Source organism: Janthinobacterium psychrotolerans (genome assembly GCF_001677885.1).
In the GTDB taxonomy this organism is placed as follows: domain Bacteria; phylum Pseudomonadota; class Gammaproteobacteria; order Burkholderiales; family Burkholderiaceae_D; genus Janthinobacterium; species Janthinobacterium psychrotolerans.
In genome coordinates, this window is record NZ_LOCQ01000054.1 from 166033 (window position 1) to 223703 (window position 57671).

General features: G+C 61.1%; 47 protein-coding genes and 1 pseudogene (2 of these 48 only partly in view). 30 read left to right on the forward strand and 18 right to left on the reverse strand.

Annotated features, from left to right (window positions below):
* The 5 genes from ASR47_RS12545 to ASR47_RS12565 form a co-directional block, all read left to right on the forward strand.
* Window positions 1-687: the 3' portion of a CDP-6-deoxy-delta-3,4-glucoseen reductase gene (locus ASR47_RS12545; protein ID WP_065308114.1), read on the forward strand. The gene continues 339 nt to the left of window position 1, outside the view; the window shows 687 of its 1026 coding nt (coding positions 340-1026); its start codon lies off the left edge, out of view; the stop codon is at window positions 685-687.
* Window positions 688-753: 66 nt separating this feature from the next.
* Complete coding sequence (locus tag ASR47_RS12550) at window positions 754-2025, forward strand: MFS transporter (RefSeq protein WP_065308115.1); 1272 nt, start codon at window positions 754-756, stop codon at window positions 2023-2025.
* Between the two features lie 40 nt (window positions 2026-2065).
* On the forward strand, window positions 2066-2731 hold the full coding sequence (locus ASR47_RS12555) for a DUF1345 domain-containing protein (protein ID WP_065308116.1): 666 nt from the start codon (window positions 2066-2068) through the stop codon (window positions 2729-2731).
* 177 nt (window positions 2732-2908) lie between these two features.
* Window positions 2909-3286: an HPF/RaiA family ribosome-associated protein gene (locus ASR47_RS12560; RefSeq protein WP_065308117.1), complete on the forward strand. Its 378-nt coding sequence runs from the start codon at window positions 2909-2911 to the stop codon at window positions 3284-3286.
* Window positions 3287-3474: 188 nt separating this feature from the next.
* A complete protein-coding gene (locus ASR47_RS12565; protein WP_065308118.1) occupies window positions 3475-4440 on the forward strand; it encodes a GGDEF domain-containing protein in 966 nt (321 codons plus the stop codon).
* 8 nt (window positions 4441-4448) lie between these two features.
* Here the strand turns inward: ASR47_RS12565 and ASR47_RS12570 are convergent, their stop codons facing one another.
* On the reverse strand, window positions 4449-5036 hold the full coding sequence (locus tag ASR47_RS12570) for a DUF5610 domain-containing protein (protein ID WP_065308119.1): 588 nt from the start codon (window positions 5034-5036) through the stop codon (window positions 4449-4451).
* A 140-nt stretch (window positions 5037-5176) separates the two neighbouring features.
* On the opposite strand from ASR47_RS12570, the gene sbcB reads away from it, so the two are divergent.
* Complete coding sequence (gene sbcB, locus ASR47_RS12575) at window positions 5177-6622, forward strand: exodeoxyribonuclease I (RefSeq protein ID WP_065308120.1); 1446 nt, start codon at window positions 5177-5179, stop codon at window positions 6620-6622.
* Between the two features lie 133 nt (window positions 6623-6755).
* Here the strand turns inward: sbcB and pyrF are convergent, their stop codons facing one another.
* Window positions 6756-7580, reverse strand: coding sequence for an orotidine-5'-phosphate decarboxylase (gene pyrF / locus ASR47_RS12580; RefSeq protein WP_065308121.1), 825 nt, complete (start codon window positions 7578-7580; stop codon window positions 6756-6758).
* A 169-nt stretch (window positions 7581-7749) separates the two neighbouring features.
* Here pyrF and ASR47_RS12585 point away from each other — a divergent pair, with 169 nt between their 5' ends.
* The 6 genes from ASR47_RS12585 to ASR47_RS12610 all read left to right on the forward strand — a co-directional run bounded on the left by ASR47_RS12585 (window position 7750) and on the right by ASR47_RS12610 (window position 12491).
* On the forward strand, window positions 7750-8364 hold the full coding sequence (locus ASR47_RS12585) for a LemA family protein (RefSeq protein ID WP_065308122.1): 615 nt from the start codon (window positions 7750-7752) through the stop codon (window positions 8362-8364).
* Between the two features lie 2 nt (window positions 8365-8366).
* Entirely contained in the window at window positions 8367-9194 is an 828-nt protein-coding gene (locus ASR47_RS12590; RefSeq protein ID WP_065308123.1) for a TPM domain-containing protein, read from the forward strand.
* Window positions 9194-9715, forward strand: a complete 522-nt coding sequence (locus ASR47_RS12595) for a TPM domain-containing protein (RefSeq protein WP_065308124.1) — start codon at window positions 9194-9196, stop codon at window positions 9713-9715. The genes ASR47_RS12590 and ASR47_RS12595 overlap by 1 nt, the downstream gene beginning before the upstream one ends.
* 10 nt (window positions 9716-9725) lie before the next feature.
* Window positions 9726-10490: an SDR family NAD(P)-dependent oxidoreductase gene (locus tag ASR47_RS12600; protein WP_065308125.1), complete on the forward strand. Its 765-nt coding sequence runs from the start codon at window positions 9726-9728 to the stop codon at window positions 10488-10490.
* 468 nt (window positions 10491-10958) lie between these two features.
* A complete protein-coding gene (locus ASR47_RS12605) occupies window positions 10959-11372 on the forward strand; it encodes a VanZ family protein (RefSeq protein ID WP_065308126.1) in 414 nt (137 codons plus the stop codon).
* 549 nt (window positions 11373-11921) lie between these two features.
* A complete protein-coding gene (locus ASR47_RS12610; RefSeq protein WP_065308127.1) occupies window positions 11922-12491 on the forward strand; it encodes a hypothetical protein in 570 nt (189 codons plus the stop codon).
* A gap of 85 nt (window positions 12492-12576) precedes the next feature.
* Here the strand turns inward: ASR47_RS12610 and ASR47_RS12615 are convergent, their stop codons facing one another.
* From ASR47_RS12615 to ASR47_RS12625, 3 genes are all read right to left on the reverse strand, one after another.
* Entirely contained in the window at window positions 12577-16434 is a 3858-nt protein-coding gene (locus tag ASR47_RS12615; protein WP_065308128.1) for an NAD(P)-binding protein, read from the reverse strand.
* A 71-nt stretch (window positions 16435-16505) separates the two neighbouring features.
* On the reverse strand, window positions 16506-18341 hold the full coding sequence (locus ASR47_RS12620; RefSeq protein ID WP_082988891.1) for a glycoside hydrolase family 2 protein: 1836 nt from the start codon (window positions 18339-18341) through the stop codon (window positions 16506-16508).
* Between the two features lie 111 nt (window positions 18342-18452).
* Window positions 18453-19559: a M24 family metallopeptidase gene (locus ASR47_RS12625; RefSeq protein WP_065308129.1), complete on the reverse strand. Its 1107-nt coding sequence runs from the start codon at window positions 19557-19559 to the stop codon at window positions 18453-18455.
* Window positions 19560-19760: 201 nt separating this feature from the next.
* Here ASR47_RS12625 and ASR47_RS12630 point away from each other — a divergent pair, with 201 nt between their 5' ends.
* Entirely contained in the window at window positions 19761-20759 is a 999-nt protein-coding gene (locus ASR47_RS12630) for an LLM class flavin-dependent oxidoreductase (RefSeq protein ID WP_065308130.1), read from the forward strand.
* A 144-nt stretch (window positions 20760-20903) separates the two neighbouring features.
* The gene (locus ASR47_RS12635) at window positions 20904-22118 is read left to right on the forward strand and encodes an MFS transporter (protein WP_065308174.1); all 1215 of its coding nucleotides are present in this window, start codon (window positions 20904-20906) and stop codon (window positions 22116-22118) included.
* A 1-nt stretch (window position 22119) separates the two neighbouring features.
* Here the strand turns inward: ASR47_RS12635 and ASR47_RS12640 are convergent, their stop codons facing one another.
* The 6 genes from ASR47_RS12640 to ASR47_RS12665 form a co-directional block, all read right to left on the reverse strand.
* Window positions 22120-23754: a M28 family peptidase gene (locus tag ASR47_RS12640; RefSeq protein WP_065308131.1), complete on the reverse strand. Its 1635-nt coding sequence runs from the start codon at window positions 23752-23754 to the stop codon at window positions 22120-22122.
* An 80-nt stretch (window positions 23755-23834) separates the two neighbouring features.
* Window positions 23835-24671, reverse strand: coding sequence for an HDOD domain-containing protein (locus ASR47_RS12645; protein ID WP_065308132.1), 837 nt, complete (start codon window positions 24669-24671; stop codon window positions 23835-23837).
* Between the two features lie 70 nt (window positions 24672-24741).
* Entirely contained in the window at window positions 24742-25830 is a 1089-nt protein-coding gene (locus ASR47_RS12650) for a BMP family ABC transporter substrate-binding protein (protein ID WP_171898937.1), read from the reverse strand.
* A gap of 29 nt (window positions 25831-25859) precedes the next feature.
* The gene (locus tag ASR47_RS12655) at window positions 25860-26789 is read right to left on the reverse strand and encodes an ABC transporter permease (protein ID WP_065308133.1); all 930 of its coding nucleotides are present in this window, start codon (window positions 26787-26789) and stop codon (window positions 25860-25862) included.
* The gene (locus tag ASR47_RS12660; RefSeq protein WP_065308134.1) at window positions 26789-27865 is read right to left on the reverse strand and encodes an ABC transporter permease; all 1077 of its coding nucleotides are present in this window, start codon (window positions 27863-27865) and stop codon (window positions 26789-26791) included. The genes ASR47_RS12655 and ASR47_RS12660 overlap by 1 nt, the downstream gene beginning before the upstream one ends.
* The gene (locus tag ASR47_RS12665) at window positions 27858-29378 is read right to left on the reverse strand and encodes an ABC transporter ATP-binding protein (protein WP_065308135.1); all 1521 of its coding nucleotides are present in this window, start codon (window positions 29376-29378) and stop codon (window positions 27858-27860) included. Before ASR47_RS12665 ends, ASR47_RS12660 begins: the two co-directional genes overlap by 8 nt.
* Before the next feature lie 418 nt (window positions 29379-29796).
* Between ASR47_RS12665 and ASR47_RS12670 the strand changes: the two genes are divergently transcribed.
* The 14 genes and pseudogenes from ASR47_RS12670 (at window position 29797) to gluQRS (ending at window position 47369) form a co-directional block, all read left to right on the forward strand.
* On the forward strand, window positions 29797-30666 hold the full coding sequence (locus tag ASR47_RS12670) for an outer envelope protein (RefSeq protein WP_425402733.1): 870 nt from the start codon (window positions 29797-29799) through the stop codon (window positions 30664-30666).
* Window positions 30667-30743: 77 nt separating this feature from the next.
* Window positions 30744-32567: a type VI secretion system baseplate subunit TssF gene (gene tssF, locus ASR47_RS12675; RefSeq protein ID WP_065308136.1), complete on the forward strand. Its 1824-nt coding sequence runs from the start codon at window positions 30744-30746 to the stop codon at window positions 32565-32567.
* Window positions 32531-33571 carry a type VI secretion system baseplate subunit TssG gene (gene tssG, locus ASR47_RS12680; protein ID WP_082988892.1) on the forward strand — a complete coding sequence of 347 codons (1041 nt, stop codon included), beginning with the start codon at window positions 32531-32533 and terminating at the stop codon, window positions 33569-33571. The genes tssF and tssG overlap by 37 nt, the downstream gene beginning before the upstream one ends.
* An 84-nt stretch (window positions 33572-33655) precedes the next feature.
* Window positions 33656-35809: a type VI secretion system Vgr family protein gene (locus tag ASR47_RS12685; protein WP_065308137.1), complete on the forward strand. Its 2154-nt coding sequence runs from the start codon at window positions 33656-33658 to the stop codon at window positions 35807-35809.
* 2 nt (window positions 35810-35811) lie between these two features.
* Window positions 35812-37095: a DUF2169 family type VI secretion system accessory protein gene (locus ASR47_RS12690; protein ID WP_065308138.1), complete on the forward strand. Its 1284-nt coding sequence runs from the start codon at window positions 35812-35814 to the stop codon at window positions 37093-37095.
* A pseudogene (locus ASR47_RS28350) lies at window positions 37085-37435 on the forward strand (PAAR-like domain-containing protein); the annotation flags it as partial. The gene ASR47_RS12690 and the pseudogene ASR47_RS28350, both read left to right, overlap by 11 nt.
* Window positions 37436-37738: 303 nt before the next feature.
* The gene (locus tag ASR47_RS12695) at window positions 37739-42055 is read left to right on the forward strand and encodes a glycohydrolase toxin TNT-related protein (RefSeq protein ID WP_245714339.1); all 4317 of its coding nucleotides are present in this window, start codon (window positions 37739-37741) and stop codon (window positions 42053-42055) included.
* A gap of 6 nt (window positions 42056-42061) precedes the next feature.
* Window positions 42062-42283 (forward strand): hypothetical protein, encoded by a 222-nt coding sequence (locus ASR47_RS27005; protein WP_150127785.1) that lies wholly within the window; start codon window positions 42062-42064, stop codon window positions 42281-42283.
* A 393-nt stretch (window positions 42284-42676) separates the two neighbouring features.
* Window positions 42677-43117, forward strand: coding sequence for a hypothetical protein (locus tag ASR47_RS27010; protein WP_150127786.1), 441 nt, complete (start codon window positions 42677-42679; stop codon window positions 43115-43117).
* 270 nt (window positions 43118-43387) lie between these two features.
* Entirely contained in the window at window positions 43388-43819 is a 432-nt protein-coding gene (locus tag ASR47_RS27015) for a hypothetical protein (protein WP_150127787.1), read from the forward strand.
* Window positions 43820-44307: 488 nt separating this feature from the next.
* Window positions 44308-44730 (forward strand): hypothetical protein, encoded by a 423-nt coding sequence (locus tag ASR47_RS27020; protein ID WP_150127788.1) that lies wholly within the window; start codon window positions 44308-44310, stop codon window positions 44728-44730.
* Window positions 44731-45035: 305 nt separating this feature from the next.
* On the forward strand, window positions 45036-45365 hold the full coding sequence (locus tag ASR47_RS12700) for a hypothetical protein (protein WP_065308140.1): 330 nt from the start codon (window positions 45036-45038) through the stop codon (window positions 45363-45365).
* A 127-nt stretch (window positions 45366-45492) separates the two neighbouring features.
* Window positions 45493-45981 (forward strand): hypothetical protein, encoded by a 489-nt coding sequence (locus tag ASR47_RS27025; RefSeq protein ID WP_150127789.1) that lies wholly within the window; start codon window positions 45493-45495, stop codon window positions 45979-45981.
* A gap of 476 nt (window positions 45982-46457) precedes the next feature.
* The gene (gene gluQRS / locus ASR47_RS12705) at window positions 46458-47369 is read left to right on the forward strand and encodes a tRNA glutamyl-Q(34) synthetase GluQRS (protein WP_065308141.1); all 912 of its coding nucleotides are present in this window, start codon (window positions 46458-46460) and stop codon (window positions 47367-47369) included.
* Window positions 47370-47443: 74 nt separating this feature from the next.
* On the opposite strand, the gene ASR47_RS12710 is transcribed toward gluQRS, so the two are convergent.
* Together ASR47_RS12710 and ASR47_RS12715 are read right to left on the reverse strand one after the other, a co-directional pair.
* A complete protein-coding gene (locus ASR47_RS12710) occupies window positions 47444-49669 on the reverse strand; it encodes a TonB-dependent receptor (RefSeq protein WP_065308142.1) in 2226 nt (741 codons plus the stop codon).
* A gap of 307 nt (window positions 49670-49976) precedes the next feature.
* Window positions 49977-50177 (reverse strand): hypothetical protein, encoded by a 201-nt coding sequence (locus ASR47_RS12715; protein ID WP_065308143.1) that lies wholly within the window; start codon window positions 50175-50177, stop codon window positions 49977-49979.
* On the opposite strand from ASR47_RS12715, the gene ASR47_RS12720 reads away from it, so the two are divergent.
* A complete protein-coding gene (locus ASR47_RS12720; RefSeq protein ID WP_065308144.1) occupies window positions 50176-53190 on the forward strand; it encodes a hybrid sensor histidine kinase/response regulator in 3015 nt (1004 codons plus the stop codon). The two genes, ASR47_RS12715 and ASR47_RS12720, sit on opposite strands and share 2 nt — an antisense overlap.
* A complete protein-coding gene (gene bla, locus ASR47_RS12725) occupies window positions 53187-54089 on the forward strand; it encodes a class A beta-lactamase (protein WP_082988894.1) in 903 nt (300 codons plus the stop codon). Before ASR47_RS12720 ends, bla begins: the two co-directional genes overlap by 4 nt.
* On the opposite strand, the gene ASR47_RS12730 is transcribed toward bla, so the two are convergent.
* The 5 genes in view from ASR47_RS12730 to ASR47_RS12750 are tightly spaced (at most 50 nt apart) and all read right to left on the reverse strand, a layout consistent with a single transcriptional unit that may run on beyond the window.
* The gene (locus ASR47_RS12730) at window positions 54090-54527 is read right to left on the reverse strand and encodes a DUF695 domain-containing protein (protein ID WP_065308145.1); all 438 of its coding nucleotides are present in this window, start codon (window positions 54525-54527) and stop codon (window positions 54090-54092) included.
* Window positions 54528-54564: 37 nt separating this feature from the next.
* Window positions 54565-55233 (reverse strand): hypothetical protein, encoded by a 669-nt coding sequence (locus ASR47_RS12735; protein ID WP_065308146.1) that lies wholly within the window; start codon window positions 55231-55233, stop codon window positions 54565-54567.
* Window positions 55234-55283: 50 nt separating this feature from the next.
* Complete coding sequence (locus ASR47_RS12740; protein ID WP_065308147.1) at window positions 55284-55550, reverse strand: PAAR domain-containing protein; 267 nt, start codon at window positions 55548-55550, stop codon at window positions 55284-55286.
* A gap of 9 nt (window positions 55551-55559) precedes the next feature.
* Window positions 55560-57176: a type VI lipase adapter Tla3 domain-containing protein gene (locus tag ASR47_RS12745; RefSeq protein WP_171898935.1), complete on the reverse strand. Its 1617-nt coding sequence runs from the start codon at window positions 57174-57176 to the stop codon at window positions 55560-55562.
* Window positions 57177-57219: 43 nt separating this feature from the next.
* Window positions 57220-57671 carry the final stretch of a T6SS effector phospholipase Tle3 domain-containing protein gene (locus tag ASR47_RS12750; RefSeq protein ID WP_065308149.1) on the reverse strand. It continues 1816 nt past the right edge of the window, so only the last 452 of its 2268 coding nucleotides appear in the window; its start codon lies beyond the right edge, outside the window; the stop codon is at window positions 57220-57222.

Consider the following 57671-nt stretch of genomic DNA (forward strand, 5'->3'; position numbering starts at 1 on the left):
GCCCCCGACGTGATGGTATTGACCTTGCAATTGCCGGCCGCCGAACGCCTGCAGTACCGCGCCGGACAGTATATCGAATTCATGCTGCGCGACGGCAAGCGCCGCTCCTACAGCATGGCCAGCGCGCCACAGGACGGCGGCCCGGTCACCCTGCATATCCGCCACCTGCCGGGCGGCCTGTTTACCGACCAGGTATTCACCACCATGAAGGAGCGCGACATTCTGCGCTTCGAAGGTCCCCTGGGCACCTTCTTCCTGCGCGATGACTCCGACAAGCCGGTGCTGCTGCTGGCCTCGGGCACCGGCTTTGCGCCGCTCAAAGCCATCGTCGAGCACATGATCCACCAACAGTCGAGGCGCCCGATCACCCTGTACTGGGGCGCGCGCCGCCCGCATGACCTGTACATGGACGCCCTGTGCCGCCAGTGGGCGGCCAACTTGCCGCAGTTCACTTATGTGCCGGTGGTATCGGAGGCGCTGCCGGAAGACGCCTGGCAGGGCCGCAGCGGCTTCGTGCACCAGGCGGTGATCGCCGACCTGCCCGACCTGTCCGGCTACCAGGTGTATGCCTGCGGAGCGCCGGTGATGGTCGATTCGGCCAAGCGTGATTTCGTGCAGCAATGCCGCTTGCCGGAAGAGGAATTCTACGCCGACGCCTTTACCACCGAGGCCGACCTGGCCAAATAACGCCGTCCGGAGCACAGGGCGGCGCGGCCGCCCGGCCCGCCCCCTGCCCCACTCTGGAAAGTCTGCATGTCCACAGCAATCTCCGGCAACGGCTTCAGTGTCCTGCGCCACCGCAATTTCGCGTTCTACCTGTCCGCCCGCGTGCTGGGCACCCTGGCTGTCCAGATGCAAAGCGTGGCCATCGGCTGGCAGGTGTACCAGCTGACGGGCAGCCTGTTCGACCTGGGCCTGATCGGCCTGGCGCAGTTCGCTCCCTTCCTGTTGCTGATTTTGCCAGCCGGCCATATCGCCGACCGCTACAACCGCCGCAATATCATCGCCTGGTGTTTGACGGCGCAGCTGGCCTGTGCGCTGGCGCTGCTGGCGTTTACCATTACCGGCCTGGCCATCGTCTGGCCGGTGTTCGCCGTGCTGGTGCTGTTCGGCAGTGCGCGCGCCTTCATGATGCCGGCCACCCAGGCCGTGCTGGTCAACATGGTGCCGAAGGAAAGCTTCAGCCGCGCGCTGGCGCTCAGCTCGTCGAGCTCGCATATCGCCATCATCCTCGGCCCTACTTTGGGCGGCCTGCTGTATCTCTTCGGCCCCAGGGTGGTCTACCTGATCTCGTCGGCACTGCTGGTGCTGTCGGTGCTGCTGATGCGCGCCACCACGCCGGCGCCGCAGATCGTCAAGCGCGAGCCGGTCAGTTGGTCGACTTTGCTCGAAGGCCTGCGCTTCGTCTGGTCGCGCCCCATCATGCTGGGCGCCATTTCGCTCGACCTGTTCGCCGTGCTGTTCGGCGGCGCCACCGCCCTGCTGCCGGCGCTGGCGCACGACGTGCTGCATATCGGCCCGACCGGCCTGGGCCTGCTGCGCACGGCGCCCGGCATCGGCGCGGCGCTGTGCTCGGTGCTGCTGGCGTTCCACCCGATCACGCGCCGGGTCGGCGCCTGGATGTTCGGCGGCGTGGCCGTGTTCGGCCTGGGCACCATCGTGCTGGGGTCGACCACCACCTTCCTGGTGGCGCTGGTGGCGCTGTTCCTGATGGGCGCCGGCGACATGGTCAGCGTCTATATCCGCCACCTGCTGGTGCAATACGAAACCCCGGACGAGATACGCGGCAGGGTCAGCGCCGTCAATTCCGTCTTTATCGGCGCCTCGAACGAGCTGGGCGAATTCGAGTCCGGCGTCACGGCCGGCTGGTTCGGCCTGGTGCGCGCGGTGCTGTTCGGCGGCGCCGCCACCCTGGCCGTAACCGGCATCTGGGCGGTGCTGTTTCCGGTACTGTCGCGCATGGACCGCTTCCCCCACCACGAAAAGGAAGAGGCCGCCAAAACAGCCGCCGGCAAGCCGGCATAAGGGCTACCATGTGCGCTCGTCGACTACGCCAACTTGCACCATGAAAATACCGCTGCCCTTCCACGGCTTTGTCCGCAGCCGCCCTCACCTGAGCCTGGCCATCGTGATCGGCGTGGCGGCCGGCGTGCTGCTGCCGTCCAGCTGGGCGCCGATGACGCGGGTGCTGACGGCCTGGAATGTCGCCGTCTGGCTGTATCTGGTCACGATGGGCGCGATGATGATGCGCGCCAACCATCACAAGGTGAAACAGATGGCCAGGCGCCAGGACGAGCGGGCGGCGATGGTGCTGTGCGCGCTGTCGGTGGCGTCCGTGATGAGCTTGCTGGCCATCTTTTCGCAGCTGTCGTCGATCAAAAGCATGGGCGAGGAGCAGCGCGCCCTGCACTATGGTTTGACGATACTGACCCTGGTCGGCTCCTGGTTCCTGGTCGGCGCCCTGTTCTGCTTTCACTACGCCCACCTGTATTACCGCGCCGACGCCGACCGCCGGCCGTTGAAATTTCCCGATGACGAACAGGAACCCGACTACTGGGATTTCCTGTATTTCGCCTTTACCCTGGCCGTCGCCGTGCAGACTTCGGACGTGACGGTGCAAACGCGCATGATGCGCCAGATCGTGCTGGGCCAGTCGGTGCTGAGTTTTTTCTTCAACCTGGTGGTGCTGGGCCTGTCGATCAATATCGCGGCCGGACTGATCAACAACTGAATAATTGACCTGGCTGAACCGTTAAGCCCCACTTAATTGTGCGGCGCCCTTGAAATCAGGCAAACAGGAGTAAGATAAGTCTCATGCAACGGTCATCCGCAGGCGACAGCCGCGCCAATGACCGGGCACAGCATGACGCCCGTGTTGGGTTTTTTTCGAATTGACAGGAGATAGCATATGCAAATCAATATTCAAACCGACAGCACCATCGCCAACAACGCTGGACTGAACGAACATGTGCAATCCGTACTGGAAACAGCCCTGAGCCGTTTCCGCGACAACATCACCCGCATTGAAGTCCACCTCAGCGACACCAACGGTCCCAAGGGCGGCGCGGACGATATCCGCTGCGTGATGGAAGCGCGCGTAGCCGGCTACCAGCCGATCGCCGTCACCGAGCAAAATGCTTCCGTGCACCAGTCGGTCAGCGGCGCCACCGACAAGCTGAAACGCGCCATCGACAGTGCGCTGGGCCGCCTGCAGGACAGCAAACGCCACGCCACCGGCAAGCATGCCGTCAATGACACGGCCGACGTCGAAGAAGCCGCCGAATAATTTCCCGCTTTTCTGATGAGACCTGGGCAGCCGATCAAGGCTGCCTTTGCTTTTGTGCAACACACTTTTACCAAAGTGCCGAGCTGGCGCTTACAAATCAGCCATAGTTATTACTGCCAAGAACGCTTTACGCTATCATGATGAGCACGTACCGCCGCTTGCGCGGGCTCGTCTCTGGAAAGCATATCGTGGAAAAAATCGGCAATTTTGGCGCTTCAGGCTGCAACATCAGTGATCTTCAACTGTTTTGCGCCGCCGCCGATGACACCACGGCGGCCATGCTGGCGCCCTGCCCGGTGCTGCGCCTGGAGGCTGGCGAGGCGCTCAGTGACGCCAGCGGCGCCTGCCTGTATATCGTGCTGCGCGGCTCGCTGGCGGTGGCCACCGACACGCATACCGGCATGGACGATGGCACCGTCAGCAAGGTCCTGCCCGGCGAAAGCGTGGGCGAGCAATCGGTGCTCGATGAGGCGAGCAACCTGGTGGCTATTTCCGCTCTGGAAGAAACCGATGTACTGGTGATCGACGCGGTGCTGGTGTGGGAATTGATCGAACAGTCGAACGGCCTGGCGCGCAACCTGCTGCGGCTGATGTCGTTCCGCGTGCGCGCCGCCAACGCCCTGCTGCGCCGGCGCCAGAAACTGGGTGAGTTCTACCGGCAACTGTCGATGGTCGACAGCCTGACGGGCCTGTACAACCGCGCCTGGCTCAACGATTTATTGCCCAACATGATCACCACCGCCCACGACAGCGATGCACCGCTGTCGCTGGTAATGATCGATCTTGACCATTTCAAGCGTTTCAACGACCAGCACGGCCACCAGGCCGGCGACCAGGCGCTGCGCATCGCCGCCCAGGTGCTGGGCGCGGCCCTGCGGCCCACCGATTTTGCCGTGCGCTATGGCGGCGAGGAATTGATGGTAATTTTGCCTGACACACACCAGCCCATGGCCCTGCTGGTGGCCGAACGGCTGTGCGAACGGCTGCGGCAGGCCGTCATTTTCGAAGACCTGCGCTGCCCCCTGCCCCATGTCACGGGATCGTTCGGCGTGGCCAGCCTGTTGCCGCGCCAGCAAGAGCACGACCTGATCGCCACGGCCGATGCGGCGCTGTACCGCGCCAAGGATGCCGGCCGCAACCGGGTTGCAGTGTAGCCCAAGGTTCAGGCGGCGGTTTCTGCTTTCTTGCTGCTGTTGGCGGCCACAAAATCGGCATAGCCTTTCTGCACCAGCTCATAGGTCTTGTCGATATTGCCGGCGATATCGCCCTGCAGCACGTTCAAGCCCTGCAGGATATCGCGCGCCTCCGAAAAGCCTTTGTCCATGCCGCCGGTAATGGTGCCCATGAATTTTTCCAGCGCGGCGTCATTGTCCATGCCGGGGTTCTGCTTCTTGAAGGCATCGAAAAAACCGGTCGACAGCGAGACGATGCGCTGGGCGGTTGCTTCGGCGCTGTTGTCCTGCGAGGCCGCGTTCTGCACGGCGTCGTCGCCAAAATCGGCCTTCAAGGCCTCGTTGATGCTGGTGATGGCCGATTTGTAGACCAGCGCCAGCGGATCGTTCTGCGAACTGATCGACACATTCATCGAGGCCTGCAAGATGGCGGCGTTGAGCTGCAGTTTCGAGCGGTCGTTGACGCTCATCTGCGCCTTGTCATCCTTGCCGGCAACGGCGCCGGTGGAATTGCCCGCATTGCTGACGGAGCTCAGGGAACTGGCGGAATTGCCGCTTGTAGCGATGGGAATTGACACGATAGGCCTCCTTGGGCGGGAAATGTATGACACCATGCGAGAATGCGCAGCACGACTGATCCTCTCTTTGATAGTATCGGCAACTATTCTGAAAACTGAAGCGGCGAATTTTTTCGCCGCCACCAACGCAAGCACCATCAATGACAAACCAGACTTTTCTTTGGCACGACTACGAAACCTTTGGCGTGCAGCCGCGCCGCGACCGGCCAGCCCAGTTCGCTGCCATCCGCACCGACGCCGACCTGAACGAAATTGGCGAACCCATCATGCTGTATTGTCAGCCTGCCAATGATTTCTTGCCAGATCCGCAGTCCTGCCTGATTACCGGCATTACGCCACAGCAATGCCTGGCCCTGGGCGTGCCCGAACACCAGTTCGCCGCCGCCATCGAAGCGGCGTTCTCGGAGCCCGGCACCATCGGCGTCGGCTACAACACCATCCGTTTCGACGATGAAGTGACGCGCTTTTTGTTCTGGCGCAACCTGATCGATCCGTATGCGCGCGAATGGAAAAACCATTGCGGCCGCTGGGACCTGCTCGACGTGGTGCGCATGACGCATGCGCTGCGCCCCGAAGGCATACAGTGGCCCAAGCGCGACGATGGCCAGACCAGTTTCAAGCTCGAACACCTGAGCAAGGCTAACGGTTTGATCCATGAAGCGGCGCACGATGCGCTGTCCGATGTGCGCGCCACCATCGCGCTGGCCCGCCTGGTCAAGGAGAAACAACCAAAACTGTTCGATTTCTGCCTGGCGCTGCACAAGAAGGACAAGGTCGCCAGCGAAATGGGCATGCACCTGGCCGCCGCCCAGCGCCAGCCTTTCCTGCACGTGTCGGGCATGTTCCCGGCCGAGCGCGGCTGCATCGGCGTGGTCTGGCCGCTGGCCACGCACCCCAGCAACAAAAACGAAATCCTGGTGTGGGATTGCCAGTACGATCCAAGCGAGCTGTTCACGCTGGACGCCGACACCATCCGCACGCGCTTGTTCACCCGCAACGACGCCATGCCCGAAGGCATGACGCGCCTGCCCGTGAAAAGCGTGCACCTGAATAAGTCGCCCATGCTGGTGGGTAATTTGAAAACCCTGTCGCCGGCCATGGCCGCGCAATGGGGCATCGATCTTGCCGCCGCGCTGGACAACGGCCGCCTGGCCGCCGGCGCGCCGAACATGGACGCGATCTGGGCCGAGGTCTTCAAGCGTCCCGCCGAAGGCCGCGCCGATGTCGATGAGGATCTGTACAACGGCTTTGTCAGCAACGACGACCGCCGCGTGCTCGAGTCCTTGCGCCGCGACACGCCCGACAAGCTGGCCAGCGCCCGCCCGTCCTTCAGTGACGAGCGCCTGCAGGAACTGCTGTTCCGCTACCGCGCGCGCAACTTCCCGCAGACGCTGAGCGAAGCGGAACTCCAGCGCTGGGAAGAACACCGCGCCGCCCGCCTGTTCGACGGCGAAGCGGGTGCCCGCACCATCGAGATGCTGTTTACGGAAATCGACACCCTGTCGGAATCGGTGGATGAGCGGGGGGAGGAAATTCTTGGGCAGCTCTACGATTACGCCGAGATCGTTGCTCCCCAGCGCGATTAAAACCCGGGACTCGGCGTCCCGTCAGTGCGTAGGTCGGATTAGGCGCAAGGCGCCGTAATCCGACACCACCGTGACGTCAACATTGTTGTCGGATTACGGCCCGACGGGCCTCGGCGGCCCCGCCTAATCCGACCTACACCGCGCGGTGTTGATTGATCGCATCGCGCGTCTCGATCGCCACGCGCCTTGCCGCGTCGGTCCAGTCTTCTCCGTCTTGCGGCTGGGCATAGATGATGGCCCGCGAGGAACTGATCATCATGCCCATGCCGTTCGCCGTCTGGCCCGCGCCAACGGTGGCGGCGATGTCGCCGCCTTGGGCGCCGATGCCGGGCACCAGCAGCGGCATGTCGCCGACAATCGCGCGCACCTGCGCCAGTTCTTCCGGGAAAGTGGCGCCCACCACCAGCGCGCACTGGCCATTCTTGTTCCATTTTTCGGCCACCAGGCGCGCCACCCTCTGGTACAGGGGCACGCCGTCGGTGTCGAGGAACTGCAGGTCCGAGCCGCCCGGGTTCGAGGTGCGGCACAGGATGATCACGCCGCGGTCCGGCCATGCCAGGTAGGGGTCGAGCGAATCTTCGCCCATGTAGGGGTTGACGGTGACGGCGTCGGCGCCATAGCGTTCGAACGCCTCGCGCGCATACTGGGTGGCGGTGGCGCCGATGTCGCCGCGCTTGGCGTCGAGGATCAGCGGAATATGCGGGTAATTGTCGCGCAGGTAGCGGCAGATGTCTTCCAGCTGCTTTTCCGCGCCCAGCGCGGCAAAATACGCGATCTGCGGCTTGAAGGCGCAGGCCAGGTCGGCCGTGGCGTCGATGATGCGCGTGCAAAAGGTGGTGATGCCATCGGGCGTATCGCGCAGTTCGGCCGGCAGCTTGGCCAGGTCCGGGTCCAGTCCCACGCACAGCAGGGAATGATTGGCCGTCCACGCGGCGGATAATTTATCGATGAAATTCACGGCACACCTTTTCTGTATTCAGTTGCAAACCCCGTATTGTAACGCGGGCGGCCAGTGCCACGGCAGCCTGCGGCAGCTGCGCCACGCTTATTAAACCAACATCCGCACGCGTTTCAGGTATATTTGCCCCACCTGACTTTCCTCCTTACTACTACGCACGGAACCCATCATGCAAATCACCCAACAATTCACCAAATGGCTGCGTCTGGCCCTGTCCGTCACCGTGCTGGCCGGCGTATTGAGCGGCTGCGGCTACAACGATTTCCAGAGCAAGGACGAGGCGACCAAGGCCGCCTGGGGCGAAGTGGTCAACCAGTACCAGCGCCGCGCCGACCTGATCCCCAACCTGGTCAATACCGTCAAGGGCTATGCCAGCCACGAGCGCGAAACGCTGGAAGCGGTGACCAAGGCTCGCTCGGCCGCCACCAGCTTCCAGATCACGCCCGAAGTGCTGAACGATCCGGCCGCCTTCGAGAAATTCCAGCAGGTGCAAGGCCAGCTGTCGTCGGCCCTGTCGCGTCTGATGGTGGTGTCGGAGAAATATCCTGACCTGAAAGCCAATACCAACTTCCGCGACCTGCAGTCGCAGCTGGAAGGCACGGAAAACCGCATCACCGTGGCGCGCCAGCGCTATATCGCGGCGGTGCAGGACTACAACGTCCACGCGCGCAGCTTCCCGAACAACCTGACGGCCATGATGTTCGGCTACAAGGTCAAGCCATCGTTCACGGTGGAAAATGAAAAAGCCATCTCGACCGCGCCAACCGTCGACTTCGGCAAATAAGCATGGGCATCAAGGGCTATTTTGCGGCGCTGTGCACGGCGCTGCTGTGTGCGACGGCGCTGCCGGCCAGCGCACAGCTGGCCGGCGTGCCGGCGCTGGCGGCGCGCGTGACCGACCAGGCCGCCATGCTGGACGACAAGCAGAAGGCGTCGCTGGAAGCCGTGCTGGCCGACTACGAAGCGCGCACCGGCAGCCAGATTGCCGTGCTGCTGGTCAAGTCGACCGAACCGGAAGCGATCGAGCAGTACAGCATCCGCGTGACGGATGCCTGGAAGCTGGGCCGCAAGGGCGTCGATGACGGCGTGCTGCTGCTCGTCGCCAAGGACAATCCGTCGTCGCTGCGCCGCTTGCGCATCGAAGCGGGACGGGGCGTGCAAGGCGTGCTGACCGATGCGCAATCGAAACGCATCTTGCAGGACGTGATCGCGCCCCACTTCAAGCAGCAGGATTATTATGGCGGCCTGGTGGCCGGCGTGGGCGCGATCGCCACCTTGCTGAACCAGGAGCAATTCCCTGCACCCGCCAGGCAAGCCGCGCCGGCAACGATGGAAGCGGGCGGCCTGGGCTTCTGGCTGCCGCTGCTGTTCTTCGGTTTCCTGGTGGTGCTGACCATGTTCCGTTCGCGCGGCAATTCGAATCGCTTGCAGCGCGGCAGCAACTGGAGCAGCGGCGCCACTGGCGTGGTGCTCGGCAGCATCCTCAGCCAGGCCATGAACAACCGTGGCGGTGGCGGCGGTTTTGGTGGCGGCGGTGGTTTCGGTGGTGGCGGCGGCTTTGGCGGCGGCGGTGGCGGCAGCTTTGACGGCGGCGGCGCCTCGGGAGACTGGTAATGACTCAACATCTGACATTCGGACAGCGCTGCGGGCGCGCCCTGAAACATTGGCGCACCAGCCCGGCCACGGCCAGAGCGGCCTTCCCGGAAACAACCCTGAAAGCGATCGAAACGGCGATTGCCGACGGTGAAAAAATTCATCGCGCCGAAGTGCGCCTGATCGTCGAAGCGGCGCTGACACCGGGCATGGCGTACCGGGGCGTGACCAACCGCGAACGGGCGCGTGAACTGTTTGCCCACTATGGCGTGTGGGATACGGAAGACAATTGCGGCGTGCTGATCTATATCAACCTGGCCGCGCACCAGGTCGACATCGTGGCCGACCGCCATGTGGGACGCCGCATCACGCCCGAGCAGTGGCAAGCCATATGCCGCACCATGACGGCCGGTTTTGCGAGTGGCAACTACCATGACAGCAGCTTGCAGGCGCTGGGCGAACTGAACAGCTTGCTGCAGCACCACTTCCCGGCCTCGGGCGAGCGCAGCAATCAATTACCGAATGAAGCCATTCTTCTCTGACAGAGCATTTATGAAACTGAGCAATAAAACCGCCATTGTCACGGGCGCCACGCAAGGCATCGGCCTGGCCTGCGCCAGCCGCCTGATCGCCGAAGGCGCGCAAGTGATGCTGGTCGACATCAAGGAAGCCGGCGCAGAAGCGGCCGCCGCACTGGGACCGCAGGCGCACTTCTTCTGTGCCGACGTCAGCCAGAAAGCCGATGTCGACGCCATGATGACGGCCACCCTGGCCCGTTACGGCCAGGTCGACATCCTGATCAACAACGCCGGCGTGACGCACGCCGCCGATTTCCTCGACGTGACCGAAGACGATTTCGACCGCGTGCTGCGCATCAACCTGAAATCGATGTTCCTGTGCGGCCAGGCCGTGGCGCGCGAGATGGTCAAGCGCCGCAGCGGCGTGATCATCAATATGTCGAGCGTGAACGCGGAACTGGCGATCCCGAACCAGGTACCTTACGTGGTGTCGAAAGGCGCGATCAACCAGTTGACCAAGGTGATGGCGCTGAACCTGGCGCCGCACGGCGTGCGCGTGAACGGCATCGGCCCGGGCACCATCCTGACGGAACTGGCGAAACAGGCGGTACTGTCGAGCCCGCAGGCACGCCATACCATCCTGTCGCGCACCCCTTTGGGACGCTGCGGCGAACCGGAGGAAGTGGCCGGCATCGCCGCCTTCCTGGCCAGCGACGACGCCAGCTACATGACCGGCCAGACCATCTATGCCGATGGCGGACGCATGGCGCTCAACTACACGGTGGCGGTGCAGGAATAAGTGGCGCGGACAGTTATATCAAAAAGCGATAATCGATATCTGAAAATACCATTAGACACATATCGTGCAGCGCAGCATAATGCACCTGTCTCCACTATTCTCCTCCAAGAAAATAGTTTTAAGCCCGCTTTCACCAGCGGGCTTTTTTTTGTCCTGCATTCCGCCAACTTTCTCCAGAAAGTCCGCAACTGTCATCAAGCGGTCATCTTCACCACCTATACTTGCTTCATCTGCAGTACACGCAACCGATATGCGCGACGGCGGACAGGTGTGCCTTTACCGGTGCACCACTCCCCTTTCAGCATCGTGGCGCCAGCTGGCGACATGGTCACCGTTTCTCAACTCTTGACCCATTTGGGTTTTTGCCCGCTCTTCGGAGCGGGCTTTTTTTTGCCTCGCTTGCGCAGCAACATGGCGAGCGCGCCGGCCACATGCTATTGTTGCCACCTTTTCGCTATGCCACTCCCCATGCAAGCCACCCTGACCCAGCTTTGTTTCGCCGAGCGCCATGAGCGCCTGCGCTTTCGCAGCGCACTGTTTCTGTATGCGCTGGTGATCATCATCGGCGACATTCCCGGCGCGCGCGCCGATGTGGGCCAGTACGCCTCGGGCGTGGTGCTGCATTCGTTCGGCTACGGCGTGCTGGCAATGCTGCTGTTCAGCGGCATTGCCGGCGGCATGGCCCGCCGCGCCGCGCTGTCGGTACTGCTGGTGGCGGCGATGGGCGCGCTGGACGAATTCATCCAGAGCTTCTTGCCCTACCGCCGCGGCGCCGTCTCGGACTGGCTGGTCGACATCACGGCCGCCAGCGTGGTGGCCGCCGCACTGTACTTTGTCTGGCCGCGCATGGTCGCGGCCTGCTTGAAAAAACCGGTGCGCTAAGAGCAATGCCGTTCAGTTAGCTCGCCTACGCTGTCAGGAAACTCGCAAAACGGATTGAGGCCTCGGTCTCCAGCACAGGCCCACCGGGCCAAGCGGGACTCGCGTCTCCGGCCCGCCGTTTGTACGTTTTCAGGCCTTACGCATTTAATGCATCAGACAGCTTAACTGAACGGCATTAGTGCGCTAAGAGCCTATCCCAGTAGATGAATACGCCCCCTGCTGGCGCCCCTCAAAAACGGGAACTGCGTTGATCGTCGTTGCATGGCTCGCCATGCCGCCTCCTCACGCCTTGTCCGCGCTCCTGATGAGCTGCAAGCAGAAGACGCTCACTACTGGGATAGGCTCTAAGCAGCACGGCGCGGCGGCTCCGTTGCCGCCCAAGCTATGGACGTCTTGATGTATCTCAACGCAAAATACATTGCGGCGAACGTCTTGCCATCGCGGCGCTCTTACATGCAGTAGTGACGGCCAGCTCCGGCATGTGTCCCCCATGCGGACTCCACCATCCCTCTACCCTCCACTCGATTGTCATTTCCAAGGAGAATACAGATGAGAGCAAAAACCTCTTCCGCGCTGGCAGGCCTGTTATGCCTGCTGTTGGGCGCTTGCAGTTCGACGGGCAGCGACAGCACGGCCATGAATCGCAGCGGCGAGAACTACAGCAGCACCGCCGGCTCTGACCAAAGCATGACCGGCAGCGGCGCCAGTGGCACCACCGGAACCGGCAGCACCAGTGGCAGCGGCAGCATCAGTTCCGCCGGCAGCAGCGACATGGGTAGCACCGGTACCAGCGGCAGCGACGGCCGCACCGCCACTGCCAACAATGCCAGCAGCATGGATGGCAGCCAATCGGGCGTTACCATTGCTTCGGCCACCGTGATGTCGATCGAACCGGTGGCGCGCGGCATGGACCTGGGCAGCGGCGAAACGCAGGCGGGCAGCTCGGGGACGGCGGGCAGCACTGCCGGCGCAGCAGCAGGCGGCACGGGCAACATGATGTACCGGGTCACGCTGCGCCTCGATGACGGCAGCACGCGCGCCATCATGCAAAACTCCCAGCCCGGCTACCAGGTCGGCGACAGGGTCAAGATGGTCAACGGCCTGCTGCAAAAAAACTGACACGCAGCACCTTCATCATGACAGGCAGCGCGATGGCTGCCTGTCACTCCCACTGTCACTCCCTCTGTCACTCCCTCCTTCCCCCTCAGATCACCGTTCCCGACTTGCGCTCGCTACCTGACAGTTGCGCAATCGCATAGGCTGCCTTTTTGCCGGCCAGGAAAGCGTGGTCGGAATTGTAGTATTCCCATTCACTGTAGCGCCCCGCCAGCACAATGTCCTGCCTGGCCAGCCAGGCTTTCACCAGCGCCACATTCTGCGCGCGCGCGTGGTCGTACACCACATAGGCATAGGGCATGTCGACCTGGTTGGCGGCCAGCAGGCGGTCATCTTCGCGCAACAGTCCGACAGCAATGCAGTCGGCCACGCAACGGTCGATCAGCGCCTGCCCGTCGAGCGGCAGCGGTTTCCATGGCGAATAGCTGATTTCACAGGTCAGGCCAAAGCCGCCCGGTGGATTGCAATGGGGGCTGGCGTTACCTTGCAAAAAGATGCGGTGGAAAATCGTCTGCTCGGGATAGTAGATCCAGTGTTTCTCGCTGATCTGCTCGCGCGCCACGCCCAGGTTGACGCAGCGTACCGAGATATGGCGCAGCGCGCGCGCCGCCGCCTGCACCTGCGGCGGCGCCTGGTCGCCGATCAGGCGCACCAGTTCCGGCAGCGGCATGGTGCTGAGCAGATGCTCGTAGCGGAAGCGGCGGCCATCACCGAGGGCGATGATATGCTGCTGCGGCAGGACCTGCACCACATTGGCGCCCAGCTCCAGCTTGCCCTTCAGGTGCGGCAAAAAGCCCGACATCAGCGCCTGGAAACCGCCCTTCAAGGGGTAGCCGAAGCGCGCATTCGGCCCCATCGGCTTGGCGACCGGTTCCAGCGCCCCTTCGATAATCTCTTCCAGGTTCGGCAGCGGCACCCGCCCACCCAGCCACGAGGTTTCCATCTCGCTCAAGGGTACGGTCCATAGTTTCTTGTTGTAGGGAATCGCAAAATGGCGGGCAATGCCACTGCCCCAGACCTGATGGATGAACTGCTCGAAATTGGGCGGCGCGGGCGGCGCGCTGGCGATGGCGGCGGCACCGTCGGCATGCGCCAGGTCGACTCCGCCATCGGCGCAGCAATCTTCGACCACCGGGACCGGGTCAGCCTCGGCAGCGTTGGCGGCGACCGGTTTGCCATGGCGCGCCTCGATGGCGCCGACGATGCACTCCTTGATGACGGCCGGCGGCAAGCCATACAGCGCACCCTGGAATGGATAGCGCGTATGGACCTGCTTGCTGTACACCCAGGCCTCGCGGTTCTGCCAGTGCAGGTTGGCGCCAAGCAAGGTGCGGTACATGTCCAGCACATAGGGATCGTTGGAAAACATGATATGGCCGGCATGGTCGAACGTGAAACCGCGGTCTTCGATGGAGCGGCACCAGCCGCCCACGGTGGCGTTTTTATCGAGCAGCAAGGTGTCCGCGCCCAGGTGATAGGCGGCGGAGAGGCCGGTCGGACCGGCGCCGATAATGGCGCACGACACGGCCTGCGGCAGGCCAGGGCCGCGCAGCGGATTGATGCTGGCCCCGGGCGCATCGCCGGGCAGCGCCGCCGCGCCGGTCCCCGCGCCGGCGCCCGCCTCTGGCGGCACCTGGCGCACACCCTGGCCCGGGGGCGTGTTTTCCAGCAATTGATGCATCTGCAGCACGGTCGCGTCCCAGGAGGTGGCGGCGACCACCGCGCGCATGCTGGCTGCCATCGCCGCGCGCTGCGGCGGCGTCATCGCCAGTGCCTGCTCGCAAGCTGCGACAAAGGCCTCGGGCGTATCGGCAAGGGCCACGATGTCGCCATAGGGCACGGCAACGTCGGTGATCGACGTGCTGACAATGGGCAGTTCGGCCGCCATATATTCGAGCACCTTGGTCGGGCTGATATAGCGGGTCGCTTCGTTGTGCGCGAAGGGCAGCAGGCAGACGTCCCAGCCGGCCAGGAAATGCGGCAGCGCCTGGTAAGGCTGCTGGCCCAGGTAGTGGATGTTCTGCCGCTGCGGCAGGCTGGCCGGATCGATCTTGACGATCGGCCCCACCAGCACGATTTGCCAGTGCGCATGGGCGTCGGCCAGCGCCGCCACCAGCGCGGCGTCGAAGCGCTCGTCGATCACACCGTAGTAACCGAGGCGGGGCCGGCCGATCTCGGCTTGCGCCGGATGGCCGTTGTGGCGGTCCAGCGCCTGTTCGAAGTGCACCGTGTCGACGCTGCTGGCAAAGCAGTGCGCGTTGGGATGGCGGTGGCGCTTGGCCTCGAACAGGCTGGGGCCGCCCGCAAAGACCAGGTCGGCACGTGCCAGCAAGGCCGTCTCGCGCTGCAGCAATTGCTTGGGCGCCTGCTTGAAAGCGGCCAGTTCATCCATGCAGTCGTAGACTACCAGGCCGGCGTGCAGCGCCGGCAGCAGCGGCAAGGCCATCGGCGTATAAAACCAGACGATGGGATCGTCGGCCGGCGTGATCTGGCTCATCAGCGGCTGCAGGGCGGCCAGCTGGTCATCGTGAAAACCGGGCGCGGGCACCGCCGTGCGCGGCTGGCAGACGGTGAGATTGGGCGCCGGCGTGGACAGTTCCAGCCGGCTGGCGCCGTCTTCCCATACGGGTTCCTCGACAAACACCACGTGGTAGAACTGCGCCAGGCGCGACAACAGCTGCTGCGGCCGCTGATAGACGAAATTCCAGCGCAGATGTGAAAAGACGATAATGGTGCGCATGCCAGTTCCTTTCCGCCCCTCTGGGGCAAACATTGAACAAAGGTGGTCCGTCAGGTATTGCGCCTGGTGCAGCGCGGTCGCATACGGCTGGGACAGCAGGCGCGGCAGTGGCGGTGCCCCGGGCGCCTCTTGCGCCAGCGTGTCGACCTCCCACAGGCCGCTGCGATGCCAGTGCGAGGCATCCTCCCAGTCAGGCCGGTCGATGACGGGGTAGATGCAGACGCCGTGCAGGTCCGCGCCATGCTGCATGGCGAGCAGGGCCTCGGCGGCGGTGTCGCGTATCCAGGCGCCGCGGCCGCTGCCCACATGGCTGGTTTCGGCGATCAGCATGGGCCGCTGGTAACGCCGTCCCACTTCCAGCAACAGCTGGTGCAGCGGCATGCGGCGCGGCTCGCCCAGGTGCCACCACAGGCGCAGGTTGCTGCCGCATTCCCACTGGTTGCTGTGGTAATAGTTCAGGCCGATCAGGTCCAGGTAGCGCGGCGCGCCGCCAAGCGCCGGCTCGCAGCGCCCGCACAACATGTCCCAGGCTTCGAACTGCGATTCACGCCAGGCGGCGGCCTGCGCGATCCAGTCGGCGCGCCCGGCCGGGGCAGTCACATGGATCAATGGATCGCATTGCAGGATGCGCGCGCGGGGATCGACGCTCCAGATCGCTTCGCAGCCGGCGATGGTGGCGCGCACCAGTTGCCGCTTGCCCTCCTGGCCGGCGTCAGGCCGGTCCATGTTCAGGCAGCGAAACATATGCACCGACAAGCCCCAGCTGGTAAACGAGATTTCATTAATCGGTGAAAACACCGGCGTGCCCACCGCATAGGGCGCCAGGAAACGTGTTGCCGCTGCGCAAAACTGCGCAAAACGCGGCACGAATTGCGGCGAGAACAGGTCGAGCTCCCCGGGCCAGCCGTAGTGGCAAAAGGTCCAGTTGATCTGCAGACCCAGTTCCTGCGCCACGGCGGCTCTTTCCTGTATCAGTGAAAAATCATGCTGGCCACCACGTTCGGCCAGGCGCCAGCCTATGCTCTCGCGCACGCTGCGGATGCCGAACTGGCGCAGCAGCAGATAGTCCGCGCGCACCCGGTCCAGGTGGCCGGTGGCGCGATTCATGTCCAGCGCCTGGCCGGCGTGCGTGACATGGTCGGCGCCCTCGTAGCCTGCTTGCCAGTACGTCTGGAAAAGCGCAGCCGCGCCATCGCTGCTTGTCATGCTTGCCTCTGAGTTGTGAGTGGAATTACAGGACGCCCCTGCCCTGCCGTCAAGCCAGACCGGTCAGGTCATCAGGGACGGATATTGCGGGTGGCCGCGCTGAGCAATTCCAGCGCGGCCTTCGGCGTTCGGTCCGCCGTCAGCAAGCCGTTCGCCTCCTGGAAGGTATCGGCAAACTGGGTGTAGCAAAAACCGCTGAACATCTGCGCCGTGTTGACCACCGTCATCAGGCGCCGGTACAGGTCGAGAAACGCCGCTTCGTTGCCGGCCCGCGCATAGCCCCAGGTCGCATCTTCGTCCTGTTGTTCCTTGTCAAAGGCAATGCCGCCAAACTCGGTCAATACAATGGGCTGGCCCCGGTGCGGGAAACCGTCCAGCGTCAGGATGCGCCCGCCCGGACGGCGCTGGTCGAACAGGGCCGTGCGGGCCGCATCGGAAATCGCATAGCGCGCCTGCAGCCGTTCCGGATCGCAATCGTAGTCGTGGATACCGAGGATGTCGGTGGCCGACGCTTCCCAGCCGTCATTGCCGATCACGGGCCGCGTCGGGTCCAGGGTGCGCGTCAGGTGGTACAAGGCTTCAACGGCGTTGCGGTGGGCCTGGATCGCCGTCAGGTTCGGCACGCCCCACGATTCGTTGAACGGCACCCACACCAGGATGCACGGATGGCTGTAGTCGCGCTCGATGGCGTCGGTCCATTCGCTGACCATGCGCGTGATGGCCTTGGTTGAAAAACGGTAAGTGGACGGCATTTCTTCCCACACCAGCAGGCCCAGCCGGTCAGCCCAGTACAGGTAGCGCGGGTCTTCGATCTTCTGGTGCTTGCGCACGCCGTTGAAGCCGAGCGCCTTGGCCAGCTCGACGTCGCGCCGCAAGGCGTCGTCCGATGGCGCCGTCAGCAGGGTGTCGGGCCAATAGCCCTGGTCGAGCACCAGGCGCAGCGGATACGGGCGGCCGTTGAGCATGAAGCGGTCGCGGTTGATCGCCACCGAGCGCAGCGCCGTGTACGACTTGATACTGTCGAGCACGGTGTCGCCATGGCGCAGGGTCACTTCGGCGTCAAGCAGGATGGGCCGCTCCGGGCTCCACAGCAATTCATTGCGCGAGTCATCGATGCCGGGGTCGGACAAGGCGATCTTGCGATTGGCCTCGTGTTCGATCAGCTTGTAGTGATCGTCGGCCAGCAGGTTGCGGCCATGCCAGATGCGCACCCCCACCGTCAGGTCGCTGCAGATATCGCCGGCGGCAAAGATCTCGCAGCCGATCTCGTAGCCTTCGAACACCGGTGTCCAGCGCAGCTTGCGGATATAGGTCGACGCCACGCGCTCGATCCACACGCTTTGCCAGATGCCGGTGGTGCGCGGGTACCAGATCGAATGCGGCTCCAGCTGCCAGTCCTGCTTGCCGCGTGGCTTGGCCAGGTCGTGCGGATCGTCCTCGACCAGCAAGGTCAGCACCTGCGGCGCGTCGTCGAGCAGTACGTCGCTGATATTGGCGACGAACGGCGTATGGCCGCCTTCGTGCCGGGCCACCACATGGCCGTTCAGCCAGACCGTGGCCTGGTAGTCGACGGCGCCGAAATGCAGCAGCACGCACGGGCCGCCCGGCTGCAAAAGGAACTCGCGCTGGTACCAGCAGGCGCTGTGAAAGCCGCGGTCGCCGACGCCGCTGGCCTGCGACTCGGGCGGAAACGGCACGATGATGTCGTGCGTCCAGGCGATCTCGTCACTGGGCAGGCGGTAGCGCCGCTCATTGTCGAAGGCGAAGCGCCAGGGACCGTTCAGCGACTGCCACTGCTTGCGCACCAGTTGCGGCCGCGGATACGCAAAATCCCAGGCGGCGGCGCCACTGGTGGCTGCGCCGCCTGGCGGCGTGGTGTCGGGGTCATGGCGAGGTTGATTGAGCATGGCTGTTGGAGGCGGCGACGAGGATCTTGGTTCCCCGGCAACACTGCCCGCACGACCAGCCTTGAGCCATCTCAACCCATGCCAATTCGGCAGGAACTGGCACGGTTGCGTTTACTCCAACTCAAGGCTTAGCGGACGGCGCCGTCCACGCACCGAAATCGACGGCCAGGCCGGGTCGAAGGTCAGGTTGCGCAGGCGCTGTCCGCTCAGCATGAAGGTGTCTTCGACCATGCCGCCAGGCAAGCTGGGATGCAAGGCCAGCGCCATGCCGTCCTTGAGCAGCAATTCCGTGCTGCCGCCTGCCGCCACCTCGGGCGCCTGGTAGCCGGTAATGCCGCCCTGGCGATGCTGCAGCACCGCGTCCGGCTGGCCGGCGTAGGCATAGGCGCTGTCGAGCGCGTGATACACCATGCTCAGCGCATGGCCCACTTCGCAGGCATCGAGCGCTACCGCTTCGAGCGCGAGGATGGCGGCATCGGCCTCGTCCACGCCAGCCTGGGCCGGGCGGAAGCGGCGCCGCCGGCACAGCGAAGCGCACAGGCCGAAACGCCGCGCGCACAGCGCCAGCAGCACGCTGTCACCGAGCGGCGTGCACGATGGCGGCGCGCGCCGGTAGTGCCGCTGGCGCTGCGCCCCGACGACCATTACATGCATGGCCTGCAGGCCGCGCGCCCATAAGGCGCGTGCGCAGGCGCCGGCCAGTTCCTGCTCGGTCCATTCGGGGCGGGCCGCGCGCAGCGCCTCGCTGGCGGCGCTGGCGGCCTGGCGGCCCACCGCGCGGTAGCGCAACTGTTCCGGTGGCAGCAAGGCCAGCCGCTCGTCGCGCAAGATTACGGGCAAGCTGCGTTCGAACACGCCGGGCCGGTCGCACAGCACCGGCAGGCCGCCGGCCGCGTGCTGCACGAAATGCTCGCGCAACTCGGCCAGCCTGGGCTGCATCCACGGCGTCACCTGCCAGGTCCAGGGACCGCGCACCTCGTCGTGGCGCAGGCGCCGCGCTTCGGCTTCGTCGGTCAGAATATAGGCGGCGTCGCGGGTGACCAGCACTTCGGCATGGCCGCACTCGGCGGACAGGCAACTGCCGCCCGAAGCGCCGGCCGTGGCCCAGGCAAACCAGTCCAGGCCACGCAATCGCAGCGCGCCGGCGCGCTCCTGTTCCAGCCAGCGGCGCATCAGCGCCAGTTTGTGGGCGATTTCCTGTTCGACTGTCCAGTTCATGCGCGCTCCCATCCCAAAGTCGACACGGTGCTATAGAAAATCTTAAGACTGACCGCTCAAAAAAAAGTTCAGCGACAAAAACAGGTTTACTCCAAGCAGCGCAAGTTTTAACGATTGTTCCTGATGGCTACAACCCTGCTGGTGTCAGGGGATAGACAAATTGTCCATTGTGTTTTCCAAAGCCGGCCCGATATCGTTTGCATGATTCCATTTTCCATACTCGACCTGGCGCCGATTGCCGAGGGCAGCAGCGCCACTCATTCCTTCCAGAACACCCTGGATCTCGCCCAGCATGGCGAGCGCTGGGGTTACAACCGCTACTGGCTGGCGGAACACCACGGCATGCCCGGCATCGCCAGCGCCGCCACGGCGGTCGTGATCGCCCATGTGGCGGCGGGGACGAAAACCATTCGCGTCGGCGCTGGCGGCGTGATGCTGCCGAATCACTCGCCGCTGGTGATCGCGGAGCAGTTCGGCACCCTCGAAGCGCTGCATCCGGGCCGCATCGACCTGGGCCTGGGCCGCGCGCCCGGCTCCGACCAGACCACGGCGCGCGCCTTGCGGCGCGACCTGCAGTCCGACGCCGAGCAGTTCCCGCAGGATGTGCTGGAACTGATCGACTATATGTCGGACGAACCGCGCCAGCGCGTGCTGGCCGTGCCCGGCAAGGGCGCCAAAGTGCCGGTCTGGATCCTCGGTTCCAGCCTGTTCGGCGCGCAGCTGGCGGCCCACCTGGGCTTGCCGTACGCCTTCGCCTCGCATTTCGCGCCACAAATGATGATGCAGGCCGTCGCCTATTACCGCGAACATTTCAAGCCATCCAAGCAACTGGCCAAGCCGTATGTGATGCTCGGCTACAACGTGTTCGCCGCCGATACCGACGCCGAAGCCCATCTGCGCGCCACCTCGATGCAGCAGGCTTTCGTGAACCTGCGCACCGGCCGTCCGTCGCGTCTGCAGCCGCCCGTGCCCGGCTACCTGGAACAGCTGGGGCCGCAGGAACGCGCCATGCTCGACTCGGTCTTGTCGTGCACCGCCATCGGCTCGCCTGAAACGGTGAAAGCAAGAATGGCCGCCTTCATTGCCGAGACCGGCGCCGACGAGCTGATGATCACCTCGCAGATCTTCGAGCACCAGCACCGGTTGCGCTCGTATGAAATCACGGCCCAGGTACACGCGGAGCTGGCCGCCCAGTCGTAACCTTCTCTCCTGGTATATCTCCCAACGTATACCCTTTTCCCGGCCGTCCGCATGGACCGCCGGGATTTTTTTGCTCCCGGCAGCAGGAAAAGTGCATCGCCAGTATCATGCATGGCCTTGAGCAAGATTCGAAAGCCGCAGCGCATGTCCTCCTCCTCTTCCAGCATCAACGCCAGCGCCCTGCTGACGTCCACCCGCATCATGCTGTTCGCCCTGTCGGCCGGCGTGCTGGTGGCCAGCCTGTATTACGTCCAGCCCCTGACTTCGATGCTGGCCGCCTCGTTTGGCGTCGGTGTCACGCAAGCGGGCTACCTGGTCACCGCCACCCAGATCGGCTATGTGCTGGGCATCGTGTTCCTGGTGCCCTTGAGTGATGTATTGAACCGGCGCAAGCTCTTGAGCTGGATGCTGGTCGCCAAGATCGCGGCCCTGCTGCTGGCCGCCACCAGCCAGAATATCGTCGTGTTTGCGATTGCCAGCGTGCTGATGGGCATTACCGCCAGCGCGCTGATGGTGGTCACCGCCATGGTGGCCTCGTACGCGCCGGACCATAGCCGGGGCCGCATGGTGGGCACCGTGATGACGGGCTTGCTACTGGGGATCTTGCTGGCGCGCACGGTGTCCGGCACCGTGGCGCAGATCAGCGGCGGCTGGCGCACCGTGTATGTGCTGGCGGCCGTGGTAGTGGCCTTGCTGCTGGTGATGCTGCGCCGCATCCTGCCAAACGAAGCGCCGCGCGGCACCTTGCAGTACGGCAAGCTGATGGCCTCGCTGTTCGAGATCATCCGCCGGGAACCCTTGCTGCGCCAGCGTGCCTTGTTTTCAGGCCTGGGCCTGGGCACCTTCAGCGTGTTCTGGACCGGCCTGACTTTTTTACTGAGCGGCGCCCCATATCATTATTCGGAAATGCAGATCGGCCTGTTCGGCCTGGCCGGCGCCACCGGCGCGCTGGCCGCCAATACGGCCGGCCGCATGGCCGACCGCGGCTATGCCCGGCAGGCGACCTGGCTGCTGGCAATCGCCTCGATCGCCGGCTGGGCCCTGATCGGCTTCGGCGCGCAATCGCTGACCCTGCTGTTAATCGGCATTGTGCTGCTGGACATGGGCGTGATGGGCCTGCAAGTGACGCACCAGTCCATCATCTACAAGCTGGCGCCGCAGGCGCGCGCCAGGGTCACCACCGTGTTTATCGCGGCCGGCTTTATCGGCGCCTCGGCAGGCTCGGCGCTGGCCAGCGCCAGCTTTGCGGCCGGCGGCTGGCTGGCGCTGTGCGCGGTAGGCAGCGCCATGCCGCTGCTGATGCTGCTGGTGTGGAGCAAGTACCGGTATCAACAACGGCGTTTGGCGCACGCCGCCTGAGTTATTTTGCAGCCTGCTCGCGCACCTTGCCAAACGCATCGCCGGCTTTCCATGCCGGCATTTTCGGTGCGTTGGCCACCGCCTGCCCCAGGTTCAGGGTGAACTGCGCCTGCTGCGTCATGCCGGACAAATCCCAGCTGGCGTCGTACTCGTCTGTCACCTGATGGTAGCGCGGGCCGTAGGCGGCGGCCCTGGCTTTCGACGCTTCGGGATCTTTCACATAGTCGCGTCCGCCATTGATGGAAAACGCCGGCACGCCAGCCTTGGCAAAGCTGAAGTGGTCGCTGCGGAAGTACCCACCGGCAAGGTCAGGCCGGGCCGCGGCGATCTGCAAGCCCATGGCTTTGGCCACGCTGGCGGCCATCGCGCCCAGTTCCGTGCGCTCGCTGCCCTGGGCGCCCATGTCGCGCGTGGCGCCGACGAAATTGAGGCTGTCGAGGTTCAGCGCGGCGGCCGTCTTGTTCAAGGGCCACAGCGGATCGGCTGCATAGGCGGCGCTGCCCAGCAGCCCCTGCTCTTCGGCCGCCACCCACAGGAAAATCTGCGTGCGCCTGGCCGGCTTTTTCACCGCTTCCTGCGCCATCGCCAGCAGGCCCGCCGTGCCCGAGGCATTGTCGACCGCGCCGTTGTAGATGGTGTCGCCGCTATCACCTTGCTTGCCCAGGTGATCCCAGTGGCCGCTGTAGATCACCGCTTCGTTCTTCAGTTCGGCGTCCGTGCCCGGCACCATGCCGGCGATATTGAATTGCTCGACCTTGCGCACGCTGGACTTCATCTGGCCCGTCAACCTGGCATTGAGGGCGACGGCCTGGAAATCCTTGCTTTCGGCTTTGGCGCGCAGTGCGTCCAAGTCCTGGCCACCGGCTGCAAACAGGCGGCGCGCGGCGTCTTCCGCGATCCAGCCTTGCAGCGGCGTGCCGCTTGTCGCGCCGGCCAGCTGAAACCGTTCGCTGCCGCTCCAGCTGCTTTGCACCACGCTCCAGTCATACGACGCCGACGGTTTCGTGTGGATCAGCAGCACGCCGGCCGCGCCCTGGCGTCTGGCTTCCTCGAACTTGTAGGTCCAGCGGCCATAATAAGTCAGCGCCTTGCCGCCGAAGCGGTTCGGTGCGGCTTCGGTCGGCTGCGGGTCGTTGACCATCACGACGATGATCTTGCCTTTGACATCGATACCTTTGAAATCGTTCCAGCCCTCTTCCGGCGCCGTCACGCCGTAGCCGGCAAACACCAGCGGCGCATCGAACGTGTGCGCCGCCGCCGAATCGCCGGTAGCCCACACCCAGTCGGGGCCGAACGCCAGCGGCACGGCCTGGCCGCCGCCGCCCGTGGCCTTGAGCGAGCTGTCCTGCGGCCGCGACTTGACGCCGGCGATCCGCACGCTCTGGCGAAAACTGTTGCCGCGCAGCGGCTGCAAGCCGATCAGCCGTGCCTGGCTTTCCAGGTAAGCCACCGTCAGGTCGGCGCCGCGCTGGCCGGTGCCACGGCCTTCGAGCAAGTCATCGGACAGGAAGGCCAGGTGGGCGCGCAGGGGCGCTTCCTGTACCGTGGGCAGGTTGTTGGCGGCGTGCACGGGAAACGCCAGCGCCAGGCTGGCGGCGAAGCTGGTGGCGGCCAGCGATAAAAACAGTGTTTGCATGAAATCCTTTAGATAAGAGGACGAAAAAAAACCGGGCGGCGGATAGCCGCGCCGGCGATTGCATTACTACCAGGTAAAGACTACACCAGCAAAGCGGCCGCCAGCGATTCGATCTCCTCGGCCGATTCTTCGAGGATGGTATGCAGGGTGGAGCCGCCGATGCCGAAGTCGATCAGGGCCGCCGCGCGGCGCCGCTCGGCCACTTCGGGCGGATGCAGCGGCGAGGCGACGGGCGCCAGGTCGTTGGCCAGCACCAGGGTCGCGCCGAGGGTGCGCGGCGGGAACGGGGCGCCGCCATGCCACAGGCCTTCGACCGCCTGCAGTACCTGATCCGGCACTTCGAGCTGGCGCAGCACGCCGCGGCCGATCAGCTTTTCGCCGTATTCGAGCCAGTCTTCGGTATTGCTGTCGAGCAGGCCCGGATACTCCTCGGCGCGCGACAGCAGATAAAAGCCGCCCACTTCATGCACGATGGCGGCAAACATGGCCGTTTCCGCATCGACATGCGTGACCTTCTTGGCGATCACCTGGCTCAGCGCAGCCACATGGGCCGTGTGCTCCCACAATTTCGCCGCCTTGGCACGCAGTTGCGGATCGGTAATCTGGCTGCCCAGCTGGCGCACGATGACCGACGCCACGATCGATTTCAGGGTGGCAAACCCCAGCCGCGAGACGGCCGCGCGCACATTGGCGATTTCATTGCCGGAACGGTTGTAGGCGGACGAATTGGCCAGCGCCACCACGCGCGCCGACAGCAGCGGCTCGGCCATCACCATATGGGCGGCCGTTTCAATATGGGAATCGGGGTCGTCGAGCGCCTGCTGCAGTTTCAGCGTCGCGTTGACGTTGGCGGGAAAAGTCAGCTCGCCCTTGGCGGCCTGCTGCGCGATGATCTTGAATACGTCGAGTCTGTCCATGTCTGTCTCCGGTACGGCCCTGCGGGCTGTGCTGCGTGGATCGTACCGGCAATACTACATCAAGTTTGTGTTACTTGCCGGAAACCTTTCCAGCCACGCCCTCGACAAAATAATCCATCTTCGACAAGGCCGCATCGTCCAGCACGCCCTTTTCCAGGCGGACCTTGCCGCTGTTATCCCTGATCGGACCGGTGAAGGCGTTGAGCTTGCCATCGACCATGTCTTTTTCGCGCGCGGCAACGAATTGCTTCACCTCGGCCGGCACGCTGCTGTTCATGCCTTCGAGCTTGACCATGCCGTCCTTGATGCCGCCCCAGGTGCTGCTGGTCTTCCAGGTACCGTCCAGCACCGCTTGCGCCTGCCTGGTGTAATACGCGCCCCAGTGGTGGGTCACGGCCGCCAGCTGCGCCTTCGGGCCGTATTTTTTCATGTCCGAATGGTAGGCGATCGCATACTTGCCCTTCTCTTCGGCGGCCTGCACCACGGCGGTCGAGTCCGTGTGATGGGTGATCACGTCGGCGCCCTGGCCGATCAGGGTGATGGCCGCGTCGCGCTCCTTGCCCGGATCGAACCAGCTGTTGACCCACACCACCTTGACTTCCGCTTTCGGGTCGACGCTGCGCATGCCGCGCGTAAAGGCGTTCACGCCCTGCAATACTTCCGGAATCGGGAAGGCCGCCACATAGCCGGCCACATGGGTCTTGCTCATCTTGGCCGCCAGCACGCCGGCCAGGTAGCGGCCTTCATAGAAACGCGCATTGGTATTGGCCACGTTGACGGCCGTCTTGTAGCCGGTCAGGTGGATGAATTTGACGTTCGGAAACTGCTTGGCCACTTTCAGGGTCGGATTCATATAGCCGAACGAGGTGGTGATCACCAGCTTGCTGCCGGTTTGCGCCAGGTCGCGGATGACTCGTTCCGCATCGGCGCTTTCGGGCACATTTTCCACATACTTGGTGGTGATCTTGCCGCCCAGCGCCTTTTCCATTTCCTTGCGGGCGATATCGTGCTGGGTGGTCCAGCCGGCGTCGCCGATGGGGCTGATATACACGAAGCCGACATTGAGCGGCGCCGTTGCAGCGGCGGGCGCGGCCGCCATGGCGACGACGGGCATCAGGACAGCGCCGCACAGGGCGGCACGCAGCATTTTCTTGGACATGATGGACATGAGTTCCTTGTGGTGAGTGATTAATTTCCTGGATTGAAGTTTTTTCCCAGCGAGGCCGGCATATTCAACTTGATATAGTTGGCGTTGCTCGATATCAGCACCAGCACCACGATCGCCGCCAGGTAGGGCAGCATCGACAGCAGCTGCGACGCCACCGGCACGCCGATGGCCTGGGCATGAAAGGTCAGGATCGTGATGCCGCCAAACAGGTAGGCGCCGCCAACCACGCGCGCCGGACGCCAGGTGGCAAAGGTGGTCAGGGCCAGCGCGATCCAGCCGCGTCCGGCCACCATGCCTTCGACCCACAGCGGCGTGTACACCAGCGACAGGAAGGCGCCGGCCAGGCCGCAGCAGGCGCCGCCGAACAGCACGGCGGCCAGGCGGATGCGGCGCACCGGGTAGCCGAGCGCATGGGCGGAAGCGGGCGACTCGCCCACCGCGCGCAGCACCAGGCCGGCGCGCGTACGGTACAAGAACCAGGCAATCGCCACGCACAGCAGCAGCGCCAGATACACCATCGGATGCTGGCGGAACAGGGCCGGCCCGACAAACGGCAGATTTTCCAGATACGGGATGCCGAAGCGGCCGTTCTGCAGGCTGTGCGCCACGTAGTTCAGGCCGATATAGGTCGAGGCGCCGGCGCCGAACAGCGACAGGGCAAGACCGGTCGCATATTGATTGGTGCCGAGCCAGACCGTCAGCCAGGCGAAAAAGCCCGACAGCGCCATGCTGGCCGCCGCGCCTGCGAGAAAGCCCAGCGTGACGCTGCCGGTATTGACGGCCACGGCAAAGCCGGTAATGGCGGACACCAGCATCATGCCTTCGGCGCCCAGGTTGACCACGCCCGCTTTTTCATTGACCAGCAAACCGAGCGCGGCCAGCATCAGCGGCGTGCCGGCATTGATGCTGGCGGCGATCAAGGGCGCCAGGGTGAGAGCCAGGTTGTCCATTATTTTCTCCAGCGCAGTTTGTATTGAATCAGCACGTCACAGGCCAGCAAGGCGAACAGCAAGATGCCCTGGAACACGCCGGTAATCGCGCTCGGCAAGCCCAGGCGTGACTGCGCCAGTTCGCCGCCGATATAGAACAGCGCCATGACAAAGCTGGAAAAGAGTACGCCCACCGGATGCAGGCGGCCGACAAAGGCGACGATAATGGCCGCAAAACCATAGCCGGGCGAGACCGTGGGTGTCAGTTGCCCCATCGGCCCCAGCACTTCGCACACGCCGGCCAGGCCGGATAAAGCGCCGCAGATCAGCATCGACGACCACAAGGCCTTGCGCGAGGAAAAACCCGCATAGCGCGCTGCAGCCGGCGCCATGCCGCCGACCCGCAGGCGAAAGCCCGAGATACTTTTCGACAGGAACAGCCAGCCGCCCAGGGAGGCCAGCAAGGCGAACACGATGCCGATATGCAAGCGCGTGTCGGCCAGCACCATCGGCAGCAGCAAGCCATCCGACAACAGTTTCGACTGCGGAAAATTGAAGCCGTCCGGGTCGCGCAGCACGCCATACACCAGGTAACTGAGCAGCAATTGCGCGATATACACGAGCATCAATGACACCAGGATTTCGCTGGCGTTGTAGCGGTCGCGCAGCCAGGCCGTGATCGCCGCCCACGCCATGCCACCGGCCATGCCGGCCAGCAGCGACACGGCGATGATCGCCGCGCCAGGCGCACCGTCGCCAGTGTCCATATACAAAGCGGCCGCGCCGCCGCAGATGGCGCCCAGGGTCAGCTGCCCTTCGGCGCCGATATTGTAGACGTTGGCGCGAAAACACATGGCCAGGCCGACGGCGATCAGCAGCAGTGGCGCGACCTTGAGGCCCAGTTCCGACCAGCCATGCATATCGCGCAGCGGCTCGACAAAGAACACGGCCAGGCCGGCCAGCGGATCTTGCCCGAGGGCCACGAACAGCAGCGCGCCACAAATCACGGTCAGCAATACCGCCAATACGGGCGACAGCCACGACATCAGCCGCGATGGCGCCGGGCGCGCTTCCAGCCAGGGACCGAACTTACGCATGGGCCGCCTCCTGCGCCTGCGGCCACAAGCCACTCATCCATTCCCCGAGCAGGGTCACGCTGGCCTCCTTGACGTCCAGCGAAGGCGACAATTTCCCTTTCGCCATGACGTGCAAACGGTCACTGATTTCAAACAATTCGTCGAGCTCCTCGGACACCACCAGTATGGCGCAGCCAGCGTCGCGCAGCGCCAGCAATTCGGCGCGGATCTGCGCGGCCGCGCCCACATCCACGCCCCAGGTCGGCTGCGCCACCACCAGCACCGTGGGCTGGCGCATGACTTCGCGCCCGACGATATATTTTTGCAAATTACCACCCGACAGGCTGCGCGCCAGCGCCTGCGGCCCACCCGCTTTCACCTGGAAGCGGGCGATGATGTCGGCTGCGCGCTGCACGATGGCGTGGCGGCGCAAAAAGCCGTGGCGTATCGTGGCCGGCGTCTGCAAACTCAGCACGACATTGTCAGCCAGCGACATGTCGGGCACGGCCCCGCGCCCCAGCCGCTCTTCCGGCACGAAGCCGAAACCGAGCGCGCGGCGCCGGCCCGGCGGCAGGCGCCCCGCGGCCACCTCGCCCAGCTGTATCGATGCCGGCGCGGCGCGCATGTCCTCGCCCGACAATGCCGCCAGCAATTCCTGCTGGCCATTGCCGGACACGCCGGCAATGCCGACGATCTCGCCGGCGCGCAAAGCAAAACTGACATCGCGCAGTTCGGTGGCAAACGGGTGGCTTTTCGGCAAATCGAGCTGGTTGACGCTCAGCATGGCCGCGCCGGGCGTGCGCGCCTGGCGCGTGACGGCTGGCGGTTCGGCGCCGATCATCATGCGCGACAGGCTGGCCGAGGTCTCCTGCGACGGGTCGCACACGCCGGCGTTCTTGCCGGCGCGCACCACCGTGCAGGTATGGCACAGCGCGCGGATTTCATCAAGCTTGTGGCTGATGTACAAAATGCTGCAGCCCTGCGCGGCCAGCAGGCGCAAGGTGTCGAACAGTTTGTCGACGGCGGCGGGCGTGAGTACCGAAGTGGGCTCGTCGAGTATCAATAGTTGCGGCCGGGCCAGCAGCGCGCGCACGATTTCCACGCGCTGGCATTCGCCGACCGACAGCGTATGCACATGGCGCTGCGGTTCGAGTTCCAGGCCGTAAGCGCACGCCGTTTCCTCGATGCGCAGCGCCAGTTGCTTCAAATCGGTATCGGCAGGCAAGCCGAGCGCGATATTTTCCGTCACCGTCAGCGTGTCGAACAGCGAAAAATGCTGGAACACCATGGCGATGCCGAGCGCGCGCGCGGCCGAGGGGTTGGCGATATCGACCTCGCGGCCATTCCACACCACCTGGCCGCCATCGGGCTGCACGGCGCCGTAAATGATTTTCATCAAGGTCGATTTGCCGGCGCCATTTTCACCAAGCACGGCATGGATCTGCCCAGGCTCGACGGTGAGGTGGATGCCGTCGTTGGCCACCACGGACGGGTAGCGCTTGCTGATATTGATGAGTTCCAAACGTGCCGTCATCTGTGTTTTCTGCCTGCAGCAGGCGCTTGCAAATGTTGATCGGAGGCAGCGCACAAAGCCGGGGCTTGCTGCGCTGTTGCATCTATCGTATCGGCAACCGCTTGCCACAGGTGGAGAGCTTTGCGGGGCGCACTTGACGTTTCCACAAAAAAACAACACCGGTGCGCGGTTTTGAAAAAATATTGCCCCCTCTACCACAGCCTGTGGCCCCGGAGCACGCCGATAATGCGATCATTATATTCAAGAACTGATAGTGAGTATGCAAATAATGCATATCGCCAGCGCTGCCGCTTCTCGCATCATGGATTGAACAGAGCACATATCACCGGTATTGCGCCGCATCGTGCGCCCTACCGTCACCATGATCACGACCCGAAAAATAACAACCTTTTTTTAACATCGCTACCAGGAGTTCAAATTGCCTAAATTCACATCGTGTCTGTTGCCATGCCTGTGCCTTGCCACCACCTTCGGCCTGGCCACTACCGCGCACGCCGCCGAGTGGAGCGACACGGCGCTGAGCTGGCGCGCCGGCAATGATTATCGCGAGCCCTTCAACCCCGATGACATCAAGAAAAACATCTTTGCCATCACCCATGCCAGCGGCTACAAGTACGGCAGCAACTTCGTCAATCTCGACTTCCTGATGTCCGACAGCAAGGACCCTGGCGCCTTGGGCAAGACCTCGGGCGCGCAGGAGGCCTACCTGGTCTACCGCAACACCATCGATATCGGCAAGGTACGCGGCAGCGACATCAAGTTCGGTCCCGTGCGCGGCGTCGGCGTCACCCTCGGTTTCGACGTCAATACCAAGAACGACGTCGGCTACAACTCGCGCAAGCGCATGCTGGTGGCCGGCCCGACCCTGATGTGGGACGTGCCCGGTTTCTTCAACACCAGCCTGCTGCTGCTGCGCGAAAGCAACGCCCCGAGCGGCGCCTTCCCGCCGATCTCGCAGGTCACCGGCCGCTACACCTACAAGACACATGCCATGCTGGCCGGCGCCTGGGGCATACCACTGTCGCCGCTGTTCTCGTTCGAAGGCTTTTTCAACCTGATCGATTCCAAGGGCAAGGATGAAGTGGGCCGCAACACGGCGGTGGAAACCAATATCGACATGCAGGTGATGTTCGACGTGGGCGCGGCCATGGGCAACGCCAGGAATACCTTCCGCGTCGGCCTCGAATACCAGTACTGGAAAAACAAATTCGGCAACTCGGCCGCCACCACCGGCAACCAGGGCCAGACGGCCAAAACGCCGATGGTGCGCGCCGAATACCATTTCTAAGGTCATTGCCGTAAATCAATATCCACGATCGCACATGATGCCAGCATGGAACTTTCCAGCTGGCAAAGAAGGCGATCGTGGAACAGCTCCTGCCCTATTACGAACGCGAACTGGGCTTGTTTCGCCAGTACACGCGAGAATTCTCCAGCCGTTTCCCGCGTGCCGCCGGCCGCCTGCTGATCGCCGGCGAGGCCTGTGAAGATCCGCATGTCGAGCGCCTGGTACAGTCGTTTGCGCTGCTGACGGCGCGCATCGCCAAGCGCCTCGACGACGACTATCCGCAGTTCACCGAATCCCTGCTCGAAACGCTGTACCCGCATTATTTGCGTCCGTTCCCGTCGTGCTCGATCGCGCGCATCGTTGGCGACGGCGCCGCTGGCAAGGTCGCCACCATCGCGCGCGGCACGGTGCTGCGCTCGCCGCCGGTGCAGGGCGTGGCCTGCAAATTTTCCACCACGCAAGACGTGACGATTGCGCCGCTGGCCATCACCGCGCTGCGCTTTACGCCGATTATCGACGCCCCGCCCGGTTTGATGCTGCCGCAGGGCGCCAGCGCCCTGCTCAGCATCGTGTTTGCCAGCACCAGCGAGCAGTTCGATTTACAGCAAACAGGCCTGCGGCAGCTGCGCCTGTTTGCCGATGGCGAAGCTTCCTTGCGCGCGGCCCTGCTCGACGCGCTGTTCCTGCGCGGCGCCGGCGCCTATGTGGCGCTCGATGCGCACGGCCCCTGGCTGGCGGTCGACGGTGACGTCTTGCGGCCGGCCGGTTATACCGACCAGGAAGCGCTGATCCCGTGCTCGCCGCGCTCGCATCCGGCGCAGCGCCTGCTGAGCGAATATTTTGCATTTCCCGACAAATTCCATTTTATCGATATCGCCTGGCCGCTGCTGGCGGCATTGCTGCCCAAAAACACGCGCCAGTTCACTCTGCACTTGCCGCTCAAAAACCTGCGCAGCGACAGCCATGCGGCGCGCCTGCTGGCCGGCGTCCATGCCGGCAATCTGCTGCCCGGCTGCACGCCGGTGGTCAATCTGTTCGCCAAGCCGGGCGTGCCGATCCGCCTCACGCATACCGAAGCCGATGCGGCCCTGCTGGCCGACGCCACCCATGCCGCCAGCTACGACATCTACAGCATCGCCAGCGTCACCATGCTGCGCAAGGACGCGGCCGGCGAGCGGCTGAGCTCTTTCCTGCCCCTGCATGACGCCCGCAGCGGCGACCTGGGCCACTACTGGCTGGCGCGGCGCGACGAGACCGTGGCGGCCGTCAGCCCCGGCCATGAAGTACGGCTGACCCTGATCGATCCGCAGTTCTCGGCCGAATCAGCCGCGTTTGCCACCGTTTCGACCGAGCTGCTGTGCAGCAACCGCGACCTGCCCAGCCGCTTGCCCTACGGCTTGCCGGGTGGCGACCTGAAAGCCGAAGAAGTTCCTGACGGCATGCCGATCCGCTTCCTGCGCAAACCGACCACCAGCCACCGCTTCGATACGGGCAACAGCGCGCACTGGCGCCTGATCGCGCACCTGTCGCTGAATTACTCGGCCCTGACCCAGGCCGGCCTGGCGCCGTTCCAGAAAATGCTCAGCCTGTACGACCTGCCCCGTTCACCCGCCACGCAGCGGCTGATCGACGGCATCACCAGCCTGGAGCACGGCAGCACGCGCGACTGGATCGACACCGTGCCCTTCCCCACCCTGATGCCCGGCGTGGCGATACGCCTGGGTATCGACGAGCAGGCCTTTGTCGGCAGCAGCCTGCACGTCTTTGCCCAAGTACTGCAGCGCTATTTCGCCATGAACAGCCAGCTCAACTGCTTCAGCCGCCTGTCGCTGGTGTCGCAGCGCAGCGGCGAGGAACTCGTCCGATGCCCAGCCCGCTACGCCGACAGCACGCCAGCCTGATCCAGCAATTGCTGGACACGCCGCAGCGTTTCGACTGCTGCCAGGCGCTGCGCCTGCTGCTGGGCTGGCTGCAGGCGCACGGCGTGCCGCCAGCCGATGCGCTGGCCAGGTTTATTCGCTTCGACAACAGCATATCGATGGCGTTTCCGGCCGGCCAGATCGAATCGCTGTCGGCGGCCGGCCTGCATGACGCGCAAGCGTTGCTGCAAGCGCTGCTGTCCAGCGACGCGCCGAAGATCCACCTGACGCCCACCTTCATGGGCTTCCTGGGCATGCACGGCAGCCTGCCCAGCCATTATTCGGAACGGATCGCCGGCGAAGCCGATGCCGGTACGCGCGCCTTTCTCGACATGTTCTCCAGCCGCGCCGTGGCCCTGTTTTACCGGGCCTGGGAAAAATACCGCATCGAGCACGCCCCCGTGCACACCACCTTGCTGCCCTGCCTGCTGGCGCTGGCGGGCGCACCGCACGATGCCATCGGCGTGCCGGCCGACATCATCGGCCTGTACAGTGGCCTGCTGCAGCAACGCAATGTGTCGTCGCTGGTGATGGCGCGCATCCTCGGCGATCACTTCGGCGTGCCCTTCGACATCACGGAAAACACCGGCACGATGGAGCCGCTGGCGCCGCGCGAACAGACGGCGCTCGGTGGCGCCAACGCGGTACTGGGGCAGCGCGCCATGCTGGGCGATCGCTGCCATCGGCCGGACCTGGCGCTGCGCCTGCGCATCGGTTCCCTGAGCGCGGCGCAGCATGCCAGCTTTTTGCCGGGCGGCGCCGCCAGCGTGCGGCTGCAAGCCATGCTCAGGCTGTTCGGCCAGCCGCTATTGCACTACGACATAGTCCTGCTGCTGCACGCCGATGCGGTGCATGGCGTGACCTTGGGCGGCGCGCAGGCGGGCCTGGGCTGCGACAGCTTTCTCGGTCATTGCCAGCCCGGCGCGCACCGCGACGACATGCACTACCGCATGCACCTGATGGCCACGCTGGAGCTCGATACATGACACTTGCGTCCGCTCAAAACGGCTGTGCTTGCCATTGCTACAGTCGGCGCTCCGGCCCCCACACCCGTACATCAAGAGGCAAGCATGAACCTGTTCCAGGACGCGGCTGAACGCCTGACAGCCTTGCTCGGCGACATGCAGGGCGACCGATTGCTGCGGCTGCGCTTTCCACAAGGCGACGCGCCAGCCGGCGCCCTGCTGCTGGCCAATGCGCTCGAGGCCAGCGAAAGCCTGTCGCGCGATTTTTCCTATTTGGTGGAAGTGCTGTCCGATCACGCCTCCATCCCGCTGACTGCGCTGATGGGCAAGATGGTCAGCATCGAACTGGTGCGCGAAGACGGCAGCTTGCGCTACTTCAATGGCCATGTATTCGAGTTCCGCTTCCTGCGCACCGACGGCGGCTTCGCCTTTTACGAGATGGTGCTGGAACCCTGGCTCAGCCATTTGCGCCTGCGCCAAAACAACGTGGCCTTCCACGGCAAGACGGTGGCGGACCTGACGGAACTGGTCTTCAACGACTACCTGATGCGCGACTACAAGCTGGCCGCCGGCGGCCCCGACCCGCTCATCACGTACATCTGCCAGTACCGCGAAAGCGACCATAACCTGCTGCACCGCCACTGGGAGCAACTGGGCTGGCACTACCGCTATGAACACCGGCGCGACGGCCATACCCTGTGGCTGTCCGACGATACGACCGGCGGCCAGCCCATCGATGGCGAGATCAGCAGCATGCCCTTCCAGCACCAGGCCGGCAGCCTGGAAGACGATGGCGTGCACGACTGGAGCCCGGTGCGGCGCATGGCGCCCGGCAAGATGACGGTCGCCAGTTTCAATTTCAAGAACCCGCGCAGCGCCCGCGCCGGCGGCGACTCGCTGAACCGGCAAGGCGCCGTGCCGCAGCTGGAAGTATATGAAAATACCGGCAGCTACGGTTTCAAAAATATCGACGATGGCGAGCTGCTGGCCAAACGCCGCATGGAGGAGATCGACGCCCAAGGCCAAATGTACCTGGCGCAAGGCAACGACCGCACGGCCCAGCCTGGCCGCTGGTTCACCCTCAGCGGCCATTTCGATGGCGGCGCCGGCAAGGCGGCCACCGAATACCTGATCGTTTCCGTGCACCATCACGCCAGCAATAACTACCAGCAGGGCCGCAACGCCACCTCGCACTACAGCAACAGTTTTACCTGCCTGCCGCGCGACACGCCATGGCGCCCGGGCCGCCATTTCCACAGCCATGAAGTGCGCATGGCCGGTGTGCAAACGGCCACCGTGGTCGGCCCGCCCGGCGAGGAAATCCATACCGATGGCTATGGCCGGGTCAAGGTGCAATTCCACTGGGACCGCCTGGGCAGCTTCGACGACAAGAGTTCGCCGTGGATACGGGTCGTCTCGAGCTGGGCCGGCGCCAACTTCGGCCACATCAGCCTGCCCCGGGTCGGCATGGAAGTGGTGGTGCAGTTTTTGGACGGCAACGTCTCCATGCCGATCATCATCGGCTGCGTCTACAACGCCCGCAATATGCCGCCTTGGGACTTGCCCGCCAACAAAACCCAGAGCGGCATGCTGAGCCGCTCGTCAAAAAGCGGCACTTCCTCGCATGCCAACGCACTGCGCTTCGAGGACCGCAAAGGCGCGGAAGAACTCTGGCTGCACGCCGAAAAAGACCAGCGCATCGAAGTCGAACACGACGAATCGCACTGGGTCGGCAACGACCGCCGCAAGAGCGTCGAGCGCGATGAAACCGTGCAGGTCAAGCGCGACCGGACCGAGACGGTGGGACGGGATGAGACGATTACGGTGCATAACAACCGCAAGGAAAAAGTCGACCGCGACGAGCATATCGACATCGGCCGCAACCGCCGCGAACAGGTGCACGGCAATGAGCAGGTGCAGATCGACGGCTTCCGCTCGGAGCGGGTCAAGCTGGCCAAGGAAGAAACCATCGGCCTGGCCAAGACATTGAGCATCGGCGCGGCCTACCAGACGACGGTACTGGGCGCCATGAATACCACGGTGGCGCTGGCGCAAACGGAACAGGTGGGGCTGGCAAAAAGCGTGGACGTGGGGTCTGCCAGCACGCTGACCGCCGGCGTATCGCATACCGTCACCGTCGGCACCTCGACCATTACGATTACGGCCGGGCGCATCGAACTGGCCGCCGACGAAATCATCATCCGTGGCCGCAGCAAGGTGCAACTGCACGGAGACGATATCGACAACAACCCGGGCTGACCATGAGCGCACCGGGCACGCCGCATTTCAATCTTCCCAATCTGGTATTCGACAATCGCACGGCGCATGCGGCCAGTCAGTTCGACATGGTCGACCAGTTTGGCGAAGGCTTCCACGTGGTGGTGGCGCGCATGGCCTACACGCTGGGGCCTTGCGGCGCCGATGGCGTGGCCACCCTGCAGCCCTTCTCCCTGCCCGCGCCGCTGCTGACCGAAGATCGTCATCTGAATGGCGACACCGAGGCCGGCACTGTGCAGGAAAGCGATTTTGCGCCGTACAAGCCGCACTGCGACGTGATCGTCAATGGCGCGGCCCATGCGCCGCTGGGCCTGGCGATGGAACAGTTCGCCGTCAACCTCCGGCTGGCGGCGGCCGGAAAAGCGGTGATCGACAAGACCTTGAGCGTGTGCGGCGAACGCGTTTTTCGCAAGAAAGCGGTACTCAAGCGCCTGGCGCAAGGCTGTGCCCGCGCCGCCACCCTGGGCTTGCTGCGCCCGAATCCCTGGCGCTTGAGCACACCGGAAAAATTCGTGCAGTTGCCGCTGCACTATGCGTTTGCCGCTGGCGGCCAATGCCGGCTCGATACCAGGGACGGCAAGCAGCACGAGTCTTGTGACACCAATCCGCTGGGACGCGGCTTTGCGCGGCACTGGTACCTGGAGGCGCAACAGCTCACCACGGTACTGGCGCCACGGATTTGCTATCCGCAACAACCGTACACCTCCGAACAATTCTGGCAAGGCGCGGCCGGCAAGGACCTGCCGCCGCCGGCCGGGCTGGCGCCGATTGGCCGTGGCTGGCTGCCGCGCCGCACCTTGGCCGGCAGCATCAGGGAAAAAGTGCAATGGGACCAGGACGAGGTACCCATGCTGCCGGAAGACTTCGATTTCGCCTACTGGAACTGCGCGCCGGCCGACCAGCAATGCACGCACCTGGCCGGGCTGGAGCAATTTACACTCACCAATCTGTGCCGTCATGACCATCCATCCGCCCGCGCCGACCGCATCGGCAATACCGTGCTGCGCTTTACCTTGCCGCAACAAGTGCTGTTCCTGCTGCTGGCCGACGCGCACGACCAGTTGCTGGTACTGCGCCTGAAGATCGATACAGTGCTGATCGATACCGATGCGGGCACCGTGGAACTGGTGTGGCGCGCCCTTGTGCCGGCCGATGCTGGCCAGGTGGCGGCGCGCCTGATGCATGTGAGCGAGCCCGAGCAGATCGCCAGGGTCGCGCTGCTGGAGCAAGCCCAGGAAGCGCTGGCCGAGGATGCCCATGACGAATGAAACCGTCACCAAGTCGGCGCGCTTCTATTGCGTCAGCCTGACACCAGATATTTGCAGGACTCCGGTCGGCTCCAGCACGCCACCGTTGCCCTACTCCATCGTCGGTGAATTTTCTGCCGCACAAAATGCCTCGCCCAATGTCAAGTCGCACAGCGAACCGGTAATCCTGCACCAGCGTAGCACCATTCCCGGCGTCACCGGCGACGCACCCGGCAAGGCCGGCGGCATCAAGAGCGGCACAGTGGGCAAGCAGGTCGACACCAAGGTGGCCAGTCCCATCCACCACGCCAACGGCGCCGACCTGGTGCAGGTGGGACGCGAAGTGTGGATGAATGCACGCAATACGGTGGGCAAGATTTATGAGCGGGGTGGGGAGGTGGCGAGGCCGGTATTGACCGCCTTGGGCCAGAAGGTGCAAGAGCTGGCGCAAGACTACAAAGACCATGGCTCGAAAAAAATGCACGGCGCGGCAGACGACATGGTGGAGGTGGGCGGCACCGTCCTGACCGGCAGCGCAGTGGTGGGCGTGGCAGGCGCGGCGGTGGCGGCAACCGGTGTCGGACTGCCAGCCGCCGCTGCAATGGAAACGGCGGCGGCCACCGGCGCGGTCGTCGGTGGCGCAACGGTCGCTGGCGGCACCGCCGTGGAGGCATCGGCCGCGGTGCTGGACCAGGCGGCTGACTATGTCTTGACCGGCAAGACGCCGGACGTGGTCGATACACTGGCAACCATCGGCGCTAATGCGGCAGATGCGCTGCTGCAAAACGTTGTGTTGAGCAAAATCCCAGGCAGCAAGCTGCTGGGTAAATTCCTGGGCAAAAAACTGGCGCCGTCGATCAAGAAAATCAAGGACAAGCTGGCAGGTAAAAAACCGGTCAAGGAGCCGCCCAAGCTCGACAAGCCCCCACCAAAAAACGGCGGCGACGACGGCAAAAGCCGTGGCAAGAAAGAGCCCAAATCCGAGGCGCCGTCCGATTGCTGTCCGAAAAATAGCGGCCCGGGCAACAAGCCGGCCAAGAGCCGCAAGCCGGTGCATTTCGGCACCGGCCAGGAAATCCTGTACCAGACCGATTTTGCGCTGGAAGGCGCGATTCCCATCGTCTGGACCCGCTGCTACCGCTCGGGCGCCGAATCCGAAGATCAGGGCGTGCTGGGGGCGCGCTGGGCCACGCCCTACACCACCGCCTTGTCCGTATGCGAAGCCGGCATCGTCTACCACGACGACAGCGGCCGCGCCCTGCGCCTGCCTTCCCTGGGGATCGGCCAGCAATACGATCACCGCAAGGAAGGTTATATCGTGTCGCGCGACGGCGCCGATACATTTACCGTGCTGTGGCGCGATGGCAGCCGCGACCGCTACGCGCGCAGCGCCGGCGGATTGCTGCCGCATGGCTACGATGGCGTCAACGCCATGCTGGCGCCAGCGGCACCGGCCGCAACAGAACGCTACGAGCTGGTGCGCAGCGAAGGGCGCGACGGCCGTGGCGTCACCATCGAACGCTTTCTTGACGCCAAGGCAGGCGCCGTGTTGTTGCGCCTGTGCAGCGATGACGAAGTCATTGTCGAGGCCATGCGTGTGGACGACAGCATGCCGGCCCGTATCGGCAGCATCGAGGAAGTGCTGCGTGACGGCAGCCGCGTCTGCCATGCGCGCTACCGCTATACCGCCGATGCCGGCACAGGCGAAGCGGCAAGGCGTTTCGATCTGGCCAGCCAGGAAAATGCCCTTGGCGACGCCCGCCACTACACTTATCGCCACCATCTGCTGACCGCCTGCAGCAGCTATGCGGGCTTTGCCTACGCGCTGGAATGGATCAGCCTGGACGCCCTGCGCGCACGCTGGAGCGGCAGCCACTTGAGCGACAGTGAGCTGCTGGAAGCGTATCCGATTACCGTGAACAACAGCTACCAGGCCCGCGCCACCGCCACGCGGGCCGCCGATGGCAGTGAGCTTACGCAAATTGCTTACCTCGATAACGACACCAGCCGCGTCACGGAAAACGGCAGCACGCGCGACTATGTATTTGACGCCAACTGGCTGATCACCGAAGTGCGCCGCGTCGACCATGGCCAATCGGTGCCGCTGGGCCGGCGCGAGTGGGACCGCGACGGCATGCTGCTGGCCGACATCGACGCCAACGGCGCGGCCACGCGCTATGCCTACGACGCTTTTGGCAACCTGGTCAGCAGCACCGACGCACTAGGCAATCGCAGCACGATCGCCTACGACGAGAGCAATCAGCCGGTACGCTTTACCGATGCCTTGGGCAATATCACCCGGCGCGAATACGACGATACAGGCCGCCCCGTCAGCATTAGCGATGCACTGGGCCACGTCACGCAATACCGTTACAACCAGCGCGGCCAGGTCAGCGAACTGATCGATGCAAAAGGCGGCAGCAAGCAGTTCCGCTACAACCGGCAAGGCTTGCTGACAAGCTATACCGACTGCTCGGGCCATACCAGCGACTACGCCTACGACAAGCAAGGTCGGCTGATCTCCACGCATGACGCGATGGGCCACGCCACCACCTATGACTATGACGCCCTGGGCCGATTGATACGGCTGGCGTCACCCGGCGGCGCATCCGAGCAATACCGCTACGACGCCGACGGCAACCTGGTGCTGCACACGGACGCCGCCGGCCACCAGACGCGCTACCGCTACAACGGCCAGGGCCTGCCCATCGAACGCACGGACGCCATTGGCCAGGCCCTGCGCTACCGTTATGACGACGCGCTGCAACTGACCGAATTGATCAACGCCAAGGGAGAAAGCTACCGATTGAGCTACCACGCCGAAGGCTGGCTGGAAGCGGAGACCGGTTTCGATGGCAAGCGCACCGACTACAGTTATGACCGCGCCGGCAACCTGACGGCCTTTCAAAGCGGAGCGCAGCGCACGGAACTGTTGCGCGATGCGCTGGGCCTGCTCCAGGCAAAAACCACGGCCGATGGCGTGGTGCGCTACGCCTACGATGCGCTCGGCCGCCTGGTCGCCGTGTCTTCGCCGCAGGCGGAGCAGCGCTTTTTTCACGATGCGCTGGGCCAGCTGACCGAGGAACGCAGCGCGTATTACCTGCAATCGCCGCCCGACACCGGCAGGCTGCCCAACGCCCCGCGCACGCCGGACGCCAGCTTTGTCATGACGCACGCGTATGACGAGCTGGGCAACCGTATCCAGACTGTGCTGCCGAACGGCCGCCGCGTCGACACGTTGCGCTACGGTTCCGGCCACTGGCACGGCGTGCTGTGGCAGGGCCAGACCGTGGTCGATGTCGAGCGCGACAGATTGCACCGCGAAAAGCAGCGCACCCTGGGCAACAGCGGCTTGGTCGCCACGCGCCAGTACGACGCGCAGTCACGGCTCACGCAAATGACCCTGGCGCGCGGCATGGACAACCCTTCCCCTTTGCGCGAGCGCCGCTTTCACTACGACGCATCGGGCAACCTGACCACCATCGCCCAGAGCGGCCAGACGGCCAACGGACCACTGGGCAACCTGCAGTACACCTACGACCCGCTAGGACAATTGCTGTCCGCCGTACAGCCTGGCCTGGTGGAACGCTTCGCCTTCGACCCCGCCGGCAATATGGTCGACGCCACCCCGGATACCAGCGCCCAGCTCCCCGCGATCACCGGCAACCTGCTGCGCACCTTCGGCGACTTCAGCTACGACTACGACGAACAGGGCAACACCACGCGCAAGCGCTTCCACCCTCCCGGCCGCGAATCGGCCTGGAGCGACCTGCAGCTGGAATACGACGCCGCAAACCGCATCAGCCACGCCACGCGCACGGAACGCCAGACGCGACACCGCGCCGAATACTTTTACGACGCCTTCAGCCGCCGCATCGCCAAACGCGTCGAGGTGGAGCAATGGGGCAATCAGCAGGATATTGCCACCGATCAGCCCGTACAAACCAGCAGCACCACGACGCTGTTTGTCTGGGATGGCGACACACTGGCGCAGGAACTTGGACAGGACGAGACGGTCACATATCTGTATGAGCCGGAGAGTTTTGTGCCGCTGGCGAGGATACACTCTGAAGGCAACGACACGAAGGAAGGTCAATCAATACATTTTTCGGATGTTAATGGCTGGGATTTACCGGATGTAAGGAAGTACTCTGATCAGCAGGTAGCTATCACACAAGCTGATGCAGAGAGGCTACATCGGTCGACGTGGAAGCAAGTTCAGGCGGATGCCAGCGTTTCGGCAAAACCCGATCGGATTGACTACTATAACTGTGATCACTTGGGAACACCGCGTGAGTTGACTGATCAGGTGGGGAATATAGTTTGGAGCGCGCGCTACAGAGCTTGGGGTCAAGTAATTGATTTTAGCGAAAAAGAACAATTTTTGCGATTCCAAGGACAGTATGAAGATAAAGAAAGTGGGTTATTCTACAATCGCTATCGATATTACGATTCTATTTTTGGACGATACGTTACACAAGATCCGATACGCCTAATAGGTGGGATAAATAATTATTTATATTCAAAAAATCCTACCGAAACAATAGATCCTTTAGGACTGGTATGCGGCAAGGCAAACCCATCGAAAGTTGATAAAGATAATAATGGAAAATTCAGAGATCAACACGGAAGATACGCCGCTGATCCAGGCTGGCCAGCAAATAGAGGATTCAATGATAGCCCTAATAAATTTTCTCTTTTGCCGATGACCACTATAGATAGATTTGGCCATCCTGGAGGAACATTTGTTTCCCCACAAGGGGTTCAGTTTTCACATAGAGCACTGCCGCAATCCTATCGAAATGGAAAACCATATCATGTATATGAGATATTAAAATCAATTCAAGTAGATGCTGGATTAGCGGCGCCTTGGTTTAATCAAAAAGGCTTAGGAATGCAATATGAACTACCACTTCCAGTATCTGATCTTATAAAAAATGGTTCCTTAATAGAAGTGTTTCCATGTGGCCCAATACCGTGAGAAAAAATGAAAATTTCCGAAATCAAAAAAGAATTAGAATTTCAATCAATTCCAGAATCAGCATACTCAATTAACAAAATAAAAGAAGAAAGCTTATGCATCTTAAAAAGAAGAAGATATTTTGAGATTTTTTACTATGAAAGGGGGATAGAGAACAATGCAATCGCCTTCAAAAAAGAAGAAGAAGCTTGTAATTATTTTTTTAATGAACTGAAATCTTGGTTTTAATTAATAACAAAATACCAAATAAAGAAAATTTTTTATGAAATTTATAAAATTTAAATAATGGTACCATATAAAAATGACGCACCAGATTACATATTTTTGATGCATCTTGGTAACACACGGCGGGCAGAACTTTGGGGAGGCGAAAAGTTCGCATCATAGACGCTAAGACCGATATTGTGCCCAATTTCGCGATTAATCAAACTTATGCACGACCGAGGCGTTTAGCATTGGAGCATTCTGCAGTTATACTAGAATAACATCATCGCAATCCCCCACTCTTAATTTTTTAAGTAAAATTAATTTCTTGGCACGGCGACACCTTACAAGAAAAGATTTTGCTCTTGGCTTGAAAGGCTACTCCACGAAAAACTACTACATTTTCAAGAAAATAAAATGAAAATAAACAAATACACTGGAGATTTGCAAATATACAGTAAAATTAAAATAAGCTGCAACACCTCAAAAACTGAGATTGAAAATCTAAAAAATTTGGAAAAATATGGAAATATAAATGGATACGAAACATATAGCATAAAAGAAATATTTTTTCTTGATTTGAAAATGAGAATAAATTTTAGATTTAAAGACAATTTTTTATTCAAACTTCAACTTATATGGACAGATGGCAAAGTTAATCTACTAGGTTATGACGCAAGCAATTTAGACTTATCAAATGAAAAAGAATATTTGAGCACCAAAATATCACATGCAATAAAAGAATTAGCTGAAGTCACCACAACCTACGAAGATTGCTTCTCGTTCTTGTGGGGATATATATTAGTTAAAGCTGACCAAAAATCACAATCCTGCTCTATAGAAATAATTTACAAATAAAATTTGATAATTTCATTTATGCATAAATTATATATATTTTAAAAAATAAATTCAAAATTAAATTAATAATGACACATACAGAAGGCGGAAACTGGTGACATCCAATCAACTCATTCCATAGATATATTGCCTCCTTACCTGACCAGAAGATGCAAAAAATAATTTTAAGAAATTGAGGAAAACCTGACTCGCAATGGAAAGAATTCTTAAAAAATGATAAGAACATCCTTTAATACAGAAAATGGGTATCTCCTACTGGATAGTATTGTGATGGCTCCAGTTAACGAATTTCAGTTTCTTAAGAATGCAAAAGAAAATAAAATTAAAATAGAAATTAATCAAACAAACACTTATGTGCACACCTTATCAACATGTGGAGAATTGAATGATTTTGAATTTGGCATAAATTTTACATTTGAAAATTCTTCAATAAAAAGTGTTTGGCTATCGTGGGATGGGGGGAATACAAAAAAATATGGATACAGCACCACAGAGAATCAATTGATAGCTGACAAAAATAGTCTGGCAAAATTACTTGCTAAAATATTCGATAGAGCCCCTGATGAGATAACAAAGACGTTTTCTGCATTTCACTTCCCATGGGGTGACATTTCAGCGTCAGCATCTCTTCAGTCAACCATCGCAGCAATTGGAATATCTTGGAATTGTGAAAACCATGCTATCAAAGAGAAATTAATTTAAAATAGAAATTATTTCATTTAGCAACTTGCATCAATTTCCAACTGAAAAATCAAAGTGACGAAATGCAAATTCTTGCTTATCCACATAAAAAATTTTTAGCAAATGTAAACTTGCAAATTGCAAAAGGAAATAACATCTACATTTATCTATCTGGCACATGGAACGCAAACTTAATAAGCCCAAAGATAATTCACTTACTGAATAATACGGAGTCACCGGAAACGAGCTGGAAGTTTATTTTTTGCTTTTTTATAAATCCAAATTTTTTCTGTGCTTGTTTTTACGCCACTTCAGAAAATTATAAAATAAACTATATTAATGAAAATAATAAAATAATAAAATTTCAAAAAAGTAGAAAAAATAAAAAAATATAATATAAAATAAAATAAAATAAATTTCTTTATATCCACTCAAAAAAATATCGAAAAATATCTTCGATAAATTTTAATTGGGCATAAAATGGCAGTATCTAGCAGAATTTAAAAATTATGGATACAAGTCGTGATTTTACATTTAAAGATGGATATTTTTCTGCGAAAGAATCAATCCTCATATTTAGAGGAATGAAAAGAAAAAATCTATACTCGACATCTCAGAATTGGGATGTATGGATTAGGCATGAGAATGATGAAATTGCCTATAGGGCCAGTTTTAAAATCAAAAAATCCACAATAATAATTATTTGTTTTTTTGAAGAAAATGACGGACCCATAAAATGCTGGGACTTTGGCCCTGCAAAAGGCATGAATGGCTTCCAGTCTGGACCTGAAGGAAAATATACAAGGAAATTGAGACGGTGGTTTCTAGATGAGTTTGGCATCATGCTGCCGCAAGCAGGGATTTGGGGAGAAATAGATGCTTTTCACGACCCACACAATCATACTACATCCGTTTTTTGCACCTATCAATAAAAAAAATATTAATTCTAACTTATTAATATTTCAGATATTGCAAAACAAATTTCGATTTTAAACATACCGCCAGATGCGTTCTCTATTGGAGATCCAATTCAGGATGAGAGTCTATGCATCAGAGAAAAAAATGGATCTTGTGAGGTTTTCTACCATGAACGAGGAATAAAAACAGAACTTCGTGTTTTGAAAGAAGAAGATGATGCTTGTGAAAATTTTCCATTCAGAATAAAAACTTGGAAGTTTCTATGAATTAAAATAACTATTTACGTTCACACTTGTTAACCAGAAATAAAATGAAATCCATGAAAAAATTTCATATTTTAAATTCCATCAATATGGGAATATTTTTCCTGAATTTTGACGAGGCAAAAAAATTCTACATTGATCATCTTGGATTTTTTGTCACGATGGATAGCATTATTCAGCTTGATTCAGGGACCAGCCGCCGACTAACGATGGCGCACGAGTACAACAAAAATTTCTCGATAGAGTTCATGCATCCTTCAAGCATTGAGCAGGTAAATCGCGTAGGTGCGAAAGGTGGGACCATCAATCTATTCACCTTGCCAACAAGAAACATTGACGACTCAAGGAACGGCTGGAAAAAACTGCTTTTTTTATCGATTATGTAGAGGCGCCCTACGCAAGTTTTTTAAACTTGGAAGATCCTATGGGGAACAATATTTGTCTGTACGAACCGTGTTGAAGCAATGCAATAATTACATGGAAATGCATCAATAAAAATTACGCATACTTAAAATGAAAAAATTTAAAATTCCAAGTTATGCTTTTGATTTTATCAATGGATTGTTGCGCATAAATAAAGATATTGCATTATCGAACAAAACCCCAGCAAACGATGTCACGCAGAGAATTATCAACGCATTCCTTATCAAACCCAGAACGCCTGGGCCTGAAATTTTTATTTTTGATATCAACGGATGGGTAGACGAGCATGTCGTTGAGATGATTACTTTAAAAGAAACCTTCTCAAAAATAGATTATGTCACGATATACTATTTTGAAAATAATTCTGTTGGAAACGGCATCAGTGAGTCATCGCTCGTCAAAAAAATTCAAAGACAGTGTGGTAGTCCCGGCAAAAAAAAAGGACTATCAGAAATAGCATTCCAATTCTCATGGGGAAGCATAATCGTACAGCATGATATAAAATTATCTTCCTCATGCATAATCTTGCAGTACAAAAAAATACCCCGAGGATCAACTCATCATGTCGAGAAAAAATGATACTACGAAACCCTTAGTCAACATCGATAAATCCATCGATGTACAGAAAAGGATAATAGAATTCATAAAAAATAGTGATTGTTTTTTCCCAAAAGAGAGTGAGATAGGCTGGCTGATTTTATTGAAGAAACTGCCCGAAAAATTAAAAATATGCCTGTTGCATGAAATTTCCTTGGGAAATTCATTGGTCACATTGAATTGCTCAGACTGGCCAGATAAGGGGAGCGTTGTAGCACTCCTAAGTAACAATTTCAGAATAACCGAATTCGACAAGGAACTACATTTCAGAAAATTAAATGATCCGCATTATTGCAGGGAGGAAATTTCATATATTGAAGATAATGTTGCGCATTTGATTATCAATTAGATCACATTAAAACGGGTCAGTATTTGACTTGCCCACCGCCCTGCCCGATACTTGCCGCTGTCGCCAAGCTCTCACCCTCAGCAATACAGCACCAGCATCTGTCACCACCATGCCCTCCTCCACCGCCCCCTACATCGGCCGCTTCGCCCCTTCCCCCTCCGGTCCCCTGCACATGGGCTCGCTCGTAGCCGCCATGGCCAGCTATCTTGATGCCAAGGTACATCAAGGAACGTGGCTGCTGCGCATCGAGGACCTGGACTATGACCGTAATGTGGATGGTGCCGATGCGGCCATCCTGGCCAGCTTGCAGCGCTGCGGCATGGCGTGGGATGGCGAGGCGACGTGGCAGAGCAGGCGGCTGCCGTTGTATCAGGCGGCGCTGCAGCGGCTGCAGGGTGACGGCCTGGTGTATGCCTGCGGCTGTTCGCGCAAGGAGATACATGATTCGCAGCTGCAAGCGGGCGCGGCCAGGAATGGCGCGGCGGTGTATCCCGGTACTTGCCGCCATGGCCTGGCGCCGGGCAAGGAAGCGCGCGGCTTGCGGCTGCGGGTACCCGAGGGCGCTGCGGCCGTGTATGGTTTTGTCGACCGCTGGCATGGCGCGCTGCGGCAGGACCTGGCCAGCGAGGTGGGCGACTTTATCGTGCTGCGCGGCGATGGCTATTGGGCGTATCAGCTGGCAGTGGTGGTCGATGATGGCGAACAGGGGATCACGCAGGTGGTGCGCGGGATGGATCTGCTCGATTCGACGCCGCGCCAGCTGTATCTGCAAGATGTGCTGGGCTTGCCGCATCCCGGCTATCTGCATGTGCCGGTGGTCAATAACGCGCTCGGTGAAAAACTGTCGAAGCAGACCGGGGCGCTGGCCTTCGATACCGGCACGTCGGCTGCCGGCCTGCTGGCCTCGGCCCTGTTGCCGGCGGCGCGCTTCCTGGGCCTCGACGTGCAAGCCGGCAGCATTGATGACTTCTGGCGGCGGGCTATACCGGCCTGGGGGCGGCGGCTTTCCGAGCGGGCGTAAAAAAACCCGCTGCGGCGCAAACCGTAGTGGGTTCAAAGCAGATGCCAGCCAAGGCCGGCATCTGAAATCGGCAATTAGAAGTTGCCTTTGAACTGGACACCAAACTGGCGCGGCTCGTTGATGAAGCCGGTCAGGTTGTTGAAGTCGATGGCGCCGGTCACGCGCTTGGTGTCGGTGATGTTGCGGCCAAAGGCAGCCACTTCATACTTGCCGTCTTGCCAGATGTAACCTGCGCGCAAGCCGCCTTCGACCAGGGCCTTGCCGGTGAACTCGGTGGACTCATACAGGAAGAAGTTGATCTTGCTACGGTAGGACCAGTCGGTGTAGACGTAGAACTCGCCGTTTTCCATCGGGATCGAATAGCGGCCGGTGGCGGTCACGGTCCACTTTGGTGCTTGCGGCAATGCATTGCCATTGATGATGGCGTTGCGGGCGGCGTTGCGTGGATCGGTCACGGTGCAGCTGCGGCAGGTGGCGACCGACAGGGTCGGGTCGTCGATTTCCGTAAAGTTGTAGCTGCCGCCGAGCGACATTTTCAGGCTAGGCGTGACAAAACCTTCCAGTTCCAGCTCGGCGCCGCGGCCGTTGGTCTTGGCGGCGTTGATCAGGCGCGTGACGTTCGAGTTACCGCCCACCACCGTCAGCTGCTGGTTCTTGACCTGGTAGTCATAGACGCTGAAAGCCACGCGGGCGCGGCGGTCGAACAGGTCGGCTTTCACGCCGGCTTCGTACGAGGTGATGGTTTCGGCATCGGCCACGGTGACGGGCACGCTGCTGCTCGCTGGTGCAATACTCGGAGCACGGAAACCGGTCGCGACACGGCCGTAGAAGCTCACATCTTTGGTGTATTTATAGGTGCCGCTCAGGTCCCAGTTGAACTTGGATTTGCTGACGTCGGCGCTGGTCGGATTGACCTGCACCACGCGGTCGGCCACCACGGTATCGAAGTCTTTCTTGTCTTTCGTGTAGCGCAGGCCGGCGCGCAGCATGAAGGCGTCGTTGACGGCGTAGTTGACGGAACCGAAGGTTGCCCAGGCGGTATTTTTCTGGCGGCTGGCAAGGTGGGAAGCGAGCACGTGGGTGTTGCTGTCGAAGGTATCCGAGAAACCGTTGGCGTCTTCATTGAAATAGTACACGCCTGCCTGCCAATTCAGCGGGCCGGCGTTTTTCGATTCTGCGCGGAATTCCTGCGAGTATTGTTTCACGCTGGTGATGCCGCCGGCGGTTTCCACGTTGAATGGAATTGCTGGCGTCATGCCTGGTGCGCCACCGTCGATGTCGCCATGCGACAAGTATTTGCCGACATGCTCGAAACCGGTGATCGAATACAGTTTTACGCCGTCCAGGTCCCAGCTCAGGCGGGCGCTGGCGCCGTTGGTGCGCAGGTTCTGGAAGTTCGGTGCGTTGGTGAACGATTTGTTCGGATCGAAGCCGTCGACCAGGTCATTGCTGCCAGGACGGATGGCGTTGGCGTAGAACACGCGCGCGCTGCCGGTGGTGTTGCGCTGGTGCACGTTGAACAGGGCATTGAAGGTGGTGTTCGGCGCATACAGCACTTGCACGCGTTCGGCGTGTTCGTTGTAGCCGTCCAGCGAATCTTTCTGGCCGGTAAAGGTGTTGTCGACGTAGTCGTCGCGGTGCTGGCGCAGGGTCGAGAAACGCAGCGCCCATTCTTTGCTCAATGGCACGTTGACGGCGCCTTCGGCATTGATGGTGTTGTGGGTCGCGACCGAGCCGCTGTAATAGCCTTCGACCTTCTCCAGGCTGGGCTTGGCCGATTCGAACTTGACCACGCCGGCGGGGGTATTGCGGCCGAACAAGGTGCCTTGCGGACCGCGCAGCACTTCCACGTTGGCCACGTCAAAGATCGGGTAGCCCTTGAGGATAGGATTTTCTTGCACGACATCGTCGTAGATCAGGGAAACTGGCTGCGATGCAAAGATGTTGAAGTCGGTATTGCCGTAGCCGCGGATGTAGAAGCGCGGGAAGGTACGGCCGTTCGACGACTCCACGTTCAGGCTCGGCACCTTGCCGGCCAGCATGCGGATATCCTGGCCGCCGGAGACGATGACGTCGAGCTTTTGCGCCGTCAGCATCGATACGGAGACAGGCACGTCGCGGATGTTTTCCTTGCGGCGCTGGGCCGTGACGGTCACGGTCTCAAGCTGGCTGGCGGCAGGCGTTGCATCTGCAGCGGCTTCGTCAGCGTAGGCCGTGCCGATCGGCAGGGCTGCGGAAAGGGCAAGCATGGCGGCGCTTTTGGCGCACAGACGCTTGTGCATCTTGGACATTTTAATCATTGAGTTCCCCAGAAGTTAAAAAGTAATGCGAAGAATGTCCTGCGGTCTCCGGTCTTCTTTATGCGGCGCTATGCAGTCACCTGCACCTTTCTGGTGCGGCAGCGCGAGCGGATGTCCCCCCGCTCATGGCGTCGCTGGCTCCGTCCCTGCTGCCTCTTGCCGGCAGCGGGCATGGCCGCATCGTCTGGATGTCTCGCAGACGCCAACTTTAAAAACAAGGCGCCAATTTAATTCATGCCTGTCTCGGGCCGCAAGAATATTGTTGCCATGCACAATCCATTCACCGAAAGAACCGCCCAGATAGTGGTTATTCAGCCACAAAGCCATCCTTTTCGCCGATTTCATGGTGATTTTCATACAATTCAAAAGCGCCATGAAAAGGCACGATATGGCTGCAATCGGAAACGCCCGAGCTTGCAAATGCCTGTAATATCGCAATGATTGCAATCGCTGCACTGCCCCATACCGGTGCAAGCGCAGTCCACGTACCGTAGCCGACCGTGTCCATGTCCGAACCCCGCCAGAACCTGTTTGCCAACGCCAGCACCGCCCATGCGGCCCCGTTCCTGTTCGACCTCACGCCGGACCTGGTCTTCACGATTGCCGCCGACGGCAGCTTGAGCGGCCTGAACCCCAGCGCACAGAGCTTGCTGCATGGCAACAGCTGGGACCGGCTCTGGACTCCAAGCGACAATGTTCAAACGCTGGCGGCGCTGCACATGGCGCGCAGCACCGGCCAGGCGCAGTGCGAGGCGACCTTGCTTGGCGGCGCCACTGGTAATGGCTGGCAAGTCATGCTGCACCGCCTGCCAGCCGATGGCATTGGCGCACAATCTGTGCTGGCCATCTGCCGCGACATCAGCGCGCGCCTGGAAGCTGCCCGCCAGCTGGCCGACAACGCCCTGCGCGCGCGCACCCTGCTGGGCGCCCATTGCGACATTGCCTGGAGTACCGGCAAGGCCGGCCATTTTGATGCCGACCAGCCTGCCTGGCGCACCTACACGGGCCAGAGCACGACGGAGCTGATGGGCAAGGGCTGGCTGAACGCCGTGCATCCTGACGACCGCGCCATCGCCGACGCCGCCTATCCGCACCCGTCGGACGTGCGCACCACCGAATACCGCTTGCGCCATGCCGATGGCGGCTACCGCAATGTGGTCGCCCGCATCCTGCCCGTGTATGGCAGCGACGGCGCCGTCAGCGCCTGGGTCGGCTCGCATACCGACGTGACCGCCACGCGGCAGGCGGAACGGCGCTTGCGGCTGGCCATGCAGGGCGGCCGCATGGGCACCTGGGATATCGACCTGGGCAGCGGCGGCATGGACTGCTCGGCCACCTGCATGGCCAACTTCGGCTTTGCAGAGGGCAGCCGCGTGGGTTATCAACAACTGAGCGCCGCCATGCTGGAACCGGACCGCCAGCGCTGGCATGCCGTGGTGCGCGAAGCGATCGCCAGCGCCGGCGACTTCGAAGTGGAAGTACGCGTGCGCTGGCTTGACGGCTCGCTGCACTGGGCGCACCTGCGTGGCACCTGCACCCGCGACGCTTCGGGCACGGTGATCGGCCTGGCCGGCATTTCGCTCGACATCAGCGCCAGCAAGCACAACGAGGAAACCTTGCGCCTGACCCTGGCCGCTGGCGACGTCGCCACCTGGAACTGGGATATCGTGGCCGACAAGGTCACTGTCGACAGCAATATGGCGCGCCTGTTTCCGGTCGACACCGGCAACGCGGGTCCGGCGCCGCTGGCGCGCTATGTGGCAGTGATCCACCCCGATGACCGCGACCGGGTCGGCAAACAGATCAAACAGGCGCTGCAGTCGCAACAGCCGTTCGAGTCGCGCTACCGCGTGCGCGCCAGCGACGGCCAGTACCACTCGGTGCTGGCGCGCGGCCGCGCCGAATACGGCGCCGACGGCACGCCCTTGCAGTTTCCGGGCGTCATACTCGACATTACACGCCAGAGCCTGGTGGAAGACGCGCTGTCGAACAGCGAAGAGCGCTACAGCACCCTGATCGACCTGATGGACCAGGCTTTTTGCGTGATAGAAATGCTGTATGACGACGAGGGCAAGCCGGTCGACTTCCGCTACCTGGAAGCGAACCCGGCTTTCGTCAAGCAGTCGGGCCTGGAGAACGCCATCGGCAGGACCATCCGCAGCTTCGTGCCCGATCACGATCAACACTGGTTCGACATCTATGACCAGGTGGTAAAGAGCGGTCATCCGATGCGCTACGAAAACGAAGCGCACGCCATGGAGCGCTGGTTCGAAATTTTTGCGGCGCGCCTGGGCGGGCCCGGCAGTACAAAACTGACGGTCTTGTTTACCGACATCAGCGAGCGCAAGCGTGCCGAGAAACAACTGCGCCAGCTGGCCGACGACCTGTCGGAAATGGACCGCCGCAAGACGGAGTTCCTGGCCACCCTGGCGCACGAATTGCGCAATCCGCTCGCACCGATACGCAACGGCCTGCAAATCATGCGCCTGGCGTCCGACAAGCCGGCCACGGTAGCGCGCGTGCGCGACGTGATGGAGCGGCAGGTCAACCAGATGGTGCACCTGGTCAATGACCTGCTGGACGTGGCACGCATCACGCGCGGACAGATCGAACTCAAGCGCGAACGCACGGACCTGAAAACCATTATCGCCAGCGCGGTGGAAACGAGCCTGCCGCTGATCGAGGCCAACCAGCATCAATTGCAGGTGAACATCGATGAGCAGGCCTTGCCGCTGGACGCCGACCCGACGCGCCTGGCGCAGGTGGTCGGCAACCTGCTCAACAACGCCGCCAAGTACACGCCCGTCAAAGGCCAGATCGTGCTGACGGCGCGCCGCCATGGCGACGAGGCGGTGATCGAAGTGCGCGACAGCGGCATGGGCATTCCGGCCGCGTCCCTGCCCACCGTATTTGAAATGTTCACGCAAGTGGGCCAGAACATGGGCCGCGCGCAAGGCGGGCTGGGCATCGGCCTGTCGCTGGTGCGCCGCCTGGCGGAGTTGCACGGCGGCAGCGCCAGCGCGGCCAGCCCCGGTGCAGGCCTGGGCAGCACCTTTACCATCCGCTTGCCGCTGGCACCGCCAACACCCGCAGCGCGGGGCCACGGCGCGCCACAGGGCTCAAACACCGCTGCCGTGCCGTTTCGCGTGCTGGTGGTCGATGACAATGTCGACGCCGCCGACACCCTGGCCGACGTGCTGGCCATCATGGGCCATGCCACCGAGGTCGCGCACGACGGCGCCCAGGCGCTGGCCGTGACACCGCAATTCCTGCCCGACGTGGTGTTTCTCGATATCGGACTGCCGGGCATGAGCGGCTACGACGTGGCGCGCGCGCTGCGCCAGACGCCGGCCGGCGCGCACGCCGTGCTGATCGCCCTGACGGGCTGGGGCGCCGAAGACGACCGCAGCCAGTCCAGCGCGGCCGGCTTCGACCATCATCTGACCAAGCCGGCCAGTCTGCACGCCATCGGCGAGTTACTGGCCACCATCTCGACCAACCAAGGCAAAACCCGACCATGACCGAACAACTGAACCTCACCCGCCGCCATATCATTATCCTTGCTGGCGCGGCCATGCTGTGCCCGAGCGCACTCTTGCATGCCGCACCAAGGGCCACCACGGTGGCCGACGCGCAAGCGCAACTGGCGGCGCTGGAGCAGGCCGCCGGCGGGCGCCTGGGCGTGTCGGCCCTGCACACGGGCAGTGGCGCACGCATCAGCCATCGCGCCGACGAGCGCTTTCCCATGTGCAGCACCTTCAAATCCATGCTGGCGGCAGCCGTGCTGGCGCGCAGCACCAGCGAGCCGCAGTTGATGAACCAGCTGGTGCGCTATGAAGCCAAGGAACTGGTCACGTATTCACCGGTTACGGAAAAACATGTGGCCACCGGCATGCGCGTGGCCGAGCTGTGCGCCGCCACCTTGCAAACCAGCGACAACAGCGCGGCAAACTTCCTGATGAAAATACTGGGTGGCCCGCAGGCGGTGACGGCCTATGCGCGCAGCATCGGCAATGAGGTGTTCCAGCTGGAACGCTGGGAAACCGAACTCAATAGCGCCATCCCCGGCGAAGTGCGCGACACCACCAGCCCGGAGGCCACCGTGAAGAGCCTGTACGGCCTGCTGCTGGGCACCAGCTTGCCCGCCGCGCAGCGCCAGCAACTCGACACCTGGATGCGCGGCAACACCACCGGCGACAAGCGCATCCGCGCCGGCGTGCCTGCCGGCTGGAAGGTGGCCGACAAGACAGGCTCGGGCGCCTACGGCAGCGTCAACGATATCGGCGTGGCCTACCCGTCCGGCGACGCCACCGCGCCGCTGGTGATCGCCATCTACTACACGCGCGAACAGAAAGATGCGCCGATCAATCAGGACATCATCACCGCAGCCACGCGCATCGTCGTCGCAGCGTTGAGCTGATCAGCCTTGTGGCAGAGCGGCCATGAACCCTGCATAAGTGGACCATGCCGGGTCGGCCGCGCTGCGAATTTCAATCGGGAACTTCGGCCGCGGCGCCAGCGCCGTATTGAGGCGGTTGAAAAATTCCTCGCCCGACTGCGTGTAATAAATCCATTCGCGCAGGTTCTCGCCGGTCGACACCAGCGCCAGGGTGGCAAAGCCCTCTTCTTCGACCACCGGCGCCAGCGCCACTTCCAGCTCTTCCATGTGCTCGCGCTCGTTCGGCGACGGCATGCCGGTCTCGTCTTCATAACGCCAGGCGATGATGATGCGGTCCGGCTGCGACGACAGGTCCCAGTCGTCATGGAAGGTGTCGACATAGCGATAGATGATGGCCATCTCGTCGCTATGGGTAACGACGGTGCCCCAGCTGCGGGCGGAAGTGGAGTTCGGATTCATGGCGGGCATTCAAAGAGAAGAAAACAAGACGCGCAGTTTACAGCACCGGCGGACAAGTCACCGTCCAGGCGTCATATTGCTGGCCGCTTCTGCGCAGCCAGATGCGGGCGTAACTGTCGCGATCGCTCCTGAACACCAGCGCATATTGCTCTTGGGCTTGCGGCCGCGGGGCGCCCACATCGACCGCCGCCAGGCTGAAGTTCAAGGCCCGCAGCGGCGCGCATTCGGTGTTGCCCGCCATCAACAAGCGCGCGCGCGCCAACAGCGGCTTCTGGTACAGCAACACGCCTTCGAGCTCGGCATCGGGCACGCGCTGCAGCAGACGCACCGGCTCGGCCACCGGCCGGCAGGCGCCACGGTCGAGCCAGGCGTAATAGGCCACCCCACTTTCCTCCCAGCGCGCCTGCTTGCCTGCGCCCTTCAATACAAAGCTGGTGCGATGCGTGCGGCACAGCGCACCCTGGCCCCGGTGCGGCGGCGCTTCCGTGGTGGCGCTGACGGTCCAGCCACGTCCGGAGGCATCACGCGTAACCTCGAACAGGGTACGCGCCGTGGCAGGACGGCCAGCATAAAACTGCGCGAACGACTGGCGTTCCTCGCTGGTTGCCGTACGGGTCTGCGGCGCCGCGCGCTCGGCGGCGCTGGCGGAAACGCCACAGGCCAGCAAGGCCAGCAGCGCCAGTGGATGCAGGGTAGTAACTTGCATGCAATTCCTTGAAAGGTCGGTCGAGGAATTATAGAGGAGCGGCAGCTGGATCAGGTGTCACCATAAGTGGCGCCACCGGCAATCAGGGTCGCGCCGCAGCTGGTGCGGTCGCCTTCGAACGCCACCGCGATGCCATTGATGGTGTGACGTTCGCTACCGCTGGAAATGGTGCAGCCCTTGTGGCCCTTGACCGGGCAACTGCACAGGTCGCCCACGCAGGCCACCGCGATGCCGCCCACCGTGAAGTGGCTGGCGGCGCAGGACACCACCTTGCCGCCGTGCGTGGTGGCGTCGCCGAGACGAATGACGTTGCGCATGGCAGCCTCCTATTTCGTCGCCTGCTCTTCCAGCAGGGATTCCACCGATGGCGCCGCATAGTTGGCAGGGTCGACCGCCGGCGTGACGCGGCTGCGGAAGATCTCGCGCGGTTCCTGTTCCTTGCGCACGGCGTCCGTCGGCGGCGTAATAAAGATGATGCTCGCCGCATCGCGGTCGCGCAGGTTGATGGCCGCGCTGGCGCCGCCGTCGCGGTAGCTGCCCATCACACCGATGGCCATCTGCACGAAAAAGGTGGCCGCACCCGTATTGCCCAGGCGATGGTCGGTGTTGATGAACTGGGCCGACTTGCTGCTGTCAAGCTCCGGCCCGCCCTGCGCCGCGTAATCGTGCAGCATGCTTTCCAACATCAATTGCTGCGCCGGCTGCTTGCCGGTGGCGGCAATAATGCGCGCCGCCCCCTTGCTGCGTTCGGTTTCCGGCAAGGTCTGCAGCGCTTCCTGCCAGCCAGCATTGAAGATTTTCTGCCGCTCGTCACGGCGCGTCACCTGCTTGCCGTTCTCGTCCTTGAATTTGACGAACACGGGCCGGTGCACGAAGCCGAATGACGGCAGGCGGTCGAAGGTTTCCATCTGCGCGCGGTTCCACGGAATCGGAAACCACGGCGTCGGTTTCCAGGTTTGCGGCGGCCGGTGGATCCATGGGTTGATGGCATTGAACTGGTACAGGCCGGCGCCACGGATATCGGAACGCTGGGCGAATTTGGCGGTGGCGGCCAGCCATTCGGGGACGGTGGGTTGGCGCGGCACAGGGATATTGGACCATCTGGTGTCTGGCGGTGAGGCCAAGGAATTCATTAATTCAAAATACATGGCCCTCAACTGCTGATTGACGAATTTATTCTCAGGATCGTCCCATACATAGGGCAGCATCGATGCGACTCGCTCCCTGCGCGCCAGGACAAACACCGCAGTGGCATCGGGCATATCCGGGATGTAATAGCCATCTATCAGCTTCATCGGATCGCCTGGCTTGCGATTCCCATCCCGGGTACCGACGCTGTCTTCGGAATGCATCACGACATAAGGCACATCCGGATGCGCATCAAAAAACGCGAACACTTCGTTCAACAGATCATCGGGATGCTCGTCGAGCTTCCAGGATGCGGTCGAGAAAAGATGCATGGGTAATCCGCCGGTCACAGCCCCGGCCACCAATCCCGCCATCGGATCAGCCGGAGTCGGCTGTTTAGCAGGATCAAGTATGGGCGTACCGGCATAAAACGACGGCATTCCCCAGCAGATGGGCGTGAAATTGATGCCGTTTTCCAGTGCGTCATAGGCTCGGCTACCTCCCCTGCCGTCCTTGTCCGTCCCTGTCCATGGATATTTCTTGGGATCCTGCTCGCGGATGGTGACAAAAGGACTTCCTTGTTGCAGGGCATCCCACAACTTGCCTTGCCGGTACTTGTCCAGCGTGACACCCAGCCCGATCACTTCCAGTACGTACTCGCGTTGCACATGCTTACCGGCAGTGGTATTCGCTTCTGCCGACAGCTTTTGCGATATTTGGCGACGGGTGTCGCTCTTTGCGGCAGCACCTATCCATAACACTCCTACAATCAACACCAGCACTAACGATAGAAACCAGAATAAACGCAGCATCATGATCATCACCTTTGAGTAACATTGCATCGATCGATATCCCTGCTTATTTTTTCACCGGCTTTTCAGTCACCACCTTCATATTCTTTGTCTGAGAAATGACGATCTTCCACAGGTTCCCTGACAGCAATGGCAGTCCCGCAGGCAGGACGCCGCTGTTGTAATAGTCGATATTTCCGTCAATGATTTCTTTACGCCATGGTGGTTCGACAGCCAGATACACGGCATGCAAAGTACGAAATTTATCGGCCAACAGTATTCCATCCCTCGGCTTGTCACTTGACTTGGGAGTTTTCACCCGCCAATCCGCCACCGCACACAAATACGCATAAAACTTCGGATCCGAACTGGCTTTGCCGCTGCCGATGGCCACGTCATACGCCGTTACCTGGCTATGATTTTTCGCGCTGCCGATGATCGAGCTGTGAAAAGATTTGGCGCTCACTTCACGCTGCCAGCGCAGCCGTGATTCATTCGGGCTTTCCGCAATCTGCGCCA

Bases quoted from the DNA above. Each gene is read 5' to 3' on its own strand.
- ASR47_RS12550 (WP_065308115.1), top strand. From the start codon at position 754: ATGTCCACAGCAATCTCCGGCAACGGCTTCAGTGTCCTGCGCCACCGC.
- ASR47_RS12555 (WP_065308116.1), top strand. From the start codon at position 2,066: ATGAAAATACCGCTGCCCTTCCACGGCTTTGTCCGCAGCCGCCCTCAC.
- ASR47_RS12560 (WP_065308117.1), top strand. From the start codon at position 2,909: ATGCAAATCAATATTCAAACCGACAGCACCATCGCCAACAACGCTGGA.
- sbcB (WP_065308120.1), top strand. From the start codon at position 5,177: ATGACAAACCAGACTTTTCTTTGGCACGACTACGAAACCTTTGGCGTG.
- ASR47_RS12585 (WP_065308122.1), top strand. From the start codon at position 7,750: ATGCAAATCACCCAACAATTCACCAAATGGCTGCGTCTGGCCCTGTCC.
- ASR47_RS12590 (WP_065308123.1), top strand. From the start codon at position 8,367: ATGGGCATCAAGGGCTATTTTGCGGCGCTGTGCACGGCGCTGCTGTGT.
- ASR47_RS12595 (WP_065308124.1), top strand. From the start codon at position 9,194: ATGACTCAACATCTGACATTCGGACAGCGCTGCGGGCGCGCCCTGAAA.
- ASR47_RS12600 (WP_065308125.1), top strand. From the start codon at position 9,726: ATGAAACTGAGCAATAAAACCGCCATTGTCACGGGCGCCACGCAAGGC.
- ASR47_RS12605 (WP_065308126.1), top strand. From the start codon at position 10,959: ATGCAAGCCACCCTGACCCAGCTTTGTTTCGCCGAGCGCCATGAGCGC.
- ASR47_RS12610 (WP_065308127.1), top strand. From the start codon at position 11,922: ATGAGAGCAAAAACCTCTTCCGCGCTGGCAGGCCTGTTATGCCTGCTG.
- ASR47_RS12615 (WP_065308128.1), bottom strand. From the start codon at position 16,434: ATGACAAGCAGCGATGGCGCGGCTGCGCTTTTCCAGACGTACTGGCAA.
- ASR47_RS12620 (WP_082988891.1), bottom strand. From the start codon at position 18,341: ATGCTCAATCAACCTCGCCATGACCCCGACACCACGCCGCCAGGCGGC.
- ASR47_RS12625 (WP_065308129.1), bottom strand. From the start codon at position 19,559: ATGAACTGGACAGTCGAACAGGAAATCGCCCACAAACTGGCGCTGATG.
- ASR47_RS12630 (WP_065308130.1), top strand. From the start codon at position 19,761: ATGATTCCATTTTCCATACTCGACCTGGCGCCGATTGCCGAGGGCAGC.
- ASR47_RS12635 (WP_065308174.1), top strand. From the start codon at position 20,904: ATGTCCTCCTCCTCTTCCAGCATCAACGCCAGCGCCCTGCTGACGTCC.
- ASR47_RS12640 (WP_065308131.1), bottom strand. From the start codon at position 23,754: ATGCAAACACTGTTTTTATCGCTGGCCGCCACCAGCTTCGCCGCCAGC.
- ASR47_RS12645 (WP_065308132.1), bottom strand. From the start codon at position 24,671: ATGGACAGACTCGACGTATTCAAGATCATCGCGCAGCAGGCCGCCAAG.
- ASR47_RS12650 (WP_171898937.1), bottom strand. From the start codon at position 25,830: ATGTCCAAGAAAATGCTGCGTGCCGCCCTGTGCGGCGCTGTCCTGATG.
- ASR47_RS12655 (WP_065308133.1), bottom strand. From the start codon at position 26,789: ATGGACAACCTGGCTCTCACCCTGGCGCCCTTGATCGCCGCCAGCATC.
- ASR47_RS12660 (WP_065308134.1), bottom strand. From the start codon at position 27,865: ATGCGTAAGTTCGGTCCCTGGCTGGAAGCGCGCCCGGCGCCATCGCGG.
- ASR47_RS12665 (WP_065308135.1), bottom strand. From the start codon at position 29,378: ATGACGGCACGTTTGGAACTCATCAATATCAGCAAGCGCTACCCGTCC.
- tssG (WP_082988892.1), top strand. From the start codon at position 32,531: ATGCCCAGCCCGCTACGCCGACAGCACGCCAGCCTGATCCAGCAATTG.
- ASR47_RS12685 (WP_065308137.1), top strand. From the start codon at position 33,656: ATGAACCTGTTCCAGGACGCGGCTGAACGCCTGACAGCCTTGCTCGGC.
- ASR47_RS12690 (WP_065308138.1), top strand. From the start codon at position 35,812: ATGAGCGCACCGGGCACGCCGCATTTCAATCTTCCCAATCTGGTATTC.
- ASR47_RS27005 (WP_150127785.1), top strand. From the start codon at position 42,062: ATGAAAATTTCCGAAATCAAAAAAGAATTAGAATTTCAATCAATTCCA.
- ASR47_RS27010 (WP_150127786.1), top strand. From the start codon at position 42,677: ATGAAAATAAACAAATACACTGGAGATTTGCAAATATACAGTAAAATT.
- ASR47_RS27015 (WP_150127787.1), top strand. From the start codon at position 43,388: ATGGCTCCAGTTAACGAATTTCAGTTTCTTAAGAATGCAAAAGAAAAT.
- ASR47_RS27020 (WP_150127788.1), top strand. From the start codon at position 44,308: ATGGATACAAGTCGTGATTTTACATTTAAAGATGGATATTTTTCTGCG.
- ASR47_RS12700 (WP_065308140.1), top strand. From the start codon at position 45,036: ATGAAAAAATTTCATATTTTAAATTCCATCAATATGGGAATATTTTTC.
- ASR47_RS27025 (WP_150127789.1), top strand. From the start codon at position 45,493: ATGAAAAAATTTAAAATTCCAAGTTATGCTTTTGATTTTATCAATGGA.
- gluQRS (WP_065308141.1), top strand. From the start codon at position 46,458: ATGCCCTCCTCCACCGCCCCCTACATCGGCCGCTTCGCCCCTTCCCCC.
- ASR47_RS12710 (WP_065308142.1), bottom strand. From the start codon at position 49,669: ATGATTAAAATGTCCAAGATGCACAAGCGTCTGTGCGCCAAAAGCGCC.
- ASR47_RS12720 (WP_065308144.1), top strand. From the start codon at position 50,176: ATGTCCGAACCCCGCCAGAACCTGTTTGCCAACGCCAGCACCGCCCAT.
- ASR47_RS12715 (WP_065308143.1), bottom strand. From the start codon at position 50,177: ATGGACACGGTCGGCTACGGTACGTGGACTGCGCTTGCACCGGTATGG.
- bla (WP_082988894.1), top strand. From the start codon at position 53,187: ATGACCGAACAACTGAACCTCACCCGCCGCCATATCATTATCCTTGCT.
- ASR47_RS12730 (WP_065308145.1), bottom strand. From the start codon at position 54,527: ATGAATCCGAACTCCACTTCCGCCCGCAGCTGGGGCACCGTCGTTACC.
- ASR47_RS12735 (WP_065308146.1), bottom strand. From the start codon at position 55,233: ATGCAAGTTACTACCCTGCATCCACTGGCGCTGCTGGCCTTGCTGGCC.
- ASR47_RS12740 (WP_065308147.1), bottom strand. From the start codon at position 55,550: ATGCGCAACGTCATTCGTCTCGGCGACGCCACCACGCACGGCGGCAAG.
- ASR47_RS12745 (WP_171898935.1), bottom strand. From the start codon at position 57,176: ATGATGCTGCGTTTATTCTGGTTTCTATCGTTAGTGCTGGTGTTGATT.